At 52.7% G+C, this 57,671-nt stretch carries 40 protein-coding genes (2 of these 40 cut by a window edge); 14 read left to right on the top strand and 26 right to left on the bottom strand.

From position 1 onward, the window contains the following. The 9 genes from J7619_RS08055 to J7619_RS08015 all read right to left on the bottom strand — a co-directional run. Positions 1-1,259, bottom strand: the 5' portion of a protein-coding gene (locus tag J7619_RS08055) for a PQQ-binding-like beta-propeller repeat protein (protein WP_291196747.1). The gene continues 952 nt to the left of window position 1, outside the view; only the first 1,259 of its 2,211 coding nucleotides appear in the window; it begins with the start codon at positions 1,257-1,259; its stop codon lies beyond the left edge, outside the window. A gap of 293 nt (positions 1,260-1,552) precedes the next feature. Then, entirely contained in the window at positions 1,553-3,037 is a 1,485-nt protein-coding gene (locus J7619_RS08050) for a RagB/SusD family nutrient uptake outer membrane protein (RefSeq protein ID WP_291196745.1), read from the bottom strand. A gap of 260 nt (positions 3,038-3,297) precedes the next feature. Continuing rightward, on the bottom strand, positions 3,298-6,288 hold the full coding sequence (locus J7619_RS08045) for a TonB-dependent receptor (protein ID WP_291196743.1): 2,991 nt from the start codon (positions 6,286-6,288) through the stop codon (positions 3,298-3,300). Between the two features lie 153 nt (positions 6,289-6,441). Further along, positions 6,442-7,689 carry a galactonate dehydratase gene (dgoD, locus tag J7619_RS08040; protein ID WP_291196741.1) on the bottom strand — a complete coding sequence of 416 codons (1,248 nt, stop codon included), beginning with the start codon at positions 7,687-7,689 and terminating at the stop codon, positions 6,442-6,444. Positions 7,690-7,693: 4 nt separating this feature from the next. Beyond that, positions 7,694-8,935 carry a mandelate racemase/muconate lactonizing enzyme family protein gene (locus J7619_RS08035; protein ID WP_291196739.1) on the bottom strand — a complete coding sequence of 414 codons (1,242 nt, stop codon included), beginning with the start codon at positions 8,933-8,935 and terminating at the stop codon, positions 7,694-7,696. A 438-nt stretch (positions 8,936-9,373) separates the two neighbouring features. Beyond that, a complete protein-coding gene (locus J7619_RS08030) occupies positions 9,374-10,411 on the bottom strand; it encodes a LacI family DNA-binding transcriptional regulator (protein ID WP_291196737.1) in 1,038 nt (345 codons plus the stop codon). After that, positions 10,408-11,802 (bottom strand): enolase C-terminal domain-like protein, encoded by a 1,395-nt coding sequence (locus J7619_RS08025; RefSeq protein ID WP_291196735.1) that lies wholly within the window; start codon positions 11,800-11,802, stop codon positions 10,408-10,410. The genes J7619_RS08030 and J7619_RS08025 overlap by 4 nt, the downstream gene beginning before the upstream one ends. Positions 11,803-11,831: 29 nt before the next feature. Continuing rightward, positions 11,832-13,373 carry a SusD/RagB family nutrient-binding outer membrane lipoprotein gene (locus J7619_RS08020; protein WP_291196733.1) on the bottom strand — a complete coding sequence of 514 codons (1,542 nt, stop codon included), beginning with the start codon at positions 13,371-13,373 and terminating at the stop codon, positions 11,832-11,834. An 11-nt stretch (positions 13,374-13,384) separates the two neighbouring features. Beyond that, positions 13,385-16,519, bottom strand: a complete 3,135-nt coding sequence (locus tag J7619_RS08015) for a SusC/RagA family TonB-linked outer membrane protein (RefSeq protein ID WP_291196731.1) — start codon at positions 16,517-16,519, stop codon at positions 13,385-13,387. 626 nt (positions 16,520-17,145) lie between these two features. Here J7619_RS08015 and J7619_RS08010 point away from each other — a divergent pair. The 3 genes from J7619_RS08010 (at position 17,146) to J7619_RS08000 (ending at position 19,826) form a co-directional block, all read left to right on the top strand. Then, complete coding sequence (locus tag J7619_RS08010; protein ID WP_291196729.1) at positions 17,146-18,342, top strand: sensor histidine kinase; 1,197 nt, start codon at positions 17,146-17,148, stop codon at positions 18,340-18,342. 158 nt (positions 18,343-18,500) lie between these two features. Next, positions 18,501-19,274, top strand: coding sequence for a LytTR family DNA-binding domain-containing protein (locus J7619_RS08005; protein ID WP_291196727.1), 774 nt, complete (start codon positions 18,501-18,503; stop codon positions 19,272-19,274). Positions 19,275-19,445: 171 nt separating this feature from the next. Further along, positions 19,446-19,826 (top strand): hypothetical protein, encoded by a 381-nt coding sequence (locus J7619_RS08000; RefSeq protein ID WP_291196725.1) that lies wholly within the window; start codon positions 19,446-19,448, stop codon positions 19,824-19,826. Here the strand turns inward: J7619_RS08000 and J7619_RS07995 are convergent. The 9 genes from J7619_RS07995 to J7619_RS07955 form a co-directional block, all read right to left on the bottom strand. Then, on the bottom strand, positions 19,816-20,802 hold the full coding sequence (locus tag J7619_RS07995) for a zinc-binding dehydrogenase (RefSeq protein WP_291196723.1): 987 nt from the start codon (positions 20,800-20,802) through the stop codon (positions 19,816-19,818). The genes J7619_RS08000 and J7619_RS07995 overlap by 11 nt on opposite strands. Before the next feature lie 63 nt (positions 20,803-20,865). Then, a complete protein-coding gene (locus tag J7619_RS07990) occupies positions 20,866-21,756 on the bottom strand; it encodes an AraC family transcriptional regulator (protein ID WP_291196721.1) in 891 nt (296 codons plus the stop codon). A 64-nt stretch (positions 21,757-21,820) separates the two neighbouring features. After that, entirely contained in the window at positions 21,821-24,907 is a 3,087-nt protein-coding gene (locus J7619_RS07985) for an efflux RND transporter permease subunit (RefSeq protein ID WP_291196719.1), read from the bottom strand. 21 nt (positions 24,908-24,928) lie between these two features. After that, positions 24,929-25,972: an efflux RND transporter periplasmic adaptor subunit gene (locus J7619_RS07980; RefSeq protein WP_291196717.1), complete on the bottom strand. Its 1,044-nt coding sequence runs from the start codon at positions 25,970-25,972 to the stop codon at positions 24,929-24,931. Between the two features lie 6 nt (positions 25,973-25,978). Next, positions 25,979-27,346 (bottom strand): TolC family protein, encoded by a 1,368-nt coding sequence (locus J7619_RS07975; RefSeq protein ID WP_291196715.1) that lies wholly within the window; start codon positions 27,344-27,346, stop codon positions 25,979-25,981. Positions 27,347-27,396: 50 nt separating this feature from the next. Continuing rightward, positions 27,397-28,011 carry a TetR/AcrR family transcriptional regulator gene (locus tag J7619_RS07970; protein WP_291196713.1) on the bottom strand — a complete coding sequence of 205 codons (615 nt, stop codon included), beginning with the start codon at positions 28,009-28,011 and terminating at the stop codon, positions 27,397-27,399. Positions 28,012-28,131: 120 nt separating this feature from the next. Beyond that, positions 28,132-29,085: a cytochrome-c peroxidase gene (locus J7619_RS07965; protein ID WP_291196711.1), complete on the bottom strand. Its 954-nt coding sequence runs from the start codon at positions 29,083-29,085 to the stop codon at positions 28,132-28,134. Positions 29,086-29,103: 18 nt separating this feature from the next. After that, positions 29,104-29,559 carry a protein-disulfide reductase DsbD domain-containing protein gene (locus J7619_RS07960; RefSeq protein ID WP_291196709.1) on the bottom strand — a complete coding sequence of 152 codons (456 nt, stop codon included), beginning with the start codon at positions 29,557-29,559 and terminating at the stop codon, positions 29,104-29,106. Between the two features lie 343 nt (positions 29,560-29,902). Beyond that, the gene (locus J7619_RS07955; RefSeq protein WP_291196707.1) at positions 29,903-31,216 is read right to left on the bottom strand and encodes a peroxiredoxin; all 1,314 of its coding nucleotides are present in this window, start codon (positions 31,214-31,216) and stop codon (positions 29,903-29,905) included. Positions 31,217-32,050: 834 nt separating this feature from the next. On the opposite strand from J7619_RS07955, the gene J7619_RS07950 reads away from it, so the two are divergent. Together J7619_RS07950 and J7619_RS07945 are read left to right on the top strand one after the other, a co-directional pair. Beyond that, a complete protein-coding gene (locus J7619_RS07950) occupies positions 32,051-34,798 on the top strand; it encodes a TonB-dependent receptor (protein ID WP_291196704.1) in 2,748 nt (915 codons plus the stop codon). Between the two features lie 13 nt (positions 34,799-34,811). Beyond that, positions 34,812-35,612: a DUF4397 domain-containing protein gene (locus J7619_RS07945; protein ID WP_291196702.1), complete on the top strand. Its 801-nt coding sequence runs from the start codon at positions 34,812-34,814 to the stop codon at positions 35,610-35,612. A 63-nt stretch (positions 35,613-35,675) separates the two neighbouring features. Here the strand turns inward: J7619_RS07945 and J7619_RS07940 are convergent, their stop codons facing one another. The 3 genes from J7619_RS07940 to J7619_RS07930 all read right to left on the bottom strand — a co-directional run bounded on the left by J7619_RS07940 (position 35,676) and on the right by J7619_RS07930 (position 36,804). Then, a complete protein-coding gene (locus J7619_RS07940) occupies positions 35,676-36,083 on the bottom strand; it encodes a PIN domain-containing protein (protein ID WP_291196700.1) in 408 nt (135 codons plus the stop codon). After that, the gene (locus J7619_RS07935; RefSeq protein ID WP_291196698.1) at positions 36,080-36,313 is read right to left on the bottom strand and encodes a hypothetical protein; all 234 of its coding nucleotides are present in this window, start codon (positions 36,311-36,313) and stop codon (positions 36,080-36,082) included. Before J7619_RS07935 ends, J7619_RS07940 begins: the two co-directional genes overlap by 4 nt. Before the next feature lie 101 nt (positions 36,314-36,414). After that, entirely contained in the window at positions 36,415-36,804 is a 390-nt protein-coding gene (locus J7619_RS07930) for a hypothetical protein (RefSeq protein ID WP_291196695.1), read from the bottom strand. Between the two features lie 240 nt (positions 36,805-37,044). Here J7619_RS07930 and J7619_RS07925 point away from each other — a divergent pair, with 240 nt between their 5' ends. Beyond that, positions 37,045-38,607 carry a sulfatase gene (locus tag J7619_RS07925; protein WP_291196692.1) on the top strand — a complete coding sequence of 521 codons (1,563 nt, stop codon included), beginning with the start codon at positions 37,045-37,047 and terminating at the stop codon, positions 38,605-38,607. Positions 38,608-38,747: 140 nt separating this feature from the next. On the opposite strand, the gene J7619_RS07920 is transcribed toward J7619_RS07925, so the two are convergent. The 4 genes from J7619_RS07920 to J7619_RS07905 form a co-directional block, all read right to left on the bottom strand. Next, entirely contained in the window at positions 38,748-39,914 is a 1,167-nt protein-coding gene (locus J7619_RS07920; protein ID WP_291196689.1) for an efflux RND transporter periplasmic adaptor subunit, read from the bottom strand. Positions 39,915-39,920: 6 nt separating this feature from the next. Beyond that, complete coding sequence (locus J7619_RS07915) at positions 39,921-44,279, bottom strand: CusA/CzcA family heavy metal efflux RND transporter (protein WP_291196686.1); 4,359 nt, start codon at positions 44,277-44,279, stop codon at positions 39,921-39,923. Between the two features lie 91 nt (positions 44,280-44,370). Continuing rightward, positions 44,371-44,748, bottom strand: coding sequence for a hypothetical protein (locus J7619_RS07910; protein ID WP_291196684.1), 378 nt, complete (start codon positions 44,746-44,748; stop codon positions 44,371-44,373). A gap of 194 nt (positions 44,749-44,942) precedes the next feature. Further along, positions 44,943-45,395 (bottom strand): hypothetical protein, encoded by a 453-nt coding sequence (locus J7619_RS07905; protein WP_291196683.1) that lies wholly within the window; start codon positions 45,393-45,395, stop codon positions 44,943-44,945. 180 nt (positions 45,396-45,575) lie between these two features. Here J7619_RS07905 and J7619_RS07900 point away from each other — a divergent pair, with 180 nt between their 5' ends. Beyond that, positions 45,576-46,385: a metallophosphoesterase gene (locus J7619_RS07900; RefSeq protein ID WP_291196681.1), complete on the top strand. Its 810-nt coding sequence runs from the start codon at positions 45,576-45,578 to the stop codon at positions 46,383-46,385. A 5-nt stretch (positions 46,386-46,390) separates the two neighbouring features. Further along, the gene (locus J7619_RS07895; RefSeq protein WP_291196679.1) at positions 46,391-46,987 is read left to right on the top strand and encodes a hypothetical protein; all 597 of its coding nucleotides are present in this window, start codon (positions 46,391-46,393) and stop codon (positions 46,985-46,987) included. On the opposite strand, the gene J7619_RS07890 is transcribed toward J7619_RS07895, so the two are convergent. Then, positions 46,984-49,644 carry a PAS domain-containing protein gene (locus tag J7619_RS07890; RefSeq protein ID WP_291196678.1) on the bottom strand — a complete coding sequence of 887 codons (2,661 nt, stop codon included), beginning with the start codon at positions 49,642-49,644 and terminating at the stop codon, positions 46,984-46,986. The genes J7619_RS07895 and J7619_RS07890 overlap by 4 nt on opposite strands. Before the next feature lie 171 nt (positions 49,645-49,815). Here J7619_RS07890 and J7619_RS07885 point away from each other — a divergent pair, with 171 nt between their 5' ends. The 6 genes from J7619_RS07885 to J7619_RS07860 all read left to right on the top strand — a co-directional run. After that, complete coding sequence (locus J7619_RS07885; RefSeq protein WP_291196677.1) at positions 49,816-51,528, top strand: hypothetical protein; 1,713 nt, start codon at positions 49,816-49,818, stop codon at positions 51,526-51,528. A gap of 31 nt (positions 51,529-51,559) precedes the next feature. Further along, complete coding sequence (locus tag J7619_RS07880; protein ID WP_291196676.1) at positions 51,560-52,033, top strand: DUF1440 domain-containing protein; 474 nt, start codon at positions 51,560-51,562, stop codon at positions 52,031-52,033. A gap of 8 nt (positions 52,034-52,041) precedes the next feature. Then, the gene (locus tag J7619_RS07875) at positions 52,042-53,889 is read left to right on the top strand and encodes a MutS-related protein (RefSeq protein ID WP_291196675.1); all 1,848 of its coding nucleotides are present in this window, start codon (positions 52,042-52,044) and stop codon (positions 53,887-53,889) included. Positions 53,890-54,058: 169 nt separating this feature from the next. Further along, the gene (locus J7619_RS07870) at positions 54,059-56,116 is read left to right on the top strand and encodes a xanthine dehydrogenase family protein molybdopterin-binding subunit (protein ID WP_291196674.1); all 2,058 of its coding nucleotides are present in this window, start codon (positions 54,059-54,061) and stop codon (positions 56,114-56,116) included. An 11-nt stretch (positions 56,117-56,127) separates the two neighbouring features. Continuing rightward, entirely contained in the window at positions 56,128-57,225 is a 1,098-nt protein-coding gene (locus J7619_RS07865; protein WP_291196673.1) for a sensor histidine kinase, read from the top strand. A gap of 281 nt (positions 57,226-57,506) precedes the next feature. Beyond that, on the top strand, positions 57,507-57,671 hold the beginning of the coding sequence (locus tag J7619_RS07860) for a TonB-dependent receptor (protein WP_291196668.1). 2,994 nt of this gene lie beyond the right edge of the window; only the first 165 of its 3,159 coding nucleotides appear in the window; it begins with the start codon at positions 57,507-57,509; its stop codon lies beyond the right edge, outside the window.

Raw genomic sequence — 57,671 nt, 5'->3', positions numbered from 1 at the left:
AGCACATATGCATGCGCCTCGGGCGTACGTGTGGTGATGTCTGCTTCGGTCAATGTCTGATAGGCGAAAGGGGCGGGTTTAACCGGTACCGGCTGCGTCGGCCAGGGCTGATCCCCGGGTAGCGACTTTGCCTGCGGAACAGCGACCTCCTTCACCGGAAAAAGCGGCTTACCAGTATCTCGGTCGAAAAGGAAAATATAGCCATCCTTGGTAGCTTGCGCCACAGCATCGACTATCTTACCATTTCTCCTGACCCTGATCAGGTTGGGCGGGCAAGGAATGTCCCTGTCCCACAGATCGTGATGGACCGTCTGGAAATGCCATATCCGTTTCCCCGTCTCCGCATCGAGCGCGATCACGCAGTTCGCAAACAGGTTGCTGCCCTTTCTCGCCCCTCCATAAAAATCCACCGACGGAGATCCCGTGCCGAGAAATACCATCCCGCGCTTTTCGTCGATCACCATTCCAGCCCAGCAGTTGGCCCCGCCGAGTTTTTTGTACGAATCTTTCGACCAGCTTTCATATCCATACTCACCCGGCAGCGGGATCGTCCGGAACACCCAGGCGACCTTGCCCGTGCGCACATCGAAAGCACGAATGTGACCCGGCAATGCATCGCCGCCTTCCGAAACCGAAGAACCGGTAATCAGAAGGTTTTTGAAAATCACCCCGGGCGTGGTATTGCGGATATTGAACTGGTAAGGGTCGTACCCGTAAGTTGCCTCGTCGCCCAGGCCATCGTGAAAATCGACCTCACCGTTTTTGCCAAAACTTTCAACCAACTGGCCGTTTTCCGCATTCAACGCAAACAATGACGCCCCGGCTGTGAACAAAATACGCTTGTCGTTCCCCTCCGACCAATACACAACCCCACGCATCGGATGAAACCGCGGCCGTTTTCCTTCAAATGGATCGAACTTCCAAAGCTCCTTACCTGTGGCAGCATCGACGGCAAATACCTTCAACTTTGGTGTGGTGCCATACATTACACCATCGATCACGATCGGCTGGCATTGTATATCCATGCCCCGCTCGCCGGGTTTGTTTTCACCAGTGTCGTAGGTCCAGGCGGGTTGCAGGTTCTTCACATTGTCTTTGTTGATCTGGGTTAGTGAAGAATAGCGGTTACCGGCATTATTGCCGCCATACACCGGCCAGTCCGCATCTTTGGTGTCGTCCTGATCCCGGATAGCCGGTACGAGCGCGCACAATGTCGCCGCGATGAATATCAAACATATGATCTGGAAACGGATCGTCATAGTGTTTATCAAGGTATCTGTACTTTAAAAACGGCCCGAAAGTATAGCTGCATAAGTATGCTGTTGTTGTTCTTATTGTTACATGCCTAACGGCATTGTTTAGTTGGTCGAATTGCATTTTTGCTACCAATGCCGCGTCGCTAACGCGACTTGAAATTTCACAAAGAGTGCCGCAGCGCTAAACTACGAAACGCCAGGTCGCGTCGCGACGCAACATTGGTACCAAAACCGGTCCCAAACCAGTTTCGAAAAATCCCGTAGGGATGTAACAACAATCACAACAGCCCCGAATCCTACTGATTCAAATTCGGGTTAATGGACGTATCCGTATAAGGCAGCGGGAACCAGTAATTAGCCTTCACGATCGGCTTGATCGGCTGCAAATCGTCGGCGCTCTTCTTGGCATTGGCTTCCTCCACCCTTTCCAGGCGCACGAGGTCGAACCAGCGGGTACGCTCGCAGGCGAACTCCCACGCACGCTCCTGCACGACTTCATCAGCAAACTGCGCGGCCGTCAGGCCGTCAGCAGGTGCCAGGGCTTTGGTGCCGGCCGCACGTCCGCGCAAACGTACCTTGTTCAACGCGTCATAAGCCGCCTGATCGGGGCCACCCGTTCCGCGGGCTTTGGCTTCGGCGTAGATCGTCAGCACGTGCGGGTAGCGCATCATCACCGAAGGCAGGGAAATGCTCGATGTGACAATGTTGCCTTTGATGTACCATTTCTGGTAATACGGGTGTTTGGTCAAGCTGTTTTGCCAGGGTATTTTGGTAGCGCCCAGCCCGAATTCCGTGCGGAAAGTGGCATCCTTACGCGGCCCTGCCGGGAAATCACGGAAGAAATTGAGCTCGGCAAACATATCGTCCCAGCCGCCTTCCTCACCGGGCATCGTGGTATTGCCGTAAGTCGCATTCGCCGTGCCGCTTCCGCCCAGGTAACCGCTGATCTGGAACACGGCCTCTTTCGTGCCGGACGACGCAGGGTCATTTTCGAAAACCGCTGCGAAAGTCGGCAGCAATTCGAAGCCGTAGGTCGCCGCATTGTCGATCACTTCTTTGGCTTTGACCGCAGCCAGGTCGTATTTGTCCGTTTGTTTCAAGGGCCAACCCGCCATAGTCAGGTATACATCGGCCAGGAATGCTTTGGCAGAACCCTTGTTGGGCCGTCCCGGATCACGTTTCGCATTCGGCAGATTGGTTTCCGCCACTTTCAGATCCGCCACGATCAAGTCATAGATTTCCTGAGGCGTCGATTTTTTGACAGTTAGCAAATCATCGGAATACTCACCGGCCATAATCAAGGGAATATTACCCCAAAAACGCGTGAGCCAGTAATAGGAGAACGCACGGATAAAATGCGCCTCACCCACGATAATGTCGATCGTCGCCTTGGTACCAACTGTTTTCTGGTAATTGTTGATCACATTATTCGCTCCCTGAATGGCCTTGTAGCAGCCATTGTAAACCGCATTCGAGCGCTGGTTGGTTGTCGAAACATTGAACTGGTCGAACTCGCGCCAGTCGGCTTTGTTACTCGCCGGGTGCGTAGTCACGTCGTCCGCACCCAGCACAGCCGCATTGGCCGAAGGGTGCAAAAAGCCGTAAGTCCATTGGTTGGCCAGGCCTTTATATGCGCCGGTCAATGCCGATTCAAGGCCATCCTGCGTCGAAAGTACATTAGGTCCGTACAAAAGCCCCGTCGTATCCTCGTCCAGGTAATCACTGCAACCGGCTCCCGTCAGAAGCAAGCCGCTTAAAAGAAGTATGGTTAGTTTTTTCATCGGTAAAAGTTTTATGATGTGCGATTGGATTGGCTGTAAGCTTTATGCTATAAGCTGTAAGCTTTAAGCTATAAGCTGCGTATGCTCCTGATCGCACAGATTGAATTTTATTTTAACTAAACAAAAAGAATCGCAGTTTATGGCCAAGGCTTTAGGCTGTAAGCTTTAAGCTGCATTTGCTTAGCAATCGCATAGGTTGATTTCGGTTTTACCTAAACCCTGCTTATAGCTTAAAGCTTAAAGCTATAAGCTTACAGCCCTCAAAACCCAACCGTCAACCCAATCGTATACACCTTCGCATTCGGGTATGAACCACGGTCGATACCGATCGCTGTATCGGTACTGGAACCGACGTTGCTGGTTTCCGGATCGGGCCCGGAGTATTTGGTAATCGTGAACAGGTTGGTAGCGCTTGCGAAAATGCGGATGTTGGCCTTGTCCTTGAAAACCGACGATGGCACGTTGTAAGCCAGGCTCACGTTTTTCAGCCTTACGAAACTTCCATTCTCCACAAACCGGCTCGACTGGGTAAAGGGCTGGTAGGTTTTGGTGAATGCAGGGATATCCGAATCGGTATTGCCTTCGCGGTAGTAATCGCGGATCTCCGTTAGCAGAAACTGCCGTGCTTCTCCCGAACCCGACATCGCTCCTGCCCGTGTATAGTTCAGCTTATCCACCCCAAATGCGCCCTGGAAAAAGACATTCAGCGTCAGTCCGCCATAGGTAAAGGTGTTATTCCAACCGCTGGTCAGTTTCGGGAACGCGTGGCCGACAATCTGGAAGTCGTCGGTGGTGATCGCATTGTCACCATTTACGTCCTCATAATGCGGGTCGCCAGGAACGCGGCCCTGCTTCGCGGCGATATCCGCTTCATTAGGCTTGAAAGTACCCAGGTATTTGAGCCCCCAGTAGGAACCCAGCGGCTGACCAGGCATGAGCATAAACTCGTTGGTGATAGACATACCGCCTCCTGCACCGGTCCCCGTTCCAAGGCGCGGCAACCCGCCCAGGCTTACCACTTCATTTTTCAGCGTCGAGAAATTAAGGTTCGTTTCCCAGCTGAATTTGCCTTTCTCGATAGCCGTACCGCCTATTGCAAACTCGAATCCGCGGTTTCTGATCTCGCCCACGTTGCGCGGCTGCGTACCACCGCCCGCGTAGTTGGGCAGCTGCACGTTCAGCAGCAAGTCCGTCGTGCTCTTGTTGAAATAATCCGCCTCCAAATGCAGGCGTCCGTTCAGGATTTCCATTTCAATACCCACGTCGGTTTGCGTGGTCGTCTCCCATTTCAGGTTCTTGTTGCCCTGGTTACCCTGGATCACACCCGCTGTTACACCGGTGTTATTGAAACCGACCTGCGTAGAGTTGTAGGGCGACAATGTCGCGTACGGGTTAATAGCCTGACTACCGGTTTTACCCCAGCTACCACGCAATTTCAGGTTCGAGAAAACATTCAGGTTCTTGATAAACTCTTCCTCAGAAAGCCGCCAGCCCAGCGCTACCGACGGGAAAATACTATTCCGGTTATCCTTGCTGAATTTCGACGAACCATCGCGCCGAATGGCCGCTGTCACGAGATACTTGTCTTTGAAAGCATAATTCACCCGGCCAAGCAACGAAAGCAGCGTCCATTTCGAGAAACCGGAGCTAACCGTCGCGGCCGAATTACCGCCGATGTTATCGTAGCCCAGTTGCGGAAAACGAAGGCCGTTGGCCGTTGCTGTAAAGTTTTTGTCGGTAAACTGCTGTGTTTCCAATACGGCTACTGCGGTAATCGAGTGATTCCCGAATGTGCGGTTATAATTCAGCGCATTGGTATTCTGCAAAGTCACCTGGTCGGCCGAATAGCGGGTTGCATTCGGGTTATTGTTCGAAAGGCGCTTGCCGTTGAAATTCTTGTTCTGCGCATCGAGGTAGTTGATCGCATATTGCAGGTCGAGCGAGAGACCATTGATGGGCAATTGGTAGGTCAATCCGCCGATCGCATTGATATTCATCCGCTCGATGTCATTGGATTTATCGTACAAATTATCCAGCGGGCTCCTCGAAACCGAACCGGTCGGATCCGCAAATGTAGGTTGGCCGTCGGAGCCATAGGCCGGCGTGGTAGGTGCCCATTGCAACGCCTCTATCAATGCGCCGCCACCGTCCGTGTTATGGTTGGCGGTTTTCGCGCCCGACAGGTTGAGCCTCAATGCGAGGTTTTTGTTGATCTGCGTGTTCAGGTTAGTTCTCAAAACATAGCGTTTAAAACCACTGTTATTCACGATCCCTTTCTGGTTCACATAGTTACCCGAAATCAGAAATGACGTCTTTTCACCACCTCCCGAAACCGTGACCTGGTGCTGCTGGCCGCTTCCCTTGCGGTAAACAAGGTCCTGCCAGTCGGTGCCGCCATTTTTCTTGAAATCATCGATCTGGGCTTGTGTAAATGGCGCATTGGAGCCCGTAGCGGCGGCACGTGCATTCACGATTTCGGCGAACTCTCCCGCAGGCAGGATATCGAATTTCTTGATCACATTCGAAACGCTTCCCTGCCCTTCGTAGCTCACCCTAATGCCCTTACTACCCTTCTTGGTCGTAATAATAATTACCCCGTTGGCACCCCGGCTACCGTAAATAGAAGTTGAAGCCGCATCTTTCAGTACTTGCAGCGATTCGATATCATTGGGGTTCAGCAAATTATAGTTAGCTCCCACAAAACCGTCGATCACATAGAGCGGATCATTGTTGCCCAATACCGAATTCGCGCCGCGGACCCTCACTTTGGAATCCCCGCCCGGTGCGCCGTTGGATTGCGTCACCTGCACGCCGGCCGCACGTCCCTGCAATACCTGATCGAGGCGGGTAATGGGTTGCTGTGAGAATTCCCGCGTAGATACCACCGACAATGCGCCGGTGACGTCTGTTTTCTTCTGCGTACCATACCCCACCACTACCAACTCATCCAGGCTCCGCGATCCCTGCGCGAGTTTAATATCGATTACCGAGCGGTTACCAATCTCTACCGTCTGACTTTCATAGCCGATAAACGAAAATACCAGAGTGCCGTTCCCCGGCGCCTGGATTGTGTAATTCCCCTCTCCGTCGGTCACGGTCCCCTGCGAGGTACCGCTAATCAGGATGCTCACGCCAGGCAGCGCCGCATTATCCTGATCCGTCACTTTTCCGGTCACCCGGGCATTCTGGGCAAGCAAACTTCCGCTCCCCAAGCCGAGTAAAACCAAGCATAAACTCAGTAGTTTTTTCATGGATTGAGATAAATATATTTATATGTAAAAATTAAATAATACTATTTTTAAACACGTTTGGACAAATAACACCACACTAGCCGGTTTTAAGGCCAGACACGGGCTGCTTTTAAAATATCAAATGTTAGTCAGGCAATCCGTTTCGCAGTCGCGCTACCAATCCACCACCGAGCCATCCAGCGCGTTATAGCTTTCAGGGTTCTTCCAGTCGTGGCCGATCTTGTCTTTCAATGCGTCTTCATCGAGTTCTACGCCGAGGCCGGGTTTAGTAGGCACCATCACGGTCCCGTCTTTTTGTAGTTTGAATGGCTCTTTCAGGTAGCCTTCGCCCAATGTTACCTGCTCCTGGACGAGGAAATTCGGGACGCTGGCTGCGAGTTGCAAGCCGGTAGCGAGCGAAATCGGGCCCATGGGGTTATGCGGGGCTATCGGAATGTAATAGGCCTCGGCCATTCCGGCAATGAGCCTGCCTTCGGTAATTCCACCAGCGTGGCACAAATCAGGCTGGATAATGCTGGCAGCGCCTTTTTCAAGGATTTCCCGGAAGCCCCATTTGGTGAAGATGCGCTCGCCTGTTGCAATGGGTATGTGCGTGCCTCTGGCAATATCCACCAGCGTGTCGACATTCTGTGCCTGGCATGGCTCTTCCACAAAAAAAGGCTGGTACTGCTCCAATTCTTTGATCAAAACCTTCGAAGTCTGCTGCGGAACCGAACCGTGAAAATCGATCGCGATATCCATTTCCGGGCCGCCGGCTTCGCGCAGCGAGGCAAAATTGTCGGAAGCATATTTGATGAATGCCGGGTTCTCGACAATGTTGGCAGGGTTCTTCTTGGCTACTCCGGTCTTAATGATCGTGTACCCTTCGGCTTTGCGCTTCTTCATGTCCTCCGCGTTGGACGCACGCCCATATATACGCACGCGGTCACGCGTGGGCCCGCCCAGGAGCTCGTGCACGGGTACGCCCAGGAGCTTGCCTTTAATGTCCCACAATGCCTGGTCGATGCCGCTCAATGCGCTGGTGAGGATCGGCCCGCCACGATAGAACGCATGACGGTAGATAGCCTGCCAGTGATGCACCACAGCACGCGGGTCCTTACCCACGAGGTAGGGTTCCACTTCTTTAATGGCGGTCTGGATCGTCAGCGCACGGCCTTCGAGCAAGGGCTCGCCGAGGCCCACGATGCCGGCGTCGGTGTGGATTTTGAGGAAAATCCAGCGTGGCTTCACCAAAAACGTTTCCAATTTGGTAATCTTGACCTTCCCGTATGCCTGAAAAGGCGCCGGATTGGCTGCATACGAAGTTTTGGGCAGGAGCATCGTGCCGGTCGCAGCAATACCCAGGACCGACTGAATGGCGGCGCGACGAGATAATGCGCCGGATTTGGAATTAGGTTTCATAGAATTACCAGTTATGGATAGAGCCGTCCGGACTTTTCAGGATCGGGTGCGGGAATTTGGTTTTCTCTTTGACCTCCATGATGAAAGTCGCCTTTTTCGGATCAAATTTCACCCCCAGTCCGGGCGCGTCGTTGAGATACAGCTTACCGTTTTTGAAATTGATAAAATCCTCGTTGAAGTAGGGCGGCCGCTCCGGTTCACCACCGCCCAGCTCCATCAGCGCCCGCGCCGGACTGCTCGAACCCAGTACGTGTACCAATGTCGCGGTGGCCAGTGGGCCGGTGAAATGTGGTATCATACCCACATAATGTGTTTCGCACATCGAGGCCAGTTTCTTGAACTCGCTGATGCCGCCCGTATTCGGCAATGTAAACCGGGTGTAATCGATCCAGCGGTTTTCGATGAACTCGTTGCTGTCCCAGCGGTCGCCGAACTGCTCGCCCACGGCAATGGGCACCTTCGTCATCGAGCGCACGGTTTTGTACACCGACGGGTTCTCCGAGCGGATAATGTCCTCTACGAAATAAGGTTCGAGCGATTCGAGCGCGGTACAGATTTTCAAGCCGTCGGTCATGTCGAAACGGGTATGCAAGTCAATGGCCCACTTACCGCCTCCGCCGACAGCTTCATCGATCCGCTTACAGAAATCGATCGTTTTCTTCACATTTTCATAAAAATCAAAAGGCTGATCGCCATTGCCGCCCGTGGGACCAATGCGATAGGCCCGCAAACCTGCTTCGATGCAATCCCTCGCCCGTTCCTCTTCGGTTTGGGCCTTCGATGCGCGGAAACCTGTGGCGTAGCATTCCACGTAATCGCGCGTGGCACCGCCCAGCAACTCATACACAGGCACATTCAGCGCCTTTCCTTTGATATCCCAAAGCGCCATTTCCAACGCGCCCAGGGCATGCAACTTCTCGCGCCCCGGCGGGTAAAACATCCCGCGGTAAACGTTCTGCCAGATGTGCTCTATCCGGAAAGGGTCCTCCCCGATCATCATCTGGGCGCATTGTTCGATCATATCCTTCGAGCCGCCCTCGCCAATGCCGATAATGCCGCCGTCGGTTTCGATCTCAACAATGCCCCGCGCCTGGTTGAACAACGGCTTGTTGTAGCCCGGCGCGGCATAGTACCGGATTTTGGTAATCTTCATTTTGGAGGCCGCCTGCGCCTTTATCAGCGGAAAGCCGGTAGCAACCGCCGCGGTGCCCAGGAAGGCAGTTTTTATGAAATTTCTTCTTTGCATAATGGTACTGGTAATGTGTCGGGGTTAGTCAGATGTAGTCAGGAATAGTCAGGTGTGGTCAGGTGTTGTTAGATGTGGTCTTTTGTGGTCAGGTATTGTCAGAAATTGTCAGGTGTGGTTAGGTGTTGTTAGATGTGGTCTTTTGTGGTCAGGTATTGTCAGAAATTGTCAGGTGTGGTCAGGTGTTGTTAGATGTGGTCTTTTGTGGTCAGGTATTGTCAGGAATAGTCAGGTGTGACCAGGTGTGGTTGGGAATAGTCATCAGTGGTCAGGTGTGGTCAGGTCGGGTCCGTGATTGTTAGGTTAAAGCAAATAAGATCAACCACACCTGACAATACTTGACTATTCCTGACAATACTTGACTACTCTTGACAACACCTGACTACTCTTGACTACACTTGACAATTCCTAACCACACCTGACCACTTATAACCACTGTCAAGCACTCGCAGCGGTCGGTTTAGCCTTCGACGAATCACGGGCAATCAGTTTGGCTTCCATTAATATTTGCTTCATGCCTTCCTCCGGGTTTTTCAGTTTTTCCAGCAAGAACTCAACGGCCGTTTTGCCCAGCATTTCCAGCGGCTGCTGTACGTAGGTGATCGGGCAATAGTACAGGTCGAAAACCTCCGCCTGGCCGTAACTGACGATCGCCAGGTCCGACGGCACTTTGAGGCGCAATTCGTTGATGTATTTCAATGCGTTGATCGCCAAACCATAAGTGGCAAAAATCATCGCGTCCACGCGTTGCTCGGAGGCCAGTACTTCGTCGATGGCAGTCCGTACCTCGCTGTCCATCGTTTCGAAATGCACCTCTTTCAGCCAGGAATCATGAAATTCGATGTGATTATCGCGCAAGGCATGCCTGTATCCCCGCACACGTTCCACCATATGGTACATATTCGATTTATAAGCCATGATCCCGATCTTCGAGTAGCCGCTGTTGATGAGGTGAACGCCGGCGTCGTAGGAGGCCTTGTAGTTGTTGGTCGCCACGAAATCGGTCTGTATTTCAGGAAAATGGCGGTCCAGCAACACAAAAGGGATATTCCGCTCTTTGAGATAATGCACCTGGCTCTCCGACCCTTCGCAGGACACGATAATGAAGCCGTCGACCTGCCGGTTGATCAGCACATTGAGCAGGTCCCACGATTTCTCGGCGTGCTCGTCGCAACTGCCGATAATCACCGTGTAGCCATTCTTTTTGGCCTCATCCTCCACCACACGCGCGATGTTGGCGAAAAACGGGTTGGAAATGTCGGCGATAATGAGCCCGATGGTGTACGTCTTGCCGCTTCGGAGGCTTTTGGCCAGATGGTTCGGCTGATAGTTCAATTCTTTCGCTATCTGCCTGATTTTCTGAGCGATGACCTCCCCCACCCTGGTTTCCTTTTCCTTACCATTGAGAACGTAGGAAACCAGTGCCGTAGAGACGCCCGCTTGCTGTGCGATATCTTTGAGCGATGCTTTTTTCATGGACGTATAAGCGTACCGTCGAATTTTCTTACTTGCCAGTTCGATTTTGTGCTGATCGGGAATTTGGCGGCCGCCTTCTCATCGATGTCCACGCCAATGCCCGGCACTTCGTTCACCGACATATACCCGTTCTTCATCGTCGGGCAACCGGAGAATACTTCCAGCGTTTTATCATTGAACTGTACCGCCTCCTGAATACCGAAGTTCCACACTGCCAGGTCGATATGTGCATGCGCCGAATGTCCTACCGGCGACACATCACCAGGACCATGCCAGGCTGTTTTGACATTGAACCATTCCCCAAGCCGGGCGACTTTCATGGCGGGCGTAACACCGCCTATCTGCGACACGTGGATGCGGATGTAGTCAAACCATTGGTTGGCCATCGGTTCCAGGAATTCATTGATGTTATTGAAAAGCTCGCCCATGGCCAGTGGTACCGTGGTACTCTGCCGCAGCAGTTTGAACCATTTCATATTTTCGGGAGAAAACGGGTCTTCGATAAAGAACGGCCGGAATTCTTCCAGTTTTTTGATCATATTGATCGCATTCATCGGCTGCACGCGCTCGTGGATGTCATGCAGCAATTCCACTTCCTCGCCGCACTGCTTGCGTACTGTTTCGAAGAGAATCGGAATGGCTTTAAGATAGGCATTTTCGTCCATGTAGTTGTCCGTGGCCCCGCCAAAGCCAGCTGCTTTGAAATCGGGCTGCTTGGTCGTGCTACCTACTGCGCCGTAACCACCCTGCTGGATACGGATATACCGATACCCCTGCTCCTGGATCTTTTTCACGCTCTCCACGGTCTCTTCGGGTGTACGCCCGTTCGCATGCGTATAACATGGTACCGCGAAACGCACTTTGCCGCCCAATAGCTGGTACAACGGCATTCCCGCACGCTTGCCTTTGATATCCCAAAGCGCCTGGTCCAGGCCGCTCAACGCATTGTTCAGCACGGGACCATTGCGCCAGTAGGAACTCACATAGGCGGCATGCCACATGTCTTCGATATTGTCGACGTCCCTTCCGACGCAAAATTCGTTGAGATAGGTATTAATAGCCACGAGCACCACCTCCGCCCGCTGGGTGAACGTGGCGCATCCCAGGCCGTACAAGCCCGGCTCGGAGGTCTCTACTTTCACGACAATGAGGTTCGAGCCCTGCGGCGCCGTGGCAATCGCCCGAACGCTTTTGATCGTCAACGGCTTCATCCCTTTGGCATACTGGGGCGTCTCACGGTCGGCGGTCCGACGGTCGGCGATCCGACGGTCGGCGGCCCGACGGTCGGCGCGGGCATTCGGGGCACCTCCGAACAAGCCCAGGATCCCCGCGGAACCGGTCAGTCCCAGCGCCTTCATCGTGTCTCGCCGACTCATTCCGTTCTCTTTCATTTGTATCAGGTTAAAGGTTTAAGAAGATACTACTTTTTGTCCCACCACATCCTCGTATTCAAATCATTAGGCCCCTGGCGTGCATTCGCGTCATTCACATTCTGCAAATTCACGACGATCTCGCTGTCGGGGTATGGCATGCGGCGGATGAAGTCCTCCTTGATCTCCGAACCGGGATACGGATTCTTCTTCAATGCCGGAAACCCGCTTCGCCGGAAGTTGGCCCAGGACTCGTTGCCGTCCAGGAATGTTGCCACCCAGTACTGCGTATTGATCTGATCCAATGCTTTGGCCGCATCGAGCGGATGCGCTTTCAGGTAGGCAAGTATGGCGTCTTCCTTGATGGTCGCCTTCACGTCATACGAGGCCATTTGTTCGAGATTGGCGCGGATCCCCTTGGCATAGTAATCCGCCGCTTCACCTGTCACCCACCCGCGTACAGCCGCCTCCGCGAGCAGGAGCTGTACCTGCGCGTACGTAATGTGGAATTCGGGCGCATCGAGTTTCAAAACCGTCGTCAGGTTGATTTGCGTGAAATCCCACAGGCTTACCACCCCGTTTTCGGCCAAAACGCTGTTGATCGTCACGTCGTTGTAGCCCATTGGCATGCCGATCTGCAAGTTCGGATCCGATTTGGCACGTTCGGGCGTCTGCTCCGGGCCGCCCTTGGCTCCCACATACCGCACCGCGAACACCGGCAGGCGGGGATCGTTGTTTTCTTTGAGGTAATTCACAAATGGCGCGGCGAGGTAAAAGTTGGTCTTCTCGCGCGCTGCCAGGTGATTGGCAATAAAATTATTATAAAGCGACGTATGCCGAATGACCGAGTTGTCCGCATTACTCGCGAACAAACCGCCGGCAACCGCCTTGGTCACGTAGGTTTTGGCCGTGGTGGGGTCGATTTTGGTAAGACGCATTCCGGCGCGGAGCATGAGCGAGTAACCGAGCTTTTTCCAGCGTGCGATATCGCCGCCGTAGAGAATATCGGTCGTAACTGCGGGTTGCGACGCGTCGAGTGCGCCGGCCGCTTCTTCCAGCTCTTTGAGAATATCCTTGTAAACAGCCTCTTGCGGGTCATATTTAGGGCGGATCTCTTCGCTGATATAGCCTTTCCCCGCATCGAAATACGGAATATCGCCATAGGTGTCCGTCAATATCATGAACGCGTAGGCCTTCCAGATGCGTGCAGCATGGTAAATGTTCGCACTCAGCGGATCGCCCTTCGTTTGCTCGGTAACTGCCACCAGCTGTTTGATTACATTCCTGTAAAAATTAACCCATACCAGCGGCGAGTTGGCATTGTTGAGCTGGTTGTAATTTCCACCGGACAAAGAGCTCCCATAAGGTGTAATCACCTGCTGCACAATGCCAAAGTTGTAACAGAGCATGCCGAGCGTCGACACGCCGTCGAGGTAGGTAGTGGCGATGATCGCCTTGTTCAGGATCAGGGACGGCGCCAGGGACGTTGGATCCACCTTGTTGGTATTGATCTCGTCAAACCCTTCGTCGCAACCGGTGATGAACGTCAGCGACAAGGCGAGTGCCAGCATATATTTGAATGTAGCTTTCATGGGTTCGGCAGTTAGAATTTTACATGGAGATTGAAACCAATGCTGCGGGTCGGCGGCAAACCGGGCCAGAAATCGAGGCCGGTCGCATTATCCGACGAATTCAGCACTTCCTCCGGATCCATATTCTCCGTCCACTTCTTGATCACGAGCACATTGTTCGCGACGGCACTCAGGCGCAAGCCTTTCACAAATGCCTTTTCAGGCAGGAACTTGCCCAGGTCATATCCCAATGTGAGCTGGCGCAGTTTCCAGAAACCAGCATTCTGTACAAAATCCTCATTAATTCCCAACGGGTTGATCGATTCATAGAAAGGCTGAACAGCTGCCTTCGTCTGGTTCACTTCACCATCCGGGTTCACGCCATTCCCGATCACATAACCCTCGGCACGGCCTGGTAATGTGCGCTTCGACAGCCCGTGACGCATGTAGTTGATGTTCCGTCCGGCGATCATCTTATGTCCGAGCTTGAAGTCCACAAGCGCCGAGAGCATAATGCCTTTGTAGGTAAATGTGTTGGTAATACCACCAAAATACTTAGGCAATGCGTTTCCGACATTCATCAATGTGTTGTTTCTCAAAGGCATACCGCTGTTTTTGTCGAACACCTGTCTGCCTTGCGCATCGCGCAGGTAGGTGAAGGTGTAAAGCTGGCCGAGCGGCTTACCTACCACCATGTTGAGCGTCCGGCCGCCTCCGCCACCGACGGTAATCACGGTATCTTTCTCGGCCAGGCCCAGTTTCAATACTTTGGACGTGTTATAGGACACATTGAAACTCACATCCCAGGTAAAGTCTTTGGTTTTCACCGGAGAGCCTGTCAGCAACAACTCAATACCCTTGTTCATACTGCGACCGACATTGATCAGCTGCGCAGTATAGGAAGATGCGTCAGAAATCTGCGCGGCAAGGATCTGGTCGTCAGTGGTTTTGTGGTAGTATGTTAAATCAAAACCAAGCAGGTTGTTGAACAACTTCATCTCCAAACCTGCCTCGGCCTCCTTAATGCGGAGCGGACGGAGGTTTTTGTTAGGAACGACGGAAGCATTGATACCTCCCACCGGCACCAGCTGGCCCGACGGGTTCGGGAACGAGTTGTTATCCACCGCATAATACAGTGCATTCGAATAGGGGTTCACGTTATCGGAGCCCACCTGCGCGTAGGCCGCACGCAACTTGCCGAACGAAATCCACGCCGGCAGGTTCGGGAAGGCTTGTGAGAAGATAAAGCTACCCGTAACTGAGGGATAAAGAATGCTTCTGTTCTGCGGTGCCAACGTTGAAAACCAGTCGTTTCGGGCCGTTACGTTTAGATAAATGAATTCTTTCCAGGAGATGGTAGCCGCCCCGTACAGTGAATTGATTTTCTTTTCTGAAAGGCTGTACAGCGGATTTTTGACGCGCCCGTTCATGACCGTGTACAGGTTAGGCTGAATAAAATCCTGCACTGTAACACTGTTGTAATCCATCCGCGCATAACGCTGGTTACCGCCAAGTGTCACATCCAGACCGATATTGCCGAAGGTGTGGTTACCTCCGAGGATAAAGTCAAAATTACGTTCGGTATTGCGGCGAACATCCTGCGTAAATGAACCGTTGACATAGCCCACCGGTGCCTTGGCAATCGGCGCGTATCCGTTGGGAATGTTGTAATCCTGGCCGCGCACGTAAAAGTCCTGGGCACCGCGGAGTTGCAGGTAGAGCCAGTCGGTGAACTGGTATTTCAAAGCCACGTTGCCAAACAGCCGGTCGCGGGAAATGTTCTCGAAATGGTGGCTAAGGGAATAGTAAGGGTTATTTCTCACCAAAAACCGCGAAAACACAAACTCGTCGCCGTTCGCTTTGGTCTGATTTTGTTTCAAAGCTTCGAAGGGCATGGAGTTGGCCAGCGTGAAAATGACCGTCGAAGTCGCGAAATCCTGGGTGTCGATCTGCGGCGGATTGGTATTCTTTTCTTTGGAATAGTTGATATTTCCAAAAGCGGTAAGGCGTTTCGAAATGTTCTGCGTAAAACCCAGGTTTACCACCTTCCGGTTGAACTTGTTGTTCTCGACAATACCCCTGTTATCGCTGTTGGCCAGGGACAAACTGAAACCGCCGTTCGGGCCATTGTTCGAAACGGTTACGGTGTTGGTCATATTCGTTCCGGTGCGGTAAAATTTCTTCACACGCCCTCGCACAGGCTCGTAAGGCCAGGTTTGATTGTCGAACAGGATTTGGGTCATACCGGGCTGGAACTTCTCGCCGAAGCTCCATACGCCCGATGTAGGCTCGGTGGTCGTGGGTCGCTTACCACCTTCGCCCTGGCCGTATTCGTATTGAAAATCGGTAAAATCCAGCGGGGTATCCGTCGTGAAGTTGATATTGTAGTCGAGTCCGATGCCCTTTCCGGTGCCCCGGGTTTTGGTCGTGATCATCACCACCCCGTCCTTCGCTCGCGAGCCGTAAAGCGCTGCGGCAGTAGCCCCTTTGAGCACGGTCATCGATTCGATATCGTCCGGGTTAATACTGGAAAGGCCATCGCCTCCGTCGGAGCTGTTCGCTGCACGCGGACCGTAGTCCCCGCCCCCGGCGAAATTGGAATTATCAATCGGTACGCCATTGACGACAATGAGCGGGTTATTCTGCCCGCTGAACGACGACTGCCCGCGGATACGGATCTTGGCCGTTCCACCCGGCCCGGTCGATAACGAGGTGATGTTCACACCTGCCATTTTCCCCTGCAAAGAACTGATTACATTAGGAGTACGATTGGTAGAAATCTGATCCGCATTCACCGTCGCCGTGGCATAACCGAGTGTTTTTGCCTCCCTTTTGATACCCAGCGCCGTTACAACTACCTCCGTCAGGTTTTTCGACTCCTGCGAGAGCTGCACATCGATCACCGACCGGGCACCGACGGCAACCGTTTGACTTACATAACCTATAAAAGAGAAAACGAGCGCTGCATTGGCTGGGGCTTCCAGGGCATATTTACCATCAGAATCGGTAACGGTACCTTGTGAAGAGCCGCTGATCAGGATATTCACGCCGGGCAAGGGTTCCTTATTCTCGCCGGTGACCGTGCCGGTAACCCGGCCTGTCTGGGCAAAAACCGGGCCGCAGCATAGCGTGGCGAGCAGCACGATCATCGTAAAACATTTCTTCATCAGTTCTAATCGGGTCAAAATTCAGGGTGAATGGGGCTACGCAAAACGTACACGAAAACCGCAACTGCTTGCGGACACGAAGGCCAGGAATAGTACGGGCAAAAAAAGAACTGAAACGGCCGCCAAAGCCGAACGATTATCTATATACGAAAACAAAAAGAAACCATTCTGCTGCCAACAGGACGTCGTCGGCGCAGCTCACGCCTACCTGGCGCGGGAAACGGACTATGTTTGAATTAAAATATTTTGTTTAAACGATTAAGCAACTTATCAAAACAAAAAGTCAGGTTATAATGTCTTAGTCAGGTCGTTTTGTGATGGTATCGGGTACTTAAACGGCTTACCGGAACTATGTCGGGTCGCAGGAGGAAACTGGTAATAAGGAAATAGTGTGACCAAATGTAGATTAATCGATTAAACAAACAAAATTTCGAAGCAAATATTTTAACATTTTTTCTAAAAATAAACACATAACGTGTTTCCGGCGTATCCAACGCATTGTACAGCCACAGTGTATTTCAGATAATGATTCGCCCGCTTTGCGTAAATGCGGGTTACTTCCCGGCCCCGGACAATTAGATTTACACTTGAATCCTCCTTATGGTTTTCCGATCATCCATCCTGTCATGACCTTTTTAAAACGTATGTTGGAACAATCCAGGCTCCCGCTCTCGGTCGGGCAGTTCTGGTGGTATTCCTTCTGCTATTGGAGCATTTTCGCGGTTATAACGTTCGGTCAGCTTATGATGCTGTGGCTTTTGAAGGAAGGGGTCGTCATGCAGCCTCACGAAATGTTTATATGGCTGCTCGACGGCCTTTTCTGGTGGTCCACCAGTCCGCTTGTCCTGTACGCTTCCATCAAGGTACCGATCGCCTTCAAGGTTCGTGAAAGCTCCTCCGTTTTCAAGCCGATCCTGGTGCACCTGGCGATCGTGACGTTTCTGAATATTTTCATCAACATTCTGCATTACTATATTACCAACCCGCTCATGTACCGCGCGGTGGGCAAATCCGTGCCGCTGGAAAACTACCTGTTTTCATTTTTCATCGCCTACACTGCCAGTTTCGGCCAATACCTGCTCCTGGTGGTCGGTTTTAACAAGGTATCCTATATTTACCGCTACCAGGAACTCAAACAGCAGAATTTCGAAACCGAGCTGCACAACGAGCAGTTGCGCGGACAGTTGGCGAATGCCCAGCTGCAATCGCTCAAGATGCAGCTCAACCCGCATTTTCTTTTCAACACGCTGCATAGTGTGGTAAGCCTGATGGTCAAAAACGATATCCGGAAGGCCACGCTGATGATCACCACCCTGAGCGACCTGCTCCGGGCGGTACTCGTGAACCAGTCGGCCGATTTCATTCCTTTCCAGGAGGAACTTCAACTGACGCGGCAATACCTCGACATTCAGCAAATCCGTTTCCAGGACCGGCTGAAAGTCGAATACCACATCGATCCGGCATCCGAACTTTATCCGGTACCGCAACTCATACTGCAACCGATCGTTGAAAACTCCATTACCCACGGCATTTCCGACCTCACAACCAACGCGCTGATACGCATTACCAGCGCCGTAACCGCTACGGGTATGCGGGTGACGGTGTATGATAACGGCATTGGCGCTGCCCCCCGTAAACAGTCCAAAGGAATGGGATTGGGGTTGCAGAACACGCTGCTCAGGTTGCAACAAGCCTACGGCGTCGAAGGACAGCTGGAATTTGTACAGCCGGCGACAGGGGGGACGGCGGTAACGCTTTGTTTCGAAGGGAGGAAAGGGACGATGGAGGTTGGAGAAAGGAGAAGGCACAATGGAAATCTTTGACAAAATGATACGAGACAATCAAACGGTGGCCCCGGAGGAGCCTCCTGTTGTTGGCCCCAGGACACCCCGCGGGGGTGCAAATTCGTGACTTGGCTTTTTTGCTATAAACAGTACGCCCCTCCGGGGCCTGACGAACACCAAAACAACCCCGAAAGAATATGAAATACCGCTGCCTGATCATCGACGACGAAGTGCTGGCGAGGGATGTAATCAGGACATTTGTTCAGCACGATCACTCCATTCAAATCACCGACGAGGCCGCTAACGGCTCGGAGGCAGTAGTGAAGATCCTCCAACACCGGCCCGACGTCGTTTTTCTGGACATTCAAATGCCCGAGCTCGACGGTTTCGAGGTGCTGCGCGAGGTGTGGCCGCACCATCAGCCATTCGTGGTGTTCACTACCGCGTTCGACCAGTATGCCCTGCGCGCCTTCGAAGTGAATGCGATCGATTATTTGCTCAAACCCTTTGACGAGATCCGCTTCCATCAGTCGCTCGGCCGCTTGAAAGAACGGCTTAGCCAGAAATCACAGCCGCGGATCGAGGAATTGGTGAACAACCTCCTGCGCGACCAGAAGGAAAAGGAAGAAAACTATCTGCAACGGCTGCTGGTGAAAGAAGCCGGTAAAATGTACCTGGTCAAAACGGACGATATCACACACTTCTCGGCCGACGGCAACTATATATCCGTTTATACTGCCCAGAAAAAGGTTTACACCATTTACGAAAGCCTCGGCAGCCTCGAAAGCCGGCTCGATCCGTCGATCATGATCCGTGTGGGTCGTTCGAATATCGTCAACATGAATTTCATATCCGAGCTCGAAACTTACTTCAACGGGGAGTATATCATCCATTTATCCACCGGTGAAAAAGTGAAATGGACACGTGGTTACCGCGACAATATCAAGGCATTTATCACGAAAATGGGTTAGGCGGCCGATACGGTTCACGATTTGAAATGCACGCTTTAAATAATAAAAAGTCCAGATCAGACATTTTTCGTACCTGTTTCAACGATTTGGGATACAAATTTGTCAGACAAGATAGCTTTCCGCTTCCGCGGCCAGCCATCCCCGACATTAACTATAATAAATCCGTTAGCCATGTTCTTCAAATCTACCACCAACTTAACCTCAGCCCTATCGGCCGCACTCCACAACCACAAGGGGCAACGCCAGGCCATTTTCCTGATTGCATTTGTGGCCACGCTCATTTTATGGAAATGGTACACGAGCCTCGCCCCTGCCCATGAGGCGAATACATGCACCATGCCGACGGAGGCTTCCACCAACGACCAGAAAATGGCCGGCATGAAATGGAGCTACGACGAACTGGCTCACAAGCTGATCATTGAAAATACGGATTTGGCTTATGCTGAGATTGGCGAAGGCTTTACCAAAGGAATAGGCCGGGCCCTGAACAAGGTTACCCGACAAGGCATTGCCCGGCAAAATTCCGGCAAACGGGTACTGGTCAATTTGTGACGCGCACCACAAGCTTACCCGTTACGTGCCCTCGCTCCATTTCTTCGTGCGCCCGTGCGAGGTCGTGCCAGTCGTAAATTTTCGAAATGTGTGGTCGTAACTGGCCGCTTTCGACCATTTCCACCAGTTTTTGCAATACCTGCCCCTGTTTGTTATCCTTATGGCCGGAGCTTCGGGCGCCCATAAACTGGTAGCTCAGGGTGATGTTCTTCAACAACAACCGATAACCCTGCTGCCCGTCCGGCGCGACCGGCAAAATCGTGCAAATGTGGCCGTGGTGGGCGACATAGTCGAGGCAATGGGAGAAGCATTCCGCCCCGGCATTGTCCATGATCAAACCTGCGCCTTCGCCTGCGGTGATGGCCATGATGGCGGCCGTTATGTCCGTATCGCGGTAGTTCAGTACATGGTCGGCCCCGAGTTCATATTTGCAATAATCGAGGGATTCGGGGCGACTCGCGGTGGTAATGACTTTGCACCCGGCATTCTTGGCGAGCTGAACCGCCAGGTGCCCTACCCCGCCCGCGCCGGCATGGACCACCACCCAATCACCCGATCGAACCCGCAGCCGGTCGAATAACGCCTCGTAAGCGGTGATACCGACCAACGGTATAGCCGCACCTGTCGCATCAGAGAGCGCGCCCGCCAATGCACATGAGCGATGATCGACCGTCACATATTCCGCATTGGCCCCATTGCGAAAGGGCGTCGGTGAACCGATTACACGATCGCCGACTTCGAACCCCGTCACATCCGGGCCCTTGCCGACCACGATACCGCAGACATCAAAACCGAGTGTAAGCGGGAAATTCCGGGGAACGGAAGCCTTGTTACGGATTCGGCAGTCGAGCGGGTTAATGCTTGTGGTCAGTACTTTTAAAATAAGATCGTCCGCAGCCGGAACGGGATCAGTCACCTGCTGCATCGCAAACACTTCGCTCGCCGGGCCGTGGGCTGTAATTACATTTGCTTTCATGAGTTTGATTTTTAAGCAAATGTCGGGGTGACGGCGACGGTCGTACTTATGCGAACGGGAGCGCTATTTGCTCGGGCGGGAGTTTTTGAATGCCGTTGGCCGTGTCCCGTATTTTCTCAAAAAAGCATTGGAAAAAGCGGCGGCAGTTTCATATCCGCATTGCAAAGCGATGGCTGAAACGTCCAAGTCGGAGTCCAGCAGTAGATTTGCGGCACGTTCGAGGCGAAGATCGTATTGGTATTGGAAAACAGAAGTCCGCAATTGTTCGCGGAAAAGTTGTTTAAGGCGAAAGCTGTTGGTGCCGGCCAGTTGGGAAAGTTCCGCGATCGTCAAATAACGCTCGGCGCGGTGAATGTGCCAGACAGCCTCTTCCAGAATAGCCTCCCCGCGGGAGCGCGACGCACGCGGAAGCGCCCGTGACGCGAGGTTGAAAAGCTGCCCGATAATGAGTTTCTCCTGAAACAGGTGGAGCAATCCCTGATTTTCCCCTGACATGTTTTTAAGCTGCAAAAATGCTTCGGTACATTCCGCCGACAGATCCATCATATGCAGTTCCTTCTCAAAAACAGCAGGTGCATCGCGTTGCAGCATCGCTACATGCGCATCGCAAAGGTGTATGTGAACCACCTTAAAATCCGTATTACCCGGTAATGTCGCCTGGTAGGGTTCTTCCTCCGTCCGGTAGAACAGCGCCTGCCCTGTCCGGAAACCGTACGCCTCCGAATGCCTCGGGACCGATCGGGACTCACCGGCAATGCAAAGCACCATTTTGTAAAACCGTGCCTCGTACCTGACGTTTAACGTATGGGCGACATTTGTCTGAAAATCAAACCAATGCACACCCTGCATTAAAGTGGCTTCCGACTGCTCATAATGGCTGTAAAGCGGCCTGCTGGTAAACACCGCAGCGGGTTTCCCGGGAAACAGCGGTTCATTCTGATAGGAAATCCTCATGATCATTCACATTTCGATTCCTGCAAAATAAACAACGCTCCCGAAAAACCCGCCCGATGAGTTACTAATAGGCTGCTTCCAGCTCAGCTTCTTCAACGACGGCCTTTTGTTCAACTTTCGGCGGCAGCAGCTTGTACATCACCGGCGTCACCAGACGCGACAGCAATGTGGAGCTGATCAATCCTCCGATCAGCACCAATGCCAGCGGCGAATACAAGGCGCTGTACTCGATCACGAGCGGCAGCAGGCCTCCGATCGCCGTCAGGGAAGTAAGCAATATCGGTACGAAACGAATTTCACCGGCTTCGATAATGGCTTCCTCGATGCTCTTGCCCTGCTCGCGCAGTTGGTTGGTGAAATCAACCACCAGCAGTGAGTTTTTCACTTCGATACCTACCAATGCGATGAAACCGATGGTAGCGGTGAACGAAAGCGTTTCGCCCGTCAGGAAAAGCATCGCCAGACCACCCACAATACCCAGCGGGATGACCGATAATACGATCAGGATGCTTTTGAAAGTTTTGAATTCCAATATCAATACCCCCAGAAAACCGAATACCGTAATGAGTATGATCAATCCCAGTCCGCCAAAACTTTCTTCCTGGCTCTCCTTTTCCCCGGCCACTGTGAAGTGCTGGCCCTTCTCAAATTTGAACTGGTTGAGCTTCGCAGTGATGTCGTCGTTCATTTTCTGGACGTTATAGCCCGGTTTGGTAAACGCTGAAACCGTCACGTAGCGGTCTTTGTCATAATGCCGGATCTGGTTCGGCGAGCTTTCCATTTCAATGGTTGCAATGTTTTTCAAAGGAATGCTCGCGCCCGAGGCCGAGGTGACGTACAGCTTGTCAAACACACTGTAATCCTGGATGGCGGCATTGCGCGGCACCGACACATTGATGTTGTAGCTATCCGCCTTACCAACATCCTCCCGGAAAGTAGCCACGTTCAGCCCGGCAGCCCCCAGCCGCACCGTACGATCGATGTCGGCCGAGGAAATGCCCAGCGTTCCGGCTTTCTGTTTATTGATGTTGATGCGTAAGTCGGTCGGTTGTACCAGCAACGGGTTGTTGACGTAGATGGTACCTTCGGTTTTGGTGAGCAGATCGGCGACGCGGAAGGCAGTCTTGCGCAGGTCTTCCAGGTTTTCACCATAAATACGATAAGCCAGCGGCGCTTCGATCAACGGGCCTTGTTCAAAGTCTTTCACCTTGATTTCCGCACCCGGGTACCGTTCCAGCTTTTTGCGTAGCTTTTCAATCACCTCCACCTTTTCTTCGGTTTCCAACCCCTCTACCTGCACAAAAATCTCGGCAAAATTCTCGCTCTCATTCCGTTGAACTACATTATAATAAACCCGCGGGTTACCCTTGCCCACGTTGGTTGCAAAGGAGGTAATGAGCGGCTCCTGTTTGAGAATACCTTCCACATAACGCGCCACTTCGTTCGTCTTTTTGAGATTGGTACCCTGCGGCGTTTCAATGTCGATCAGGAACATCGGTTTCTCCGATTTCGGGAAGAGGCTGTTGCCAATAAGCGGCACCAATGCCAGCGAACCGACGAATATCAGGCCGGCAATCGCCAATGTTGTTTTAGGCCAGTGTAATGCGCGGTCGAGCACGCTGCCGTAGGTTTTGTGAATACCCTTTTTCATGCCGCGCAACAGCCAGTTACCATCTTCCGAAGCGTGCGGTTTCAATATCACGCTCGACAGGAACGGCACGACGGTCAGCGACACGAGCATCGAAGCGAATACCGTCGTGATCACCGACATCGGTAAGCTGCGGATGAAGTCACCCGCACCCTCGGGCAGGAACACGAGCGGAAGGAAGGCGAATATCAGCAGGATCGTGCAGCCTACTACCGCAAGGCCGATTTGCGATGACGCCTGAATGGCCGCCTGTACCTTGCCGTAGCCCATCCGCAAATACCGCTCGATGTTTTCCACGACCACAATGCTGTCGTCGACCAGGATTCCCAGCGCGACGATCATCCCGACAATGCTGAGCTGATTGATATTGTACCCGAGCAGGTTCATCATCGTGAGGCCGATCGCCAGTGAAAGCGGGATGGAGATCATCACCACCAGCGACGCCCGGGTGCCGAGCGGCAACAATGTGAGCAACACGAGTAAAATGGCAATTCCAAAGTCCCGCGCAAAATGTGATAACCGGGTATCGACACTGCTGGCCTGATCGAATACCTTAATCATGTCGATGTTCGAAGGCAGGTCCTTTTCAAACGCCGCTGCCACCGGCTCTACCTGGTCACGCACCGAAATGATGTTCTCGCCTTCCTTTTGACTCACATTCACAAAGCTGCACCGGAAGCCATTCAGGCGGGTAATGTGCGTTTCATCTTCATAGCCCATTTTCACATCGGCCACGTCTTTGAGATACACAATTTTACCATCCGAGCGCGACACCACGGTATTGGCTACTTCATCGAGCGTCCGGTAACTGCCGCTCGTTTTGATATTGAGCTTCTTGGTAGCCATGCTGATGCTCCCGCCGGGGATATTCACGCCCTCGCTTTGCAATGCGCCTACGATCTGGTCCTGGGTCAAACGCTGCTGCGCGATCTTCTGCAAATTCAGGCTTACATTCACCTGTGGTTCGGGGATACCCGAGTATTCTACCTTTTTAAGCGTTTTGACTTTTTCCAGCCGCTCTTTGAAATCTTTCGAATACTTCTTCAACTGCGCATAAGTAGCATTCTCGCTGATCAGCGCGTATTGGTAAATGCTTACGTCGGATGGAATCTGTTTATTAATGCGAATATCAGCAATGTCGGCCGGGAGCTGCGAACGGAGCGCATTGATTTCCCTCACCACTTCCTGGTATTTATCGTCGGGATTCGAGCTGTATTTGTATATCACCTGCATCACGGCCAGGCCGTCGCGGATGTCGGTGATAACGTGCTTCATATCGTCGAGTTCGTTGATTTTCTTCTCCATCGGGTCCACCACCAGCTGCTCCATATCTTTCGGGTTAGCGCCGGGGTATACCACCACGACGGTAAATTGCGGCGGGTGAATATCGGGGTCTTCGCTTCGGGGCATGGTGAAGAGCGAGTACAGCCCCAACGCCAGCACACCCAGGAATATCACCAGCGTGAACTGGTAATTCTTGACTGCAAATTCAGGTAATTTCATGGTCTTTGCGGTTGAAACAGGTTACTGAACTACTTTAATCGCCGATCCTTCGGCCAGATAGGCCGACCCTTCGCGGATCACCCGCGCACCTGCGTCTATACCAACGAAAACAAATGCCTTGTCGCCATCGAGGAATGCGATCTTCACCTGCTTCTTTTGCGCGCGATTGCCATTAGCCACAAACACGAAGGCGCTGTCGTTCTCCCCTTCGATCAATGCGTCGACGGGAATGGAAACCATGCTGGTCTTTTCTTTTGGGTAGATGTGCACTTTTGCAAAAAGGCCGCTGGCAAGCTTGGTAGCCGCTTTATCGAGCGTGATTTCAGCCTGGTAAAGCCCCGAAACCGGGTCGCTCACCTGCGCTAGGGTTTTCACATTGCCAGTAAATGTCTGGGAGTACGCGTCGAAATTGATCTCCGCCTTCTCGCCGCCTTTCAGCCGTGCCCAGTCCTTATCGGTAAGGCCGCATTTCACGACCCAGTCGCTGCTGCTGGTACTGCTGATGTGCAAAACGGGCGTGCCGCCTTGTACCTGCTCACCCGCATTCTGCAATTTCTGCATTACGACGCCGTCGGCGGTCGAAAAGATTTTGGTTTGGGACAAATTAAATTTGACGATATCGAGCTGTTTTTCAGCCAGTACCAATGCTGTCTGGGTATTTTCGAGTTGTTCCTTTGTTGCAACGCTGTCGCGGTACAAGTTCTGCACGCGGCGGGCATCGCGCTGGGCTTTCAGGAAGTTTTCTTCTGCCTGGCCCATTTGGGCCGCTATTTCAGTGGTGTTGAGCGTCGCGAGAAGCTGGCCTTTGCGCACTTTGTCGCCTTCTTTTACCAGTATATCCTTGATAATACCGCCAATCTTGAACGATAAACGTGCTTCATTTTCGGAGCCTAGCAGGCCCGAGGTCTCAACTGCCTGGGCTTGCGTCAATGCGGCCGAGCTGATGATTTTGACCGGGATCGTGTCGTCAGTTTGTTCCGGTTTCTTTTCTTCCTTGCACGCGGCGGTCAGGAGCGCGGCCGCGAGCACGTAGGTGTATATGATGGGATGTGTTGTAGCTTTCATATCATGTTAGTTTGAGAATAAGTAGCTCGCCCGGGCCCGTTCCAATTCTGCTGCGCGGGTCTGGACATTCAAATAGGAAATGCTTTGTTGAAGCTGGTCGTTGATCAGCCGGTTCTGAGCGTCGAGCAACTCAATGTAAAGCAGCTGGCCCTCGCGGTAGAGTTTCTGTTGGTCCTGGTAGTATTGTTGAGATAATGCAGTCTGGCTTTTGGTAGCCTGGTAAGTCAGCACAGCCGACTGGAAGGTATTGGCCGCAGTTTTGTTTTGTAATTGAAGCTGTTGTTCTACCTGGCTGATCTGCTCGCCGGTGGCTTTCTGCTCCAATTCAGCCTGCTTCACCTTGTATTGAGTGCGGTTGTTCGCAAAAACCCGCCAATCCAGTGTCACGCCGAAAAGATAATAGCGCGTATCCCGGTTGAAATTCACAAAATCACCCTGCGAACCCAGGTCTATAAATGTCGACAGCTTTGGCAATGCGCCGGCCCGGGCCAGCTGACCGGATAATGCATTGATCCTCGAAAGCGTTTCCAGCTTAGCCAGTTCCTCCCTCCTGCCAGCCGCAGCCGTGTCTGTCAGCACTTCGGACTCGCTGGGCGTGCCTATTTCCAGGCTGGTTTCCAGTGGATTGTTAAGCAAAAAGTTAAAATAAGCCTTTGCATTGACCGACTGATTCCGTGCGTCTACCAGCCTTGCTTCCAAACCGATCACCTCGTTCTCCGAGCGGCTTACCACCGTGCGGATCGCCTTATCGTTTTTCACCAATGCCTGATTGAACCGCAAATTTTCCCTCGCCAGTGAAACGGCGCTTTCCAGGATGCGCACCGCCTCGTCCGCCTGCTGGCAAGCATAATAAGCCAGCTTGATTTCCTTCACTAACTCTCTCCTGTAAACGTCGACTTCCGCCTGCTGCAAATGGATCTGTTCCTTGCGGATCTTCGTGTTATAAGCGATTTCCGCATTATAAAGCGGCAGGGAGGTGCGGAATTTGGCATCGTAATAGTTCCGCGGGTTGAACGTCTGGCTCACATTCTCCACTTTCGGGAAAGCCGACGAGTTGGTCAGCTCATTCAGCGAGTTATAGACGGGGTTCAGCAAATCACCGATCGGAATGCTGATCTTCCGTCCCCCGCGCGAGTCGAGATAAGACGTGCTGAAATTGACTTCGGGATAAAAGAACGTTCTGGCTTCTTTCAGCGCGAACAAGTTTCTTTCGAGGATAAAGCGCTGTTGTTTAAGGCCCTGGTTATTGCGCAGGCCGTGGTCGATATAGCCTTGCAAATGCGCGTCCTGCCCTCGAACGGGTGCGAACAGGCTCAGCAAAGGCACAAGAAGGTACTGCCAATGCCGGGGCATGGGTTTCAATAATCGCATCATTGTAAGTAATGTTTAGTTTATAAACAGTGTTTAGTGAGTGGCAAAATTTTTTACTTTTTCAGATTGGCTAAAAATAAATCGAATGAGTTATACAGTATTTCCCGCGTAGCGTCATCGGGCATCATCAGGATGCACATCCGCCCGCGTACGTAAAGCGAAACCAGCCCGTGTACAAACGACCATACCTGAATCGCAGTCACATATAAATCGCCCTGCCTGATCTTGCTTTCTTCCAGGCAAGCCGAAAGCGTCGTCAGCAAATAACCAAACGCACATTCACCGGACTTCCATTTTTCTTCATTCTTGATCTGCTCCATCGGCGCGCGCATGATGAACATCAGATCGTAGTAATCCGGATTCTGCAAACCGAACTCGATGTATGTTCTACCCAACCCGGCAAGCCTTTCGAACGGGTCGGCAATCACGTCGTTCCGACGCAGGTGCTGTTCCAGGATTTCAAACGCGTTTTCATGAATTACAAAGAAAATTTCGTCTTTATCCTTGAAATACAGATAGATAGTAGCCGGACTATATTCAATATCGTCGGCAATGCTACGAATTGACGTCTTATCGTAGCCTTGCTTCAAAAACAGCTGAGTCGCCGATTCGATAATCAGGTTCCTCATTTCCTGCTTTTCCCGCTCTTTTCTTTCCTTAATTGCCATGCTTTTGTAATTACAATGTGAATATAATAAACACTGTTTAGTAAATGCAAGTTGTTTAGCAAAATAAGTTAGGAATGGCGAAATTCTACCTATGAACGGAGAAAGAATATGCTAGCAAAGCTATTTTCGTTTGAAACGGTCGTCCGTGAGGGCTTCGAGGAAGGCCACGATATCTTCGACCTCATTATCGGAAAGATTGAGCGAACTGCCGAGCGACAAATCGCGATTGATGGGATTGCGCACGAATTTGTCGGGCGTGTTGTAGTATTGGACCACTTCGCGCAGCGTTTTGAACATCGCATTGTGCATGTACGGAGCCGTAACGGCCACATTGCGCAGGCCCGGCACCTTGAACAGGCCGATATGCGAACTGTCCTTCGTGATTTTAAAGCGGCCGGGGTCATTCAACTCCTTGCCATTGAACAAGCCAATGCTTTTGAACCGGTCGGCGGTGAAATCCTCGCCGGAATGGCAGGTAGCGCAGTTCGCCTTGCCGATGAACAGCATTCTGCCCCGAACGGCGGCGGCCGACATGGCATTTACGTCTCCATCCAGGTAGCGGTCATAGGGCGTGTCCGTAGTTTCCAGCGTGCGCTCGAATGCGGCAATCGCGCCCGGAAGATTTTTACTGTTAATTTCCGATTTGAATACCTTTTGAAACGCCGCGCTGTAAAAATCGTCTTTTCGGAGGCGCTCTACGGCCTCATTGATCGGCAAATCCATTTCGTCATGTGCGGCGAGCGGCCCCAGTGCCTGCTCTTCGAGAGAGCCTGCGCGGCCATCCCAGAAGAAATCCGTGCGGCCCGAAAGATTCGTCAGCGCCGGGCTGTTGCGCGTCAGGCGCGTACCCTTATCGCCTATGCTGAACGCCGCCGTGTCTGCGAACGCGAATTGTGGAATATGGCACGAAGCGCAACTGATGGCCCGGCCGCGTGAGAGGATCGGATCCGAAAACAACTTCTCCCCCAACTCCTCCTTCGTATTCAGCTCCACCGACGCCTCGTTGGATTGCAACGACACCAATGCCAGCGAACCGCCGCAAAGCACGGCCGCCAGCCATTTTGTAATACCCATCTGAAACTCTAATTTAAATCAATGCACTTCGAAAGATTCCTTGAAAGGCACGCAAAGGCCATCCTCGTTGGAACACAAAAGCCCTTTGATCGTCCCTGAAACCTTGCCGCCGGCCTTCGCAACCCTGATCGTCTGCCGGAATTCGGCCTTATCCGTAAAATAGGTATAGGCTTTGTCCCAGGTCGGGTCTACCGCTTTGAGCGGCTCCACCGCCCGTATATCGCCCACAAGCTGGTAGGCGTTGTTGGAATTGAATGCAAATTCGGTGGGAAGCGGGCCGATATCTCCCTTGAAATCGGACGAATAGAGCTTCCAGTTTTTATTGATTTCCGCGGAAAACACCACTTCCACCTGCTCGCCGGGTTTAGCGCCGCTTTTCGAAAAGCTCACTTTCCATCGCGAAACGTCTTTCAGGTCCTGGCCGAAAACCGTGCCTGCACAGCATACCAGGAGCATTAAAATCCTGTAAATCATTGAAATAATGTTTTGGAATGAAAATTTAAACAACTGCAAAGCACTTTTCACCTGGTCGGCAGGCCTTGCAGTTGTCTCAAATCACCACGTACCTAGTTAGTTGAACTCACGATTTAGTTCAAGTATTTTGATGCGTCCGAAGATGCGTAATCATTGTTGTTGCATGCCTGACGGCATTTCCGAATGCGGGTTTTCACTTTATGGCTATCAATATTACATCGCTACGCGATTGGCACATTGCCTTTCGGTGCCGTCGGGCACGTAACATCGGTAGGACATTGTAATCCAATCCGGTTCGAGAATCCCGCAGGGATGTAACAAAAGTGCGCGCGGCGGCCAGACGTTACTTCGAGTGCTTGGTCGTCCCCACCGCTGCCGAACTAACCCCGGCAGGCACCGGTTCAGAGATGAGCTCGTTGAGGTCCTTGTTCCATTTCGCCACATAATCCTCGAAGTATTTACCCGTGATCTCACCGGTATAGCCGGTATGGATCTGCCGGACTTCCCCTTTGCGGTCAATGAGGATCGTAGTCGGGAACGCCATCATGCGATTGAGCGCGGGCAGCTTCTCGGAGGCTACTTTCTTGTCCGCAATACCTCCGAAAAGGATGTCATATTCAATGCCATATTTCTTTTTCAGCGTGCCCAGCGTGTATTTGGCATATTCAAGGTCGTCTTTCTGCTCGAAACCGATGGCGATCGCCTCTACGCCGCGGCCCTTGTTGGCCCGGTACCAGGGTGCGAGGAACGACGTTTGGTCGGTACAGTTAGGGCACCAGGTACCGATAATCTCTACGATCACCACCTTTCCCTTGTACTTGTCGTCGCTGAGCGAAACCTGTTTGCCGTCGAGGTCGGGCAAAGTGAAATCGAGTTTTTTGTAGCCTTCTTTCAAATAGGTCAGTTTATAAGGGTCCGGAAGCTCGGCTTTATCATTCCTGCTGCCTTCAAACTTGGTATTATCATAAATACCCGAGCTAATGACGCCGGTAATGCTGCCATCCTCGTTGATTTTCCCCTTGTACACACGCGGGTTCGGGCCTGAGAAGTGCGACAGCACGAACTCATCGCCTTGTACGACGCCTTCCAGCTCGCGGCTATCCCCTACTGTCGACATCACTACACCGGTGAGTTTGTTGCCCTCCTGTTTTAAGAGCGCCACATTATCAGGCATTTTGGCTTTACTGAAAACCTGCAAATCCCATTTACCCGAAAGGTTATGTTTGGTAGGCTGCTCTTTTCCTTTTTCAACGAAGCGGTAGTTTTTACCATATTCGGCGGAGAACGGCAGCGCATTGCCCCGGAAACCCGGTACCAGGCTGCGGTACTCGCCGGTGATTTTGCCGTCGGTTTCCACTTTCGCCACGAGCGCGGCGTCGTAGGTATTCATTTTGACAAAAATCGAGTCTCCGCTGATTTTCGTCACCTTGAAATCGTCGCGGCGCGTCCCGTTGAGCAAGGTCAGGATCGGATGGTCCTTGTCTTTGGCATTGTATTCAAAATTGAAAGGAATGTGTGTCTCGCTGATCACGAACTCGCCGCGCCACACGCCTTGCTTCGGCGCTTTGGCATCAGGCCCCTCGCCCGCAAACGCTGCACTGCCGAACAATGTGGCTCCTGCCAATGCCACGGCTTTCATCTGGTTGTTGATTTTCATACAACTGGAAATTTTTAGGTTTTTGAAAAATGAAAATGCTTATAGTCTTCCCGCCTCCGACGGCTTAGCGAACGCATGTGAGCGCCTCTGGCTGCACATCGCGGACTAAGAGCGTCCCGGACTACGCGTCCCGGACTACGCGTCCCGGACTACGCGTCCCGTTTCGTGACGGAAGTACTCTTTTTTCGATCCAGGCATTTTGCAGGATTGGCCCGGATCATCGGCGGGTCCGTGGTGGTTTGTGACCGGCCGTTGAATCATGCAGCAAATATAAAGTACCGATTTTAATTATCTACAATTTTCGTAGACTAAGTAGAATAAACTCGTTTTTCGTACCACCAAACTCCTACGCACGTACCTATAATGCGGCTTGCGTAGCTGGTGGCAATGTGCCCGATTTGTGTTTGGGAAGTTTTGATAAACCGGCCGCAGCAGCATTACCTTTGTGACGTCTTACAATTACTACCTGCAAAGTAAATGTGGATTTATAGGTGAAGCCGGGCGCCGGCCGCCGTCTTTTTCGGAAACTATAAATTTACAAATCATGTCAAAACCTGTTCATTCAAAGCATTCTGTGCCGAAAAGCACTTGTACACACCATCGCTGTTGTCCGGCTGACGTCTGGCGGAGTTAAGTTTTTTTAAAATCACATTAGTCTATAAAATCAATAGATTTACTATGATAATACTTGATCCGACGATGTGCGGAATGGGTATCGTCGGGACTGCAGGCTCTCCGACGGTACGGCATACACCGGACCTGTTCCGGCCGCCAGCCACTTCCGCCATCGCCGGATCAGTTCCGGTTTCCAGTTCAATATCCCTGTGAATACTTATGAAACATTTATTACTTTTTATACTTTTAATATCAACTCCCCTGCTCGCCCAGCAGCGTACGCTCACGGGCATTGTGCGCGCAGAAGACGGCGTTCCACTCCCGGGCGTGAACGTGGCCATCAAAAACACACGGCAGGGCACGATTACCGATGCAGACGGTCATTTCGCTCTGACGCTCGTGAAGGGTGAAACGCTCCTATTCTCTTTCATCGGCTTCACCGCGAAGGAACTACCCATTACCAGCGCCAACGAATACAATGTCACGCTATCGCCGAGCACACACACGCTAGGTGAAGTACAGGTGGTAGGCTCGCGAAATGCGAACCGTACAAAGATCGACTCGCCGGTCCCGGTGGATATCATCGACTTGAAACCCTTGCTGGAATCGGCCCCACAAGTCAGTATTACGCAGTTACTCCAATATGTTTCGCCCTCCTTCCACTCTGTGAACGGCACCAATGCGGGTGATGCAGGCTCGGCCCTGAACCTTTCGCAGCTGCGTGGCCTGGGAGTAGACCAGTTATTGGTGCTCGTCAACGGCAAGCGCCGTCACAAAAGCGCCAATATCAACTGGGGCGGGCTCGGCAACGGAGCCACGGGGTACGACCTCAATGCGATCCCAACAGCAGCCATTGAGCGGGTCGAGATCCTGCGCGACGGCGCGGCTGCGCAATACGGCTCCGACGCCATTGCGGGTGTAATCAATATCGTGCTCAATAAGAGCGTCGACCAGCTTACGCTGAGCTCGACAGCCAGTTCGCGCCGACGCGGCGATGGCGTAACCACCCGCACCAATGCCAACTACGGCTTCGCATTGGGCAAAACCGGCGGCTATCTGAACACGACTGCTGAATTTGCCACCCAGGCGATTTCCATCCTGCCCGGCAGGGACGACGCAGGCCTGTACCTCGGGCCGATCTATGGGGGCGGCGCCAACACGCGTAATTACGATGCCATCTATACGAAAGAGATCGACGAGGCCATTCTCACATCACGGGGCATCGACCGCCATCATTTCGACCGCCGCGGCGGCGGTTCCAACAAGGCCAAGGACGCATTGCTGTTCTTCAACGCCGCTGTTCCGATCCGTCAGAATGCCGAACTCTACGCATTTGGGGGTATCAGCCACCGCAATTCGCAGTTCACCGCCGTATACCGGCTACCAGGATGGACGGAGCGCAACAACTCGTTCCTCTACCCCGACGGCTTCTTGCCGGCTATGGAGAACATCATTACCGACAAATCATTCGCGGTGGGCGTTAAAGGCAAGATCCGCGATTGGGACGTCGATATTTCCAATGTGTATGGCAAAAACGATTTCGGTAACGTGATTACCAATTCGCTGAATGCCAGTCTGGGCCTGAAAACACCCACTACCTTCGATGCCGGCAGCTACAATGCGAGCCAGAATACCGGGAGCATCGATATCAGCCGCTATTTCCCCAAGGCATTGAAAGGTATCAATGTTGCGTTCGGGGCACAGTACCGCGTGGAAACCTACCAGATTATCGCGGGCGAGGAAGCGTCCTATTCCAAAGCCGACCTCCGGGCCATTTATGGGCTCGACACGACAGCCACCGGGATTGTTTATCAGACCAAAGAAGGCAGTATCGGCCTGAACGGGCTATCCCCCGGCTCACAGATCCACGCCGGTTTCCGTCCTGAAAACGAGGTGAGCGTCAACCGGTCGATACTCGCGGGCTATGCGGATATCGAAGCGAATATCACGAACAAATGGCTGCTGTCGGGCGCGGTACGGCTCGAAAGCTTCTCCCAGCTCCAAAATGTAACGACTTACAAAGTAGCCACCCGGTACAGTATTACCGACTGGCTGGGTATCCGGGCTTCGCACAACACCGGCTTCCGCGCACCCGATCTGGCCCAATATTACTACACCGAAACGTCCACCAGCTTCCAGCAGGGCCGCGCCATCGACCAGGTAACCGCCTCCAACCAGAGCGCCGCCACCCGCGCGTTGGGCATCCCTACGCTTACGCCCGAGAAGTCGAAAGGCTATACCGCAGGCTTTACATCCCAACCATTCCGCAACTTCGAACTTACTGCCGACGCCTATCTCGTGGATGTGAACAACCGCGTGGGCAATACCGGCAACTTCTCGGCCACGGACGTCAACCTGCCGGCGGAAGTACGTACCCTGTTCGTGCAAACGGGCACTACCCAGGCCAAGTTTTTTTACAACTCGTTCAGCACACGTACGAAGGGGCTTGAAATTACCGGAAGTTACCGTACACCATTCCGAAATGGCACATTGAGCCTGCTTTTGGGTGCCAATTTCGTCCAAAACGAGGTTACCAAAGTGAATACCCCGAAAGGGCTGGAAGCCTACCGCTACATTATTTTCAACGACGGAGAAAAGGCTCGCGTGACTTCGCAGATTCCGGGTCAGAAAATCACATTGCAGGGCATTTTCAAGAAAAACCGGTTGACTTACCTGGCGCGCGCCGTCTATTTCGGCTCGGTTACCAACGCCTCGGCATTGAATGCAACCTTTCCTAAACCCGATTATTTCTACCAAAAACTGAAACCCATTTGGGTGGCCGATGTATCGGTATCCTATGCATTGTCCAAATCCATTCAGGCCACATTGGGCGTGAATAACCTCTTCAACGAGCTGGGCGACTATTCCGACCCGAAACTGAGCGCATTGAACAACCCTTCGGTGATCGGCATTCAGAACGGCAGTGCCGGTATCCAGCCGTTTGTCCGCGTTACCGCAAAACTTTAATCCAAACCAGATTATGAAAACATTCCAGCGACTGGCCCGCCCGGCTTTTCAGCTCTTGGGCATTATCCCGGCCCTCTTCCTCGCTTCCGGCTGCAAAGACACGGGCTATCTCGATATCGACGCCGCCGACCGGCCTCCGCTCAGCGCCTACATCAGCTTCGTCAATGCCCGCCCCATCGACGCCGGCCTGTATTTCTGGACATTCACCGACAAAGTGACGCCAACGCCCGTGGCCATCAACAAAGCGTCGGAGTACCTGCCCACCGTCTTCGGCAACGTGCAGATCAACTTCACCGAAGGTACCAACACGAGCTACAAGGCGTCCTACCAGTTCGGCAATTCGGCGACCTTCACCGCCACAGGCCGCCCCAATGGCCCCATTGCGACTTTCTACCACACCGTAGTGGCCGCCCGCACCGCCAATAACAAAGCCGATTCGCTGATCCTCTTTTACGACGACCTCAAAGCCCCGCCTGCGGGCAAGGCCAAGCTACGGTTCATCAACCTTTCGCCCGGCGCAGGCACATTGAATGTTGTTCAAAATGGCAAAACGCTCTTCAACCAGGTAGCATACGGCCGCGCTGCCAACTCTGCCTTGTCGGGAGAAACATTAGGCGCCTGGTCGCTCGGCCCTTTTGAAACCGTCGACGCCGGCACGCTCAACGTCGATTACCTCGACGCCGCCACCGCCGCAAAAGTAGGAACCGCCAGCCTCGCATTGGAAGCCGGGAAAATATACACGGTCTTCACGCAAGGCCTTACCAACGGCAAGCCGGCCTTCGGCACAAGCGTTATCGAACATCCTGTAAAGTAAATGGTGATTGGACAAGATGAAAGCCGCACTGCCGATGGTGGTGCGGCTTTTTGTGGTTGTTTGCTATTCCAAAACGGTCATCTTCAATTTCGAAAGTTGGGCAATTCTTCTGAAATCGGACTTGTTAAACGTGTACAACTCATGGCAATGTCGTTCGGCAATGGCGGTATGCAGGCAGTCATTAATATGCTGAAAACCCAGATTCTTGCAAAGCGCAATAGCACGTTGCATTTCAGCTGCTTCGTAGTTTACAGGCGCAAAAGTCAGGAAGGTTGTTAGAGTTGATTCTATATCCTCCTTTCCTAATCCCAACCGATTTAAAACATATGCTGTTTCCTGTAAAGCTAGAAAAGACACTTTGAGTGTTCCAGTAGAAACTAACCTATCAAAAATGTCCTTCGCCAACCGATACTTTGAAACATCTTGCGGAACCAAAAAATGAATCAACACATCTGTGTCGAGGTAAATCATAAATTCACCTCGTCTGCAAGCGTCGAAATATCAACATTGGGATCGATCTTCAAGTCTTTAAACTGCTCGCGGAGCGCCATTATGGACCTGTACAGGTCCTGTTGTGACATCTGGACTGGCTTCACGTCCTCTACAACGACCTTGATTTCCTTGTCACCGAACATTTTCCTGACAAGATCGACGAATGCAGGAGTCAGACTTCCAGCCTTCAAATGAAAAGTGTGCTGCATAGCTTTGGGGAATTGCTTTTCTCAAAAATAACAATTCCTGAAAGTCCGTGCAAACTGTAACGGCGCGTAGTCCGGTGGATAATTGGGAAATGATCAGAAGGTTACGCCACAGACAACATCCGTCTGCTTAACGCGCTCACGCGGATGCCTTTCAAATATTTCGTGCGTTCCTCGATTTCGTTTTGATAGCGGAAGACGTAACCCGGCCCGGCGAGGCGTTTAAACTCCCGGGTAACTTCCCTGATCTGCTTCCGAGAAATGCCGCTGTATTCCAGTTGGAGCAGTTGCGAGCGTTCCGGCGTTGATTTTTTGAGTTTCCAGTATTGCGGATGGTTCGGACCGATCGGCTCACGGAAATCTGTATCGTGTTTTTCGCGAATGAGAAATTCGTAATCGATGGTGATTTCGTTGCGGTTACGGGCCACCTGCCCCCTTACGATAATCTTGGCCTCCCGGTCCACGCTCAGGTGGAATGTCTTTTCTAATAGCATAATGGTTTCCAGTTAAATAGGAGTTGATGTCCTTTGCTTCCAAATCCCATTCCAACAACAGGTGGTTCATTGCGGAATTATTTTAGTCTACTTGTTTTATAGACAAAGTAAAGTTAAAAATAGCATTCTTCAAAGCAATGGGAGGAAAAGTTGTTTCAGGGCATAAAACAATTGGTTTTGTATAGCAAATTTGCCGAACTTCCGCCATTTTTAATTCCTTAACCCGATCCTTTTAAGCCAATGAATATCCGCTTTGCGGCCTGGCAGTCATGTGCGATCATGCTGGCCGCGCTTCTCCTGAACTTCCCCACACTGGGGCAATCCACATCCGGAAACAAGCCTAATATCATCGTCTTTCTGGTCGACGACATGGGTTGGCAGGATACCTCCGTACCGTTCTGGAACAAGCCTACGGATTTCAACCGCCGCTACCATACGCCCAATATGGAACGGCTTGCGCGCGAAGGCATGAAGTTCACGAACGCCTACGCAATGCCCGTGTGCACACCCACACGCGTGAGCCTGATCACAGGCGTGAACGCCGCGCATACCCGCGTGACGCACTGGACCTCGCCCGATAAAAACAAGAATACCGACTACGCCGATGCAACGCTCAATGCCGTCGACTGGAACATCAATGGTTTCAGTCCGGTTGCCGGCGTGGAACATACTTTCCATGCCACCGCCCTGCCCGAGGTCTTGCGCCGGAACGGTTATTACACGGTTCACAGCGGCAAGGCTCATTTTGGCTCCGAAGGGACCCCGGGATCCGATCCGTTGAATGCGGGATTCGATATCAACATCGCCGGAAGTTCGATCGGGCACCCGGCGAGCTATTCGGGCCGGGCCAATTACGACAGCCCGGCCAATGGAAAACCGAACCGCAATGCCGTGCCCGGACTGGCGGCTTACCATGGCACAGATACCTTCCTGAGCGACGCGATCACTATTGAGGCCCTCAAAGCGATTGAAAAACCTGTAACCGACAAGAAACCGTTCTTCCTCTATCTGGCCCATTACGCTGTGCACGTTCCGCTTACCGCCGATCCGCGTTTCCTGAACAAATACCTCCAGGCAGGCCTGGATAGTACCGAAGCCAAATACGCCGCGTTGATCGAAGGAATGGACAAGAGCCTCGGCGACGTGCTCCATTACCTCGACGAGAAGAAAATCTCGGATAATACCGTGGTGCTTTTCATGTCCGACAATGGGGGGCTGAGCACTACACCGGCACGCGGCGGGAAAGCCTGGACGCACAATCTGCCCCTAAAAGCAGGAAAAGGGTCTGTTTATGAAGGCGGTATCCGCGAGCCTATCCTCGTAAAATGGCCGGGAGTGGTTAAACCCGGTGCAGTGGCGGATCAATACGTGATCGTGGAGGATTTCTTTCCGACCATCCTCGACATCGCGGGCATAAGTAATGCAAAAACAGTTCAGAAAATAGATGGAAAGACATTCTTACCAATCCTGAAAAACGCGGCATTCAGAGATGAAAAGCGCGGATTGGTTTGGCATCATCCCAATCGCTGGATTGCCGCCGAAGGCCCTAACATCCACTATGCAAGTGCATTCCGGCAAGGTGACTGGAAGCTTATCTACGATTACCGGCAGGCCAAACTCGAACTTTACAACCTGCGCGACGATATCGGCGAAACGCATGACCTCGCGGCCTCCAACCCTTCGAAAGTCAGAGAACTGGCCGTCCTGCTTACCAGGCAATTAAAAGCCTGGGATGCACAATGGCCTACTTTCAAAGCGACCGGCAAGCCCGTACCTTTTCCCGACGAGCTGGCGCTCAGATAGCAAAAACAAAACACCTCCCAGGAAGCCCCGGGAGGTGTTTTCGCTTTACTCAACGTGTACAAAAGACTGTACGTCCAATGCAGCTGAAAATATAATGCCTGTGCGCACTAATGTCATACAAAATCTGAGCGAACGGCCAGTTATCCCTCTCCATCGGCATTTTTCATCTTCATCAGCAACGAATAGGCATTGCGAAAAACGACCTTCGTGCCTGTATCGATTCCCGCGCCATTGATCTGCTGAAACCCGTCCCTGACCGTCCCAGGCTCGATTTCGACCATTTCGAAATTACCTGACGTTCGCTCGACGAATACGAACGACTTGTTCTCCCAGCGGACTACCGCGTCTTCGGGAACAGTTAATGCTTTTTTGCGCGCTATCGACACCTCTCCGTTCATGAACATACCGGGTACCAGCGACGCGCTATACTGGTCGAAATGGCAATGTACTTCTGCCATTCTGTCATCAGTGAGGCTCTTTCCAATCAGGATAATTTCGGCGGTGAACTTCTTCGAAGGGTCGGCATTGGCGTAAGCCGTCACTTGCTGGCCGACAGACAATGCATTCAAATCTTTCTCGAACACACTCAGCGCCAGATGGATATCCTTCGGGTCGACGAGCTCGAAAAGCATATCCGTAGGCGCCGTGTATTTGCCCACATTTACATTCACCTTTGAAACAAACCCGTTGATCGGAGAAAGAATAGGGACGCTTTTTGAAATATTGTCCGGGTTGAGCTGCTTCGGTGCGATCCCAATCACTTCCAGTTTTCTTGCCAGGGCGTTCATCAGGATCCGCTGGGTTTCCATTTCCGCCTTAGCCTGCTGGAAAACCTTGTCACTGGCTGCTTTGCTCTGGTTCAGGTCTTTCTGACGTGCATATTCGTTTTCGGCCAGCTCAAATTTGGCGCGCGCCGTGAGGTAATCCTGCTGCAGCTGGATAAACTGCATGTCTTCCAGTTCAGCGAGTACTTGTCCCTTCCTCACGCGCATGCCGGGAAGCATCTTTGTCGATTTGAGGTAGCCTCCCAACGGGAAACTGAGGCTGATCGTGCTTTGCGGCGGCACATCGATCTTACCTTGCAACGTCAGCTTTCCGGCTATATTTTGCAGTACCGGACTGCCCACTTCGATCCCCACATTGCGAATTTGCTGTGGATCGAATGACACTTGCCGCATCACGGGATCACCGGCGGCTATTGTAGTGGTATCCGCCGCCGGTACGTCTGCCGATTGCCGGTCTCCGCCGGGACTAGTGCAAGAAAAACCTGCCCACAACATGAATGATATTAAAATGTATGTTTTCATGATGACTTATTGATTATTCAAATGGAGTAACTGGATCACCGCTTCATTATAGCCGCCCAGCGCATTCACATATTCGCTTTTGATAGCAATGGATTGCCCCGCGAGAATTACCCATTGCAGGTAGTCGATCTCCCCGGCCACAAACTGACGATCGGCGACGGTAATGATCGTCTCGGCATTGGGCAGGCCCTGCTCTTCGTAGTAGCGCAGGTTTTCGGCAAACTTCCGAACCTGCTCCTGCGCATTGCGCCACTCGGAGCGCAACCGTTGCCCCGTAAGTTCGGCATCGTTTTGCGCACGCATCCAGTCGATACGGGCGGCAGCGATTTGCGCGGTATGGGCCTTGAAAAAAATAGGGATATTGACTCCTAAACCATAGTAACCAAACCGGTCCTTCGCAGTGAGGTTTACTTCCTGTCCATTCAGCAGCTGCGTCCCCCGAAGGCTCTGATTGTTGTAAGCAGCCGAAAATTCGGGAAGCATTCTGGATTTCTCCGTCCGGTAACGAAAGTACGCCGACTGGGCAAGTTGCCTGCCGATTTCCATTTGCGGCAAATCCTGCACGCCGTCCGTTGCAGACAAGTTCAATGCAGCTATGCGGGGAGTCGTCCATTCCGGTGTGTATACCAATGAATCCTGCAACCAGAAATTGAACCGTTCGAGCACGATACGGAGGTCGTTCCGCACAAGATTGAGCTGATTGGCGATCTGCTGCTTCTGAGAGCTGGCGGCTGTTTTTTCCAGGACATTGGAAGCACCGCGCTCAAAACGCAGATTGGATTTGCTTTCAAACCCGGTGAAAATACTGTCGGCATAGCGCAGCAGCTTTTCGCGCTCTTTCAATACCGCATATTCATAAAAGACCTGCCGGACGCCGGTCCGTACTTCCTGCTCGCTGAGCTTCGTCCGGGCCTTCGCCGCCAGGTAGTCGGCTTCGCGCGCTTTACGCTGGTTGCTGTATACAGAAGGGAATGCGATTGTCTGGGTAATGCCAATCCGCATATCGTTATTCGGGCTGTTGAATTTGCCGTAATCGGCGCTAATACCCGTTTTCGCGATGTCAAACGCGCTGCCCCGCAGCTTATCCGCGGCCTGCTCGCCCATCCTGCTTCCCTTAATACTCCGGTTATGTGCCAATGCTTTTTGTATTGCCTCATCCAGGTTCACCGGGCTGTTTTGCGCATGCGCCATATTCGTAAACACCAGCAATAGCCCGATTACAGCGGCAACCCGCCGCGGCTTCAACTCCGGTTTATTTTTTGAATTAAACAACAGATACAAGGCGGGTAAGACAAACAGCGTGAGCAATGTAGCCGTCACCAATCCGCCGATCACCACTGTCGCCAGCGGGCGCTGTACTTCGGCGCCCGCACCATTGCTGACCGCCATTGGCAGGAATCCGAGCGACGCAACGGCGGCCGTCATCAGTACCGGCCGTAACCGGTTGCGCGTACCGGTCATGACCAGCTGCCAGGCGTCGGTAATGCGCCCCTCCTTTTTGATCCTGTTAAATTCCGAAAGCAGAACAATCCCGTTCAGCACTGCCACGCCGAACAATGCGATGAAACCAACGCCTGCCGAGATACTGAAAGGCATCCCACGTATGGCCAATGCGAATACGCCGCCAATAGCCGAGAGCGGAATGGCCGTGTAGATGAGCGCCCCGTCCTTCACCGAGGAAAACGTAAAATACAGCATCATGAAAATCAGTAAAAGCGCCACAGGCACCGCGATCCCCAGCCGGGCTTTCGCCTGTTGCAGGTTTTCGAATGCGCCACCATAGGTAATGGAATAGCCGCTCTCGAACTTGATCTTCGCCTCTACTTTCTGCTGCAACTCTTCCACGATCGACTGCACGTCACGGCCCCGCACATTAAACCCGACGATAATGCGTCGGCGCGTGTCTTCGCGCTGAATCTGGTTCGGGCCTTCGATTTCCCGCACGGCCGCGACCTGGCTGAGGGGGATTTGCAAGCCGGCCGGCGTCGATACCAGCAGATTCTGTACATCGGCAATGCTCCTACGGCCTTCCGCGCCTACGCGTGCCACGAGGTCGAACCGCTTTTCGCCTTCATAAATCTGACCGGCCGCTGCGCCTGCGAATGCGGCGTTGATAGTTTTGTTCAGATCGTCGATATTCAGGCCATATTTGGCGATTTCTGCTCGGTTGAAATCGATAACAATCTGCGGCATACCGGTTACCTCTTCAATGTACCAGTCGGCGGTGCCGTCTACGCGGCGGGCGATCTGGCCGAGCTGATCGGCGTAGGCCGCGAGTTTGTCAAGATCTTCCCCGAAGATTTTACAAACCACATCCTGCTTCGCACCGGTCATGAGCTCGTTGAACCGCATTTGAACCGGGTATTGGAAACCGGTCGTCACGCCGGGAACCACTTCCTGTGCCGTAGCGGCCATTTTGGTGGCCAGTTCAGGAAAAGTTTTGGCATGGGTCCATTCTGATTTGTCTTTCAAAACGATAATCATGTCCCCTCCCTCGATCGGCATCGGGTCGGTGGGAATTTCGGCGCTGCCGATGCGCGATACCACTTTGATCACTTCCGGGTAGTCCTTTTTCAACCGGTCGGAAATCCGGTTGATCGCGTCGATCGTGGTACTGAGGTTGGTCCCCACTAAAAGGCGCGTCTCGGTAGCAAAATCCCCTTCTTCGAGCTGCGGGATAAACTCCCCACCCATTTGACTAAAAAGCAGCACCGCGCCGCCGAAAAGCAAAAATGCGCCCGCTACCATCGCGCGCTTGAAGCGCAATGCACGCGCAAGCGCACGCTCATACACGCGTTCGATTTTTTCCATAATCCTGTCTGACCAGTTAGGCGCGTGGCTGATCTTTTTGCTGATCAGCAGCGAGCTGATCATCGGCACATAGGTAAGCGACAAAATGAACGCTCCCAGGATCGCGAATGCGACCGTCTGCGCCATGGGCTTGAACATCTTTCCTTCAATGCCCGACAGTGAGAGGATCGGCAAATACACGATGAGAATAATAATCTGCCCGAAAACGGCAGCATTCATCATCCGGCTGGCCGAGCCCGACACTTCGTCGTCCATCTGCCGTTGGTTAAGGCTGCCTATTCCGGCGTATTGGGGGGAGGTATGTAAATGGTGCAGGATCGCCTCGACAATGATCACCGCACCATCGACTATCAGCCCGAAATCCAATGCCCCGAGGCTCATCAGGTTACCGCTCACTCCGAACAGGTTCATCATCGCCACCGCAAAAAGCATCGACAGCGGGATCACCGACGCTACGATAAAACCGGCCCTTAGATTTCCCAAAAACAACACAAGCACAATCACCACGATCACCGCTCCTTCGAGCAGGTTATGTTCCACCGTTCCAATGGCGTTGTTCACCATTTTGGTCCTGTCCAGAAAGGGCTCTATTTCAAGCCCTTCGGGCAACGTCTTGCTGATCTCCGCGATCCGCTCTTTCACATTCCCGATCACTTCCGAAGAGTTTCCGCCTTTGAGCATCATCACAATGCCCCCGGCCACTTCCCCGTAACCGGCCATCGTGAGCGCGCCGTAGCGGATGGCAGGCGCAAAACGTACCTGCGCCACGTGGCTTACAAGCACTGGCACGCCGCTCCGGTTGGAGACCACGATCTGGTTAATGTCGTCGATCGACCCGGCCAGACCCAGACTGCGGATGTACAGCACAGTCGGCCCTTTCTCGATGTAGGCGCCGCCGGTGTTCTGGTTATTGCGGCTGAGCGCCGTGAGCACGTCCGTAATGGTAAGCCCCATCGCTTTCAACCCCGACGGGTCGACGGCCACTTCATATTGTTTCAGCTCCCCGCCAAAAGTGGAAACATCCGCGACCCCGGGGGTACCCAGTAGCTGCCGGCGGATAAGCCAGTCTTGCGTGGTACGCAGGTCGGCCAGCGAGTATTTTTTTTCAAAACCCTTTTTGGGCTTGACAACGTATTGATAAATCTCTCCAAGGCCGGTTGTGACGGGTGCCAGCTCGGGCTTACCGGCAGTTTCGGGCATATCCACCTGGGAAAGGCGTTCGGTAACCTGTTGGCGCGCCCAGTAAATGTCGGAATCGTCATCGAAAACGATGGAAACGAGTGAAAGCCCGAAACGCGACATGCTCCGGCTTTCTTTCAGGCCCGGAATGTTGGCCGTGGCCTGTTCGATCGGGAAAGTAATGAGCCGCTCCACGTCCTCGGTACCGAGCGACGGTGCGGTGGTGATGATCTGTACCTGGTTATTGGTGATGTCGGGAACGGCATCGATGGGCAACCGGGTCAACTCATAGATACCGCAGGCAACCCACAGCAACATGAATATCCCGATCACCAGCTTGTTCTCCACGGAGAACCTGATGATTCTGTTCAGCATATTGGTCGGAAAATAAATACACGTATACGCGCATGGCTACGTGAGCAGCTGCACGGACATTGCAGGGCGCGGAAGCCCCGGTTTTGTGTATTTATGCCCGCGGAGGACGGAAGAGTGAGCCGAGAACAGTACTGTAATCGACCTGCGGCACAGCGGGGCCGTATTCGGCCCTGACAGGAAGGTAAACCCGCTTAAATGTAAAAACAGGGGTATTCGGAACGAAGATAAAGTTGGACGTATGCGCTTCGACTTTTTTGAAAGGCAACTGCATATCCTTGTCGTCGTCGTTATCGTTCAGGTCCTTTCCCAGATAATGCATGGAAAGAAAATCGGCGAATGTGATTTCCTGGTTAAGCGACTGATGTTCGGCGAAGTGTTTGAGAAGCAAAGGAATCTTGTACACCTGGCAGAACGAAGTCGTGTCCAGGATGACTATGAATAAAATGATATTTCGCAATAGCCTTCTCACGGCGGTAAAAGTAACTCACGGGATCCTTAAAATCAACCGCAGGCTTCTTAAAATAGCGAAATTGTATCGAAACTGTCACCCTGAGCGCTGTCGAAGGGAAATGCGTGTGCAGATGCCCTTCGACTGCACTCAGGGTGACAGCCGGGTGTTTGAAATTAAAAAGTACAAATTTCTTCCAGCTTATTCACATTTAACTAGCGGCCGGTTCCGTGCAGGGACGCTAATTTGGATTCATCGTCCGCGATTTTCTTTTTAAGCGATTCGATGTTCTTGTTCAGCTTTTCGAGGTTCTGTACCGCCCTGCGAGCCCGTTTGGCGTCGCGGTTGGCCGAACCCGCACTTTTGCTGGCTCGCCGTGCGTCTTTTTTGTCCTGCGGGTTATTGCCCAGCTTCTCTGCCGCTATCTTGTTTTCTTCGGCGGATTTCCGTGCTTTCTCAGCGGTAGTCGCCACATCGTTGGTTTTTTGAGCAACCTGATTTTCCAGTTTGGCCAGTTCAAGCTTTCGGTCGTTCAGCCTTTTGCTGACTTCGAGTACCTGTTTCTGGTCTTTCAGCATGTTGATAGAGTCTTTGGACACCACCTGGGCCGACACTGACATTGTGATCAGCAGAAGTCCCAATACTCCTATTATGTCCTTGATTTTCATAATGGTTTTTAATTTAAATAAATGATAGAAACCTCTCCCACGCAAAAACCGTGCCTGGGAGCGTCGTTAAATATAGTGCTCTTGCAGGAATCAAACAATGATTTTAAGGGTTAATCCATAACGTTCCCGCGATGGGGGATCACTCTTATTATTCATTAAATCATCAACAAATTGAAAAATATGTTACGCTGGCCCCGCCTCGGGCTCAGTCTCGGATTAGCTTTCCTGCTCACTTCCTGCGACGATCTTTTTCAGTACAATCCCAACGAGGAAACGCTGCTCGACCGGGACAAGGACCTCACCGCCAAAAACATTGCGAGAATCAGCCAGTTGCCGGTTTCGGACACCACACGGTTTATCCTGATGGGCGACACGCAACGATGGTACGACGAGTGCGAAGACTTTGTACGCAGCGCTAACCAGCAAAAGAACATTTCTTTCGTGCTGCACGCAGGCGACATTTCCGATTTCGGCCTTACCCAGGAATTCAAATGGGTGAATGAAATCATGACCCGCCTTAAATATCCGTACGTCACGGTGATCGGCAACCATGACATTGTGGCCAACGGCTCGGCCACCTACCGCAAAATGTTTGGTCCGCTCAATTATGCATTCAGCTTCGGGCGCGACCGGTTTATTTTCGTCAATACCAATTCCCGCGAATACGCATTCGACGGTTCGGTACCCGATATCGCCTGGCTGAAAGCGCAGCTCGCCGACAACCCCGGACACCAGAATACGATCGTAGTCGGCCATGTCCCGCCCTTCGATGCCGATTTTGACAAAAACCTTGAAAAACCCTACACCGACGCCCTCGCCAGCGACCCTACCGTGAAGTTCTCCCTCTACGGCCATCAGCACCGGTTCTATGAAGGCCAGTTTTACGACGACGGCGTGAATTACCACCTCACTACGTCCATGGGCGCCCGTGGCTACATGGTGGTTTCGACCTGGGAAGGCGGTTATCATGTTGAACGGGTCAATTTCTGAAAGCCATGAAAAAGTATTTCCTATCACTCCTATTGTTACTCAGCCTGCACGGCATGGCGCAGGAAGTGGGCCTGAGGCCCCGTCGCGCCTGGTACCTGCCCGATCATCTGAAATTGCAGTTTGCCGGGAATATCGGCTTCCTTTCCGGCGGGCCCGGCTATGTCTCGCGGAACAAAACGCTGGAAACAGATTTGCTTTTCGGTTTTTTACCGCAAAAGTACGGCGGCGATGCGCTGGTAACCACGACGCTCAAAACGACCTATTCTCCCTGGCGCATCGGGTTGCGCGACAGCTATTATATCCGGCCTTTTTCAATCGGGGCTTACCTGAGCTATACCTTCGGACCGCAATTTGATACCAAATGGCCCTCCTACTACCCCTCGGGCTATTACTGGTGGGCCACGGCCATCCGACCAGGCGCTTACATCGGCGGAAAGGCAGGACGAAACGTGGTGTTGAACAACCGGCGCAGATCTTTTGAATTATACTACGAACTAGGCACCTACGATCTGCTCATTATCAGCTATGTACAAAACAAAAGCTTCCTGAAACTGCCCGACATTGTGAGCCTTTCGCTGGGCGTGAAATTCGGTTTCGATTAAATACGCTCGGTTTTCGAGGAAATATCGCGGATGATTTCATCGAGGGAGTAAGCCGAAGTAAGCACGTGGTCGAGCAACTCGTTTTTCTCGGTATCCGAATGCTGGTAGTTGCGGATCAGATCGATCAGGCCCATCAGTCTCGCGAGCGGCGCGCGTATGACATGCGACTGCATCCAGGCTATTTCCTGTAATTTGTGATTGCGCTCCTCGATCTCGCCGATGTATCGCAGGCGGTCGGTCACGTCGTGGCCGATCGCGATCCAGTGCGTATGCACGCCACGCGCATCCGCGACAGGCAACAGCGACAGGTTAATGAAAAACTCCTCGCCATCGCGGGCATAGCGCAAGGTGGCGCCTTTGAGCGCTTCCAGACTGTAAATGGCGTCCTGCAGCCGATCGAAATCATTTCGGGCCGGGCTGAAACCCCGCAGCGATGCCGGGCTTTTACCCACTATCTCCTCGGGGGAATAACCTGTAATGCGCGTAAATGCCGCATTGACGTACAACACTTTCAACCCTGAAATATCCTGAGGGTCGGATTCCGCTATGAGCACCGCATCATTGGTATTGGTAATGACCGATACCAGCAGTTTCAGTTCATGCTCTTCCTGGCGGGCCTTGGTGACGTCCCTCAGCACACCGATCATCCGCGTAGCCTTCCCCGACTGGTCGCGCCGGATGTAGCCAATCTCCTCTACATAGGCATACTCCCCGTCGGCCTTCATAAACCGGTAATCACTGCTCCATTTGTGCTGTTCCGGGTCGGCGAGCTGCAATTCAAGACTTCGATTAACCTGCTCCCTGTCGGACGGGTGCACCCGTTCTGCCCAGCACGCCAAAGGGTAATGCGTTTTTTCCGGTTCTTGCCCGAAAAGCCGGTAAAAACCATCCCCCCATTCGATGTGATCGCGCGCCAGGTCCCAATCGTAAATCGCGTCGTTGGTGGCCATGTTCACATATTCATGCCGCTCGTTCACATTCTGTACGAGCTCCGAGTTTTGCCGGTTCTCGAAAATCACTTTCAGAATCGAAGCGACCCGCTCGATTACTTTCAGCTCGTCTTCTCCCGGTACCGAAATGCGGTCATAATAGATCGCAAACGTCGCCACTACTTCATCGCCGACAATGACCGGATGCGACCAGCAGGCGCGCAGGTTAAGCGGCAAGGCCAGGTGCCGGTAGGTGTCCCACCTGGGATCGGTACCGATGTCGCTCACAATCACCTGCCGTTTCAGGAAAGCCGCTGTACCGCACGATCCCTCATTCTCCCCTATTGCCCTGCCATTGATCGCCTCGACATAGTCAGGTGGTAGCGAAGGCGATGCCAGCGTGTACAGCCTTTGGTTTTTAACAGCCAGCAACGAGCATTTCGAATGCGGGAACATCGCCTCCACGCCTCGCACATATTTGTCGAGCACATTGGCCAGCGGCGTACCCTTCACCGAATTCATTTCCAGAACGATCTTTTCAAGGTGTTCGAGGTTTTCCAGACGCTTGGCCTCCGTAATGTCGACCATTAATCCCCTCAGCGCAACGGCCTTTCCGCCTTCCAGGATCACCGAAACCACGTCTTTGATCCAAACCAGGCTGCCGTCGGCCTTCAACATGCGGTAGTCGAACGTATGGTTGCGCAGATGCTGCGTTTCACGGTGGCAATAGCGGACCGCCTGTTCACGATCTTCGGGATGAATATGATTTTTCCAGAAAAACGGGTCCGCAAGCCATTCCTCGGGCGTATAACCCAGAATATGCTCTACCTGGTCACTGATAAAGCTGAATTTAAAAGTATCCGCATCGGCCTCCCACACAATCCCGTCGACCGTCTGCACGAGCGACTCGAACTGCCGGTGCGACTGCAAGAGTTCCTGCTCCACCTTCTTACGTTCGTCGATATCGTGGATAACGCCGTAAATCCGGGTACAAATTCCTTCGACGATCTCGGCTTTGCCCGTCACGCGAACCCACTTTTCGTTACCGGCCCAGGTCACGATAACCAGTTCGAGGTCCATTAGTTTACCTGTCACGATCGTTTCCTGCACGGCTTGCATAAATGCATCGCGGTGCGCGCCCGGGCGGTAAAACTCCATGGCCGTCGTAAAGCCGGGCTGGTAATCGGCCGGCACCTCGTGAATATCCTTCACCACATCCGACCAGTTGATGACCTCGTTGATCAGATCGGCCTCCCAGCTGCCAATACGGGCAATGCGAAGCGTTTCGTTCAAAAATTTTTCGGAGGTGAACGGGCTGTGCGTCTGCCGGGCCATGGTTACTTCGGTCACGTCCGTCACCGTACGGAGAATACATACAATTTCGCCGGCCTCATCCCTCACGGGCGTATTGGTGGCCAGCAGGTATTTGACGTCCTGCCGCCCCTCCGTATCCGGCGGCAAAATGTATTTCGTAGCAGGCGACTGGTTGGGTAAGCCGTCCGCCACGAGCTTTTCGAGCAGGTTGTTCCAGGGTGGCACGCGGTTGTAGGGATTATTGGGGAATGCCTCATAAAAACCCTTACCAACCAGCTTCTTACGATCCATGCGCACCATATCCAGGTAAGCATCGTTCACTTCGGCGATGGTAAATTGGGGCATATCCGGAAGCACCACCATACTTGGCGAAGGAAGAAATTTGAATACCTGACTCAAATAATGATCGATCATATCGTTTGTCGGCCAAAACGGCCTGATGCACAGTTCCCCTAACGATAGCAAATAAACGTCAACCGCAATTTCCGTCGGTCTAAAACCCTATTATTCGTACAATTTAAAGATATTTTCAACGAAAAGAGGCAATTTAATCACTATATTGGGATTGAAGCCTTAAATACTCTCATGAAAACGATTATACCTATCGCTGCCCTTTCGTTGCTGACGGGCATTGTTCCAGCCGAACGTCAATCGCCGGGATCCGCCTCATACCGGAGCGCGGGCGAAATTGCGGTCTGCGGCCCCTCGTACCAGAATCCCGGGGCGCCCATGCTTAATGGAAAATATGTGGTAGCACTTCCGGGTTGGGGCGATTTTTCCTACAAGGTTTCGACCAGCTCCGACAGCTCGCAGTTCTACTTCGATCAGGGCCTGAATATGTATTATGGTTATCATTTCAAAGAGGCGGTCGCATCGTTCCGGGAAGCCGGCCGCATCGATTCCGCCAATGCTATGGCGTTCTGGGGCCAGGCGCTGGCGATGGGTCCTTACTATAATGCGGCGCACCTTTACACCAAACCAGCCGAAGTAGCGGAGGCGCTGACTAAAATGAACGCTCTGACCGCTCACGCCACGGAAAAGGAAAAGCTGCTGATCGACGCTATGAATGCCCGTTATTCCGACGATCCTGCCGACGCCAAACGCGCCGAACTTAATCAGGCCTATTCCGACAAGCTCAAAAAACTGGTAGCCGATTATCCGGAAGAAAATGAGTTCAAGCTGCTCTATATCGACTCCCAAATGCTGATGCACGCCTGGGATTTCTGGAAAAAGGATGGTACTGCCAAACCCTGGACGCCCGAACTGGTCGCATTGTGTGAAAAGGCCCTGAAAGCCGCCCCGAAACATCCGGCTGCCCTGCATTACCACATTCACCTTACCGAAGCCTCCAAACATCCCGAAGTGGCCCTCGCGAGCGCGGAGGCTCTGCGCGACCTGCTTCCGGGCGTTGCGCACATGGTGCACATGGCCAGCCACGAGTACGAACGCAACGGCCTCTTTGCCGAAGGCGTGGAAGTGAATAATCTCGCCGATGATGCGCTGCTGAACTATGATATGCTGGCAAAAAACCTGTCACTCAGCAAGCATTCCCCCCATTACTTTGCCGTACAAACCTATTGTGCGCTGAGCGCAGGCATGTATAACGACGCGATGCGCTATGCGCAGCGCTGCCGACGGAGTGTAGCGCCAAAACCAGAAACCACTTACGATCAATACCTTTACATGCTGCCGGTCATGGCGCAGGTAAGAATGGGCAAATGGCAACAGATCCTCTCCGATTCGGTCACACCCGATCCGAAATGGACCTATGCCAGCCTGCTGTCCGATTTTGCCAAAGGAATTGCATTCGCCAACACGGGCCGTCCCGATTCAGCAGCTGCCCGATTGGCAGCCCTAAAACTTAAAATTCAGGACCCCGTTTTGACCAAACGGAGAATCCCGTTCAACTCGCCGGTGGAAATAGCCGCCATTGCCGAAAAAGTACTGGAAGGTGTAACCGCCATCTCACGGAACCAACGCACAAAAGGCATTGCCGCTTTGGAAGAAGCCGTTAAACTGGAAGACCGGCTCATTTACACGGAACCCAAGGACTGGCCGCTGCCATCCCGCCAGTTTCTGGGTGCTTACCTGTTGAAATCGGGGAAACCTGCATTGGCTGAAAAGGTCTACCTTGATGACCTGGTCTATAACCCGTCGAACGGCTGGTCGCTGGTGGGGCTGTCACAAAGTCTGAAAGCACAGCGGAAGACAAAGCAAATAGCGGGCATTAAGGCGAAATACGAGCGTGCGTTCGCCAAAGCCGAGCAGATTCCGACCGGCTCTGTCTTTATCAGGTAAGCTTGCTTTTCCACCTTATCCGGGATTGTTTATGAGTGTGTTCAAAATCGGCCGGTCGGGCCGGAATGCCATTTTTTCCGCCACTTTGGTTGCCGGTACGCTCGATATCCTGGCGGCATTTCTGGTGTATGCAGTCATATTGGAGAAAACCAGTCCGGCACGCATACTGATGTCGATTGCCAGCGGTATCTTCGGCAAAGCGGCTTATTCGGGCGGTACGCCGATGATCATTACCGGCCTGCTGCTGCATTTCCTGATCGCCTTTATTTTTTCGGTGTTTTACTACCTTATCTACCCCGGTCTGTCCTTTCTGCGACGTCGGAAGCTCGTCAGTGGTGTTCTTTACGGCATATTCATCTGGCTGGTGATGAACCTCGGTGTTTTGCAGATCGTGTTCGAAGGGATACCCCTCCCCGATCCCGGAGCCGCATTGCTCGGCATAACAATCCTGATCGTCGCGGTGGGTATACCCATTGCGTACATTGTGCCTGCCTCGCGGCGGTGATTAGTCCCATGAAAGAAATATATCAAGACAAAGTACAGGCCTATAAAATAACGGCAGCAGGCTTTGTACCGGAGCTCAACAGCCTTTCCTACACACGGCTGGCCGTCTTTCTGATGACCGGCATTCTGATCATGCGGTTTGCTGCCTTCGGCTGGGTTATTCCCGTCGTCTTGACGGGCTTTATCGGCGCTACCTGGTTCGCATTTACCTTACGCAGGTATAACCGGCTTACCGCCGACAAAAAGCATATTGCGTTTTTGATTCAAATCAACGAAGCTGAACTCCGGCGGATGGATAACGACCTCTCCGCCTTTCCGGCCGGGGCGCAGTTTCTGCATCGAGGCCACGATTACGCCGCCGATCTCGACATTTTCGGGCATCATTCGCTGTTTCAACTGCTCAACAGAACAACCACCGAATCCGGCTCGCGGCTGCTGGCGGACTGGCTTACCGTCCCTGCCGACCACGAAACCATCACTGACCGCCAGGCAGCCATACGCGAACTGGCCGGTAAGCTCGACTGGCGGCAGAAATTCCAGGCTTCGGGCATGTCATTTGAATCCACAAATAGCGACTACGAGCTGCTCCTGAAATGGGTCGCGGAGGAACCGTGGTTCTTGTCGTCCCGCAAGACGCTACGGGCGGTCAGCCTGTCGCTCGCGGCTGCATCCAGCATGGCATTGGGCTACTTCGTGTACCATTTCCTCTTTCACCTCCCCGACCTCACCGCCCGCCATTTGCTCCCATTGGTCCTTACTTTGATCATCAACGCCGTTTATCTAAGGAAATTCAGACAAACTGCCGAGCAAATTATATCGGGCACGCAGCAGAATATCGGCGTCATCGCGGCCTATCAGTCCCTGATTCGAACAACTGAAAAAGAACAGTTTGAAGCAAAATCATTAAACGAGCTACAAACGATTTTTGCCCAAACAGGCAATCCGGCCTCTACTGAAATCGGTGCGCTGAAAAACATACTGGAAATGTTCCAGCAAAAAGGCACGCGCAATACCATCGGCAAGAATGCCTTTTACGGGATGATCAATAACCTCTGGCTGATCGACGTCCACCTGATCCTCAAAACGGAAGCCTGGAAAACACGAAACCGTGCGCATATCGGCCCCTGGATTGCGGCGGTAAGTGAACTGGAAGCACTCGCCAGCATTGCGGGGTTTGCCCATTCGAACCCTCATTACACTTTTCCCGAAATAACCACCGAGTCGTATCAGATTGATTTCAAATCCGTTGGCCACCCGTTGTTAAAGCAAGAGAAGCGGATCTGCAACGACTTCGCCATGCAGGGCCGCGGAGCCACCACGATGATCACCGGCTCCAATATGGCCGGCAAAAGTACTTTTCTGCGAACGGTGGGCATTAATCTCGTGCTCGCATTTGCCGGCGCGCCATGCTGCGCGTCATACGCACGCGTATCGCCACTGCGGGTGTTCACGAGCATGCGTACGCAGGATAACCTCGAAGAATCGGTGTCGTCGTTCTACGCGGAATTGCAGCGGATCGAGCAGTTGCTGAAACTCGTGAGCGAAGGCGAGCCCATTTTTTTCCTGCTCGACGAGATGTTCAAAGGTACCAACTCCCAGGACCGCTTCCGTGGAGGCGTGTCGCTGATCCGCCAGCTGGGCGAGCTCAACGCCTCGGGTATCATTTCCACCCATGATCTGGACCTGGCCCGGCTCACCAAAGACCTGGCTATTGAAAATTACAGTTTCAATAGCACCATCCGGGATGGGCAAATCTCATTCGACTACCACCTTACGCCGGGCATTTGTACCGATTTTAATGCCAGTGAACTGATGAAGCTAAGCGGGATACGCATATTGTCCGATAGCTGCATTTGATCCGCTTTCCGCCGCCTGTCGTCAAATCAATTTCCCGGCGCGCACCCGGCATCTTTCCTTTGCAGCAGGACTTTGGATGACTCACATGATGGATCGCCGTGATTTTATGCAAACAGCCGCGCTGACAACGGGTGGTCTGCTGCTTTCATTTTTTATACCTGATAAATCTATGGCTGCTACTTTGCCGGCACAGGTTTTTTCGCCCAATGCACTGCTGCGGATTGATACGGACGATACTATCGGCATTATTCTCAACAAAGTAGAAATGGGCCAGGGCATTTGGACGACGCTCGCCATGCTCATTGCCGAGGAACTGGATTGCGACTGGGCGCGCATTCGTGTGGAGCACCGGGTGATCGAAGGCCCTCACCTGGACGAAAGCATGTGGGTACTCTCCACCGGCGGTTCCGATACGGTCCGATCCGAGTTTGACCGCTATCGCACCACGGGCGCCGTCGCACGCACGATGCTCATCCAGGCGGCTGCACAGCGCCTTGGTATTCCACCCGAACAATGCACTACCGCGGGTGGCTACGTGCACGCGGGAGCCACCCGACTCAGCTATGGATCCCTGGCTGCCGAAGCGGCCCGCCTGCCGGTCCCAAAAGTAAAACTTCGCAGTCGCAGCGAATGGAAGCTGATCGGCGCTCCGCCGGGCGGCGACACGCCGCGAAAGCTGGATGTGCCGGATAAAGTGAATGGGAAAGCCCAATACGGCATTGATATTCAACTCCCCGGGCTACTTACCGCCGTACTCGAACGCTCTCCGGTATTTGGCGGGAAGGTCAAATCGTACGATGCTTCGGGCGCACTGCGCATCCCGGGTGTCCGGAAAGTGGTGCAGGTGCCAGAGGGCGTCGCCGTGTTGGCCGATCACACCTGGGCCGCATTGCAGGGGCGAAAGGCATTGCATGTTGAATGGGATACCAAAGACAACGGCAATCCGGATACCGCACAGCTGTTCGCGCAGTACCGTGAAGTGGCCAGCCAACCGGGCATAGTGGCACAGTCCAAAGGAGACGTAGCAAACGCCTGGCAGCAGGCCCGATCTGTGTACGAGCAGGACTTTTATTTTCCTTTTCTCGCCCATTCGCCTATGGAAACCCTCAATTGCACGGTAAAATTGACGGCGGATAAATGTGAAATATGGACGGCCACGCAATCCAATTTGCTCCATCGGCAGGAAGTGGCCCGGTCGCTGGGTTTCAAAGACGAGCAGGTAACGCTCTACACGCCTGCCATGGGCGGCAGCTTCGGCCGGCGCGGCTCATTCGGGAACGACTGGGTGATGGAGGCTGTGCACATTGCCCAGGCCAGCGGCGAGGCTGTGAAGTTGATCTGGACGCGGGAAGACGATATTCGCGGCGGCTACTACCGGCCAGTGTATTTACATAAGGTCAAAGTGGGCATGGATGCGGCCGGATTGCCCGTGGCCTGGGAGCACGATGTCGTCGGGCAGTCGCTTTTTGTGAATACGGTCCTTGAAAAAGACATTGCGCCCAACGGGCTCGATTACAGTACGATCGACGGCGTGAACGGCTCGCCGTACATTACACGTTGCCCCGATCATTCCGTTGTGCTGCATACCACTGCCAACAATGTCCCGGTGCTCGCCTGGCGCTCCGTTGGCAATACCCATACGGCGTTTGTGATGGAAACGGTCATCGACGAACTGGCTTTTCGCGCGGGCGTCGATGCCGTTGGATACCGCAAAAAACTGCTGGCGGGCCATCCCCGGCATCTCGCGGCGCTGGCTACCGCCGCCGAAGAAGCGGGCTGGGGCAATGCGCTGCCGGCCGGTCATTTCCGCGGCGTGGCGGTGCACGAGGCGATGGGCAGTGTGGTGGCCCAGGTCGTTGAAATATCCTATTCCAACCAGAACCTGAAAGTCCACCGCGTAGTATGCGCCATCGCGTGCGGGCTCGCGGTGAATCCCGACGGTGTGAAGGCCCAAATGGAAGGCGGTATCATTTACGGGCTCACAGCGGCATTGTTCGGCGAAATCTCGATTGAAAACGGAGCTATCCGGCAAAGCAATTTCCACGATTACCGCATGTTGCGAATCGAAGAAGCCCCGGCCATTGACGTATACATCGTGGAGGACGACGGAAAAATGGGCGGTGCCGGGGAGCCAGGCGTCGCGCCCATCGCACCGGCACTGGCGAATGCATTCTTCGCCGCCACGGGCAAGCGCGTGAGAAAGTTGCCTTTGCTTTCCAATATTTGATAAATTAGGGTATGCAAAAGGCCGTTTCCAAATTGTACCACATTCCGTTCTGGCTCGCTTACCATTATTTGTGGTGGGTGGTCGCGATGGGTAATCCCTGGAAGGCCGCGCACAGCATTCTGTTTTCGCCTTACGCCGTCAAGTTTGCGTTCTATGTGGTGCTGCAAGCGGTGGCGGTGTATTTCAATTTGTATTACCTCATTCCTAAATTCCTGGAAAAGGGGCGTCTCAAACCCTATATCGCTTACCTGGGCATTACCCTGCTGGGCACCGCGCTGACCATTGTGTCAGGCTACTACGTGAGCGCATGGCTTGCGCATCAGTCGGTGGAAGCGCTTTTTGGAAGGGATACCAATTGCTTCTTCTATTTCTTCGGCGAAGCAATGCCTTCGACGCTGGCTAGTACGACGCTGGCCATGAGCATTAAACTTACCAAAAACTGGATCAGTACCGAGCGGCGGAAGCAGCTGCTGGAAAAGGAAAAACTCGAAACCGAATTGCGTTTTTTGAAATACCAGTTTAACCCGCGTTTCCTGTTCAACAGCATCAATTCGATCTTTTTCCTTATTCATAAAAACCCCGACGCTGCATCCTCGTCGCTGGCGAAGTTCTCGGAATTGCTGCGACATCATTTGTACGAGTGCAACGACGAGCTCGTTCCGCTCGGCAAGGAAATTACGTACCTGCATAACTTTATCGCGCTCGAAAAGCTACGCCAGAATACCAGCGTGACCGTTACGACCGATATTCCCGACGAACTCCCTCCCGACGCGGGCATTGCGCCATTCATTTTAATGACTTTCATTGAAAACGCTTTCAAACATGTTTCCAAAGACCACGACCGCGCCAACCGGATCGGGATACGCCTGCAAATGGAGGAAAACATACTTGAATTTGAAGTTGCCAACAGTACTTCCCCTCAGGCTACCAGACAAGCCCTGCATTACGGCGGGATAGGCCTCAAAAATGTGCAGCGCCGTCTCGACCTCATTTACCCCGGCCGGCACAAGCTGGTAATACGGCATCATAACGGGGTATTTCAAGTGAACCTTCATCTGACATTGGTCTCCCAAGCAATGTTATCAGCCGATCAGGTAGCCCTCCAATAGCACTTTATTTTGATTTACTTTTATTTAAAATTCTTTCATTTTCTTTCGCAATGTTAATCCAACCGTAACGTGTCGTTAACGGACCGATAACATTACCAACCTACTTTTGTGGCGGATTTAGCGGTCAAACTTCCCCTCTCTATACGTATACGATCAAGCGGCAGTATTCATAACTGCGAACCGAAACACATTCTATTTCCGGGTTACGATACCGTAGCTTCGGAGGCAATGCCTGTGCCATGCATTTGAACGAAGTACCAATAACCAAACGAACAGAAAAAATGATGAAATTAATTACTGCACGTCTCGGACTATGCGCATTCCTCCTGCTTTGGGGCCCCCAAACGCGGGCACAGGGGAATGAAGCGTCCATTGTCGGGAAGGTCAGCGAAGGGCAAGCCGGGCCGGTTGTAGGCGCTACGGTTTTTGTCAAAAACGAATCCACG

The sequence above is a fragment of the Dyadobacter sp. genome (assembly GCF_017744695.1).
GTDB lineage: Bacteria > Bacteroidota > Bacteroidia > Cytophagales > Spirosomataceae > Dyadobacter.
This window is presented reverse-complemented; position numbering and strand designations above follow the sequence as displayed.

Coding starts and splice junctions, on each gene's coding strand:
- J7619_RS08050 (WP_291196745.1), bottom strand. CDS start 3,037: ATGAAAAAACTAACCATACTTCTTTTAAGCGGCTTGCTTCTGACGGGA.
- J7619_RS08045 (WP_291196743.1), bottom strand. CDS start 6,288: ATGAAAAAACTACTGAGTTTATGCTTGGTTTTACTCGGCTTGGGGAGC.
- dgoD (WP_291196741.1), bottom strand. CDS start 7,689: ATGAAACCTAATTCCAAATCCGGCGCATTATCTCGTCGCGCCGCCATT.
- J7619_RS08035 (WP_291196739.1), bottom strand. CDS start 8,935: ATGCAAAGAAGAAATTTCATAAAAACTGCCTTCCTGGGCACCGCGGCG.
- J7619_RS08030 (WP_291196737.1), bottom strand. CDS start 10,411: ATGAAAAAAGCATCGCTCAAAGATATCGCACAGCAAGCGGGCGTCTCT.
- J7619_RS08025 (WP_291196735.1), bottom strand. CDS start 11,802: ATGAAAGAGAACGGAATGAGTCGGCGAGACACGATGAAGGCGCTGGGA.
- J7619_RS08020 (WP_291196733.1), bottom strand. CDS start 13,373: ATGAAAGCTACATTCAAATATATGCTGGCACTCGCCTTGTCGCTGACG.
- J7619_RS08015 (WP_291196731.1), bottom strand. CDS start 16,519: ATGAAGAAATGTTTTACGATGATCGTGCTGCTCGCCACGCTATGCTGC.
- J7619_RS08010 (WP_291196729.1), top strand. CDS start 17,146: ATGACCTTTTTAAAACGTATGTTGGAACAATCCAGGCTCCCGCTCTCG.
- J7619_RS08005 (WP_291196727.1), top strand. CDS start 18,501: ATGAAATACCGCTGCCTGATCATCGACGACGAAGTGCTGGCGAGGGAT.
- J7619_RS08000 (WP_291196725.1), top strand. CDS start 19,446: ATGTTCTTCAAATCTACCACCAACTTAACCTCAGCCCTATCGGCCGCA.
- J7619_RS07995 (WP_291196723.1), bottom strand. CDS start 20,802: ATGAAAGCAAATGTAATTACAGCCCACGGCCCGGCGAGCGAAGTGTTT.
- J7619_RS07990 (WP_291196721.1), bottom strand. CDS start 21,756: ATGAGGATTTCCTATCAGAATGAACCGCTGTTTCCCGGGAAACCCGCT.
- J7619_RS07985 (WP_291196719.1), bottom strand. CDS start 24,907: ATGAAATTACCTGAATTTGCAGTCAAGAATTACCAGTTCACGCTGGTG.
- J7619_RS07980 (WP_291196717.1), bottom strand. CDS start 25,972: ATGAAAGCTACAACACATCCCATCATATACACCTACGTGCTCGCGGCC.
- J7619_RS07975 (WP_291196715.1), bottom strand. CDS start 27,346: ATGATGCGATTATTGAAACCCATGCCCCGGCATTGGCAGTACCTTCTT.
- J7619_RS07970 (WP_291196713.1), bottom strand. CDS start 28,011: ATGGCAATTAAGGAAAGAAAAGAGCGGGAAAAGCAGGAAATGAGGAAC.
- J7619_RS07965 (WP_291196711.1), bottom strand. CDS start 29,085: ATGGGTATTACAAAATGGCTGGCGGCCGTGCTTTGCGGCGGTTCGCTG.
- J7619_RS07960 (WP_291196709.1), bottom strand. CDS start 29,559: ATGATTTACAGGATTTTAATGCTCCTGGTATGCTGTGCAGGCACGGTT.
- J7619_RS07955 (WP_291196707.1), bottom strand. CDS start 31,216: ATGAAAATCAACAACCAGATGAAAGCCGTGGCATTGGCAGGAGCCACA.
- J7619_RS07950 (WP_291196704.1), top strand. CDS start 32,051: ATGAAACATTTATTACTTTTTATACTTTTAATATCAACTCCCCTGCTC.
- J7619_RS07945 (WP_291196702.1), top strand. CDS start 34,812: ATGAAAACATTCCAGCGACTGGCCCGCCCGGCTTTTCAGCTCTTGGGC.
- J7619_RS07940 (WP_291196700.1), bottom strand. CDS start 36,083: ATGATTTACCTCGACACAGATGTGTTGATTCATTTTTTGGTTCCGCAA.
- J7619_RS07935 (WP_291196698.1), bottom strand. CDS start 36,313: ATGCAGCACACTTTTCATTTGAAGGCTGGAAGTCTGACTCCTGCATTC.
- J7619_RS07930 (WP_291196695.1), bottom strand. CDS start 36,804: ATGCTATTAGAAAAGACATTCCACCTGAGCGTGGACCGGGAGGCCAAG.
- J7619_RS07925 (WP_291196692.1), top strand. CDS start 37,045: ATGAATATCCGCTTTGCGGCCTGGCAGTCATGTGCGATCATGCTGGCC.
- J7619_RS07920 (WP_291196689.1), bottom strand. CDS start 39,914: ATGAAAACATACATTTTAATATCATTCATGTTGTGGGCAGGTTTTTCT.
- J7619_RS07915 (WP_291196686.1), bottom strand. CDS start 44,279: ATGCTGAACAGAATCATCAGGTTCTCCGTGGAGAACAAGCTGGTGATC.
- J7619_RS07905 (WP_291196683.1), bottom strand. CDS start 45,395: ATGAAAATCAAGGACATAATAGGAGTATTGGGACTTCTGCTGATCACA.
- J7619_RS07900 (WP_291196681.1), top strand. CDS start 45,576: ATGTTACGCTGGCCCCGCCTCGGGCTCAGTCTCGGATTAGCTTTCCTG.
- J7619_RS07895 (WP_291196679.1), top strand. CDS start 46,391: ATGAAAAAGTATTTCCTATCACTCCTATTGTTACTCAGCCTGCACGGC.
- J7619_RS07890 (WP_291196678.1), bottom strand. CDS start 49,644: ATGATCGATCATTATTTGAGTCAGGTATTCAAATTTCTTCCTTCGCCA.
- J7619_RS07885 (WP_291196677.1), top strand. CDS start 49,816: ATGAAAACGATTATACCTATCGCTGCCCTTTCGTTGCTGACGGGCATT.
- J7619_RS07880 (WP_291196676.1), top strand. CDS start 51,560: ATGAGTGTGTTCAAAATCGGCCGGTCGGGCCGGAATGCCATTTTTTCC.
- J7619_RS07875 (WP_291196675.1), top strand. CDS start 52,042: ATGAAAGAAATATATCAAGACAAAGTACAGGCCTATAAAATAACGGCA.
- J7619_RS07870 (WP_291196674.1), top strand. CDS start 54,059: ATGGCTGCTACTTTGCCGGCACAGGTTTTTTCGCCCAATGCACTGCTG.
- J7619_RS07865 (WP_291196673.1), top strand. CDS start 56,128: ATGCAAAAGGCCGTTTCCAAATTGTACCACATTCCGTTCTGGCTCGCT.